The organism is Clostridium bornimense, from assembly GCF_018917145.1.
Lineage (GTDB): Bacteria > Bacillota > Clostridia > Clostridiales > Clostridiaceae > Clostridium_AN > Clostridium_AN bornimense_A.
On record NZ_JAHLOD010000006.1, the window covers coordinates 57,672 to 102,205 of the forward strand.

The 44,534-nt window shown below is 28.0% G+C and carries 36 protein-coding genes and 1 pseudogene (1 of these 37 only partly in view); 10 read left to right on the plus strand and 27 right to left on the minus strand.

Annotated features, from left to right (window positions below):
• Positions 1 to 99, minus strand: partial view of an ATP-binding protein gene (locus KQI30_RS03485; protein WP_216461809.1) — the beginning only. The gene continues 1,260 nt to the left of window position 1, outside the view; the window shows 99 of its 1,359 coding nt (coding positions 1-99); it begins with the start codon at positions 97 to 99; its stop codon lies beyond the left edge, outside the window.
• Positions 100 to 123: 24 nt separating this feature from the next.
• Positions 124 to 1,233, minus strand: coding sequence for an AI-2E family transporter (locus KQI30_RS03490; protein WP_216461810.1), 1,110 nt, complete (start codon positions 1,231 to 1,233; stop codon positions 124 to 126).
• 189 nt (positions 1,234 to 1,422) lie between these two features.
• On the opposite strand from KQI30_RS03490, the gene trkA reads away from it, so the two are divergent.
• Both trkA and KQI30_RS03500 read left to right on the plus strand, forming a co-directional pair.
• Entirely contained in the window at positions 1,423 to 2,829 is a 1,407-nt protein-coding gene (gene trkA / locus KQI30_RS03495) for a Trk system potassium transporter TrkA (protein ID WP_216461811.1), read from the plus strand.
• Positions 2,780 to 4,228, plus strand: coding sequence for a TrkH family potassium uptake protein (locus KQI30_RS03500; RefSeq protein WP_216461812.1), 1,449 nt, complete (start codon positions 2,780 to 2,782; stop codon positions 4,226 to 4,228). Before trkA ends, KQI30_RS03500 begins: the two co-directional genes overlap by 50 nt.
• A 234-nt stretch (positions 4,229 to 4,462) precedes the next feature.
• Here the strand turns inward: KQI30_RS03500 and KQI30_RS03505 are convergent, their stop codons facing one another.
• On the minus strand, positions 4,463 to 4,618 hold the full coding sequence (locus KQI30_RS03505) for a zinc-ribbon domain-containing protein (RefSeq protein ID WP_216461813.1): 156 nt from the start codon (positions 4,616 to 4,618) through the stop codon (positions 4,463 to 4,465).
• 181 nt (positions 4,619 to 4,799) lie between these two features.
• On the opposite strand from KQI30_RS03505, the gene KQI30_RS03510 reads away from it, so the two are divergent.
• Positions 4,800 to 6,089, plus strand: coding sequence for a glutamate-5-semialdehyde dehydrogenase (locus KQI30_RS03510; RefSeq protein WP_216461814.1), 1,290 nt, complete (start codon positions 4,800 to 4,802; stop codon positions 6,087 to 6,089).
• A gap of 311 nt (positions 6,090 to 6,400) precedes the next feature.
• On the opposite strand, the gene KQI30_RS03515 is transcribed toward KQI30_RS03510, so the two are convergent.
• The 8 genes from KQI30_RS03515 to KQI30_RS03550 form a co-directional block, all read right to left on the minus strand.
• Complete coding sequence (locus KQI30_RS03515) at positions 6,401 to 7,426, minus strand: glycoside hydrolase family 18 protein (RefSeq protein WP_216461815.1); 1,026 nt, start codon at positions 7,424 to 7,426, stop codon at positions 6,401 to 6,403.
• Between the two features lie 48 nt (positions 7,427 to 7,474).
• Positions 7,475 to 9,703, minus strand: a complete 2,229-nt coding sequence (clpA, locus tag KQI30_RS03520) for an ATP-dependent Clp protease ATP-binding subunit ClpA (RefSeq protein ID WP_216461816.1) — start codon at positions 9,701 to 9,703, stop codon at positions 7,475 to 7,477.
• Positions 9,704 to 9,706: 3 nt separating this feature from the next.
• On the minus strand, positions 9,707 to 10,006 hold the full coding sequence (locus tag KQI30_RS03525; RefSeq protein WP_216461818.1) for an ATP-dependent Clp protease adaptor ClpS: 300 nt from the start codon (positions 10,004 to 10,006) through the stop codon (positions 9,707 to 9,709).
• A gap of 115 nt (positions 10,007 to 10,121) precedes the next feature.
• Complete coding sequence (ftsX, locus tag KQI30_RS03530; protein WP_216461819.1) at positions 10,122 to 11,042, minus strand: permease-like cell division protein FtsX; 921 nt, start codon at positions 11,040 to 11,042, stop codon at positions 10,122 to 10,124.
• Positions 11,039 to 11,719 (minus strand): cell division ATP-binding protein FtsE, encoded by a 681-nt coding sequence (gene ftsE, locus KQI30_RS03535; RefSeq protein WP_216461820.1) that lies wholly within the window; start codon positions 11,717 to 11,719, stop codon positions 11,039 to 11,041. Before ftsE ends, ftsX begins: the two co-directional genes overlap by 4 nt.
• A 28-nt stretch (positions 11,720 to 11,747) precedes the next feature.
• The gene (locus tag KQI30_RS03540) at positions 11,748 to 13,034 is read right to left on the minus strand and encodes a murein hydrolase activator EnvC family protein (protein WP_216461821.1); all 1,287 of its coding nucleotides are present in this window, start codon (positions 13,032 to 13,034) and stop codon (positions 11,748 to 11,750) included.
• A gap of 198 nt (positions 13,035 to 13,232) precedes the next feature.
• Entirely contained in the window at positions 13,233 to 14,882 is a 1,650-nt protein-coding gene (locus tag KQI30_RS03545) for a PTS transporter subunit EIIC (RefSeq protein ID WP_216461822.1), read from the minus strand.
• 559 nt (positions 14,883 to 15,441) lie between these two features.
• The gene (locus KQI30_RS03550) at positions 15,442 to 17,124 is read right to left on the minus strand and encodes a PTS transporter subunit EIIC (protein ID WP_216461823.1); all 1,683 of its coding nucleotides are present in this window, start codon (positions 17,122 to 17,124) and stop codon (positions 15,442 to 15,444) included.
• A gap of 455 nt (positions 17,125 to 17,579) precedes the next feature.
• On the opposite strand from KQI30_RS03550, the gene fba reads away from it, so the two are divergent.
• Positions 17,580 to 18,443: a class II fructose-1,6-bisphosphate aldolase gene (gene fba / locus KQI30_RS03555; RefSeq protein WP_216461824.1), complete on the plus strand. Its 864-nt coding sequence runs from the start codon at positions 17,580 to 17,582 to the stop codon at positions 18,441 to 18,443.
• An 85-nt stretch (positions 18,444 to 18,528) separates the two neighbouring features.
• On the opposite strand, the gene KQI30_RS03560 is transcribed toward fba, so the two are convergent.
• The gene (locus tag KQI30_RS03560; protein ID WP_216461826.1) at positions 18,529 to 18,777 is read right to left on the minus strand and encodes a pro-sigmaK processing inhibitor BofA family protein; all 249 of its coding nucleotides are present in this window, start codon (positions 18,775 to 18,777) and stop codon (positions 18,529 to 18,531) included.
• Between the two features lie 223 nt (positions 18,778 to 19,000).
• On the opposite strand from KQI30_RS03560, the gene KQI30_RS03565 reads away from it, so the two are divergent.
• Positions 19,001 to 20,185 carry a glycosyltransferase family 2 protein gene (locus tag KQI30_RS03565; RefSeq protein WP_216461827.1) on the plus strand — a complete coding sequence of 395 codons (1,185 nt, stop codon included), beginning with the start codon at positions 19,001 to 19,003 and terminating at the stop codon, positions 20,183 to 20,185.
• 111 nt (positions 20,186 to 20,296) lie between these two features.
• On the opposite strand, the gene KQI30_RS03570 is transcribed toward KQI30_RS03565, so the two are convergent.
• Genes KQI30_RS03570 through KQI30_RS03590 form a run of 5 tightly spaced genes read right to left on the minus strand, consistent with a single transcriptional unit; the run spans position 20,297 to position 25,571 of the window.
• The gene (locus tag KQI30_RS03570) at positions 20,297 to 20,758 is read right to left on the minus strand and encodes a GNAT family N-acetyltransferase (RefSeq protein WP_216461829.1); all 462 of its coding nucleotides are present in this window, start codon (positions 20,756 to 20,758) and stop codon (positions 20,297 to 20,299) included.
• 1 nt (position 20,759) lies between these two features.
• Positions 20,760 to 21,902, minus strand: a complete 1,143-nt coding sequence (gene rffA / locus KQI30_RS03575; protein ID WP_216461830.1) for a dTDP-4-amino-4,6-dideoxygalactose transaminase — start codon at positions 21,900 to 21,902, stop codon at positions 20,760 to 20,762.
• A 16-nt stretch (positions 21,903 to 21,918) separates the two neighbouring features.
• Complete coding sequence (locus tag KQI30_RS03580) at positions 21,919 to 23,349, minus strand: glycosyltransferase family 4 protein (protein ID WP_216461831.1); 1,431 nt, start codon at positions 23,347 to 23,349, stop codon at positions 21,919 to 21,921.
• Between the two features lie 25 nt (positions 23,350 to 23,374).
• Positions 23,375 to 24,505, minus strand: a complete 1,131-nt coding sequence (locus KQI30_RS03585; RefSeq protein WP_216461832.1) for a glycosyltransferase — start codon at positions 24,503 to 24,505, stop codon at positions 23,375 to 23,377.
• A gap of 4 nt (positions 24,506 to 24,509) precedes the next feature.
• The gene (locus KQI30_RS03590; RefSeq protein ID WP_216461833.1) at positions 24,510 to 25,571 is read right to left on the minus strand and encodes a glycosyltransferase; all 1,062 of its coding nucleotides are present in this window, start codon (positions 25,569 to 25,571) and stop codon (positions 24,510 to 24,512) included.
• A gap of 465 nt (positions 25,572 to 26,036) precedes the next feature.
• On the opposite strand from KQI30_RS03590, the gene KQI30_RS03595 reads away from it, so the two are divergent.
• Positions 26,037 to 26,630, plus strand: a complete 594-nt coding sequence (locus KQI30_RS03595; RefSeq protein ID WP_253287368.1) for a transposase — start codon at positions 26,037 to 26,039, stop codon at positions 26,628 to 26,630.
• A gap of 289 nt (positions 26,631 to 26,919) precedes the next feature.
• On the opposite strand, the pseudogene KQI30_RS03600 reads toward KQI30_RS03595, so the two are convergent.
• From KQI30_RS03600 to KQI30_RS03615, 4 genes and pseudogenes are all read right to left on the minus strand, one after another.
• A pseudogene (locus tag KQI30_RS03600) lies at positions 26,920 to 27,324 on the minus strand (transposase); the annotation flags it as partial.
• Positions 27,325 to 27,592: 268 nt separating this feature from the next.
• Positions 27,593 to 29,017 (minus strand): glycosyltransferase, encoded by a 1,425-nt coding sequence (locus KQI30_RS03605; protein ID WP_216461834.1) that lies wholly within the window; start codon positions 29,015 to 29,017, stop codon positions 27,593 to 27,595.
• 4 nt (positions 29,018 to 29,021) lie between these two features.
• Positions 29,022 to 29,693: a glycosyltransferase family protein gene (locus tag KQI30_RS03610; protein ID WP_216461835.1), complete on the minus strand. Its 672-nt coding sequence runs from the start codon at positions 29,691 to 29,693 to the stop codon at positions 29,022 to 29,024.
• 4 nt (positions 29,694 to 29,697) lie between these two features.
• Positions 29,698 to 31,437, minus strand: coding sequence for a glycosyltransferase (locus tag KQI30_RS03615; protein WP_216461837.1), 1,740 nt, complete (start codon positions 31,435 to 31,437; stop codon positions 29,698 to 29,700).
• 146 nt (positions 31,438 to 31,583) lie between these two features.
• On the opposite strand from KQI30_RS03615, the gene KQI30_RS03620 reads away from it, so the two are divergent.
• Positions 31,584 to 32,396 carry a methyltransferase domain-containing protein gene (locus KQI30_RS03620; protein WP_216461838.1) on the plus strand — a complete coding sequence of 271 codons (813 nt, stop codon included), beginning with the start codon at positions 31,584 to 31,586 and terminating at the stop codon, positions 32,394 to 32,396.
• A 58-nt stretch (positions 32,397 to 32,454) separates the two neighbouring features.
• Here KQI30_RS03620 and KQI30_RS03625 read toward each other — a convergent pair whose 3' ends face one another.
• The 3 genes from KQI30_RS03625 to KQI30_RS03635 form a co-directional block, all read right to left on the minus strand.
• Positions 32,455 to 33,531 (minus strand): glycosyltransferase family 4 protein, encoded by a 1,077-nt coding sequence (locus KQI30_RS03625; RefSeq protein ID WP_216461840.1) that lies wholly within the window; start codon positions 33,529 to 33,531, stop codon positions 32,455 to 32,457.
• Between the two features lie 139 nt (positions 33,532 to 33,670).
• Complete coding sequence (locus KQI30_RS03630) at positions 33,671 to 34,486, minus strand: mechanosensitive ion channel family protein (RefSeq protein ID WP_216461841.1); 816 nt, start codon at positions 34,484 to 34,486, stop codon at positions 33,671 to 33,673.
• A 72-nt stretch (positions 34,487 to 34,558) separates the two neighbouring features.
• Positions 34,559 to 35,203: a pentapeptide repeat-containing protein gene (locus KQI30_RS03635; RefSeq protein WP_216461842.1), complete on the minus strand. Its 645-nt coding sequence runs from the start codon at positions 35,201 to 35,203 to the stop codon at positions 34,559 to 34,561.
• Positions 35,204 to 35,489: 286 nt separating this feature from the next.
• On the opposite strand from KQI30_RS03635, the gene KQI30_RS03640 reads away from it, so the two are divergent.
• Positions 35,490 to 35,678, plus strand: a complete 189-nt coding sequence (locus KQI30_RS03640) for a hypothetical protein (protein ID WP_216461843.1) — start codon at positions 35,490 to 35,492, stop codon at positions 35,676 to 35,678.
• Between the two features lie 3 nt (positions 35,679 to 35,681).
• Entirely contained in the window at positions 35,682 to 36,602 is a 921-nt protein-coding gene (locus KQI30_RS03645) for a serine hydrolase (RefSeq protein WP_216461845.1), read from the plus strand.
• Between the two features lie 42 nt (positions 36,603 to 36,644).
• Here KQI30_RS03645 and KQI30_RS03650 read toward each other — a convergent pair whose 3' ends face one another.
• From KQI30_RS03650 to KQI30_RS03660, 3 genes are all read right to left on the minus strand, one after another.
• Positions 36,645 to 37,574, minus strand: a complete 930-nt coding sequence (locus tag KQI30_RS03650; protein WP_216461846.1) for a glycerate kinase family protein — start codon at positions 37,572 to 37,574, stop codon at positions 36,645 to 36,647.
• A gap of 90 nt (positions 37,575 to 37,664) precedes the next feature.
• Positions 37,665 to 43,094, minus strand: coding sequence for a SpaA isopeptide-forming pilin-related protein (locus tag KQI30_RS03655; RefSeq protein WP_216461847.1), 5,430 nt, complete (start codon positions 43,092 to 43,094; stop codon positions 37,665 to 37,667).
• Between the two features lie 400 nt (positions 43,095 to 43,494).
• The gene (locus tag KQI30_RS03660) at positions 43,495 to 43,722 is read right to left on the minus strand and encodes a glutaredoxin family protein (RefSeq protein WP_216461848.1); all 228 of its coding nucleotides are present in this window, start codon (positions 43,720 to 43,722) and stop codon (positions 43,495 to 43,497) included.
• Positions 43,723 to 44,116: 394 nt separating this feature from the next.
• Between KQI30_RS03660 and KQI30_RS03665 the strand changes: the two genes are divergently transcribed.
• Positions 44,117 to 44,534 (plus strand): IS110 family transposase (locus KQI30_RS03665; RefSeq protein WP_216461849.1); only part of this gene is annotated, 418 nt, incomplete at its 3' end.

Sequence of the window (44,534 nt, forward strand, 5' to 3'; positions counted from 1 at the left end):
TAGCTTATTTACTACTACATCTTCTTTTATAGAATTAAAAACACATAATGATTTTATTTTCATTCTCAAATTTTTTAATATGTTTTCTTTTGCCCCCATGTAAACATCCCCTTAAAATTTAAATTACATATCTCCTAATGACTTAAACTTATACTTATTTACAGCCTTACCAGCATAAATCTTTATTACAGACATTACCGGTGATGCTAAAATCATACCAATTATACCATAAAATCCTCCACCAAGCGTTACTGCTAATATCACTAATAACGGTGATAATCCAACTTTATTTCCAATAAGCTTTGGATCTAAAAACCATGCGTCAAATTGTTGTAGTAATAATAGAAATATAGCAATTATTACGGCACTTATTGGACTTGAAAATACATTTATAACAAAACCGGTTAATATTCCAATAAACGGACCAAAATACGGAATCATATTTGTAACGCCTACTATAACAGATAGCAATAATACATACTGTGATCCTAATATATTAAGACCAACAAGTGCAATAAACGCAATAATTAGCGAATCTATAGCTTTTATTCCTAAATAAGTTCCTATCATCTTATGCAAGTTTCTAGCAACATTACAAATAGCAATTCCTCTTTTCTCTTTTACAACAATAAATAAAACCTTTTTAAACAAATATACTATTTTTTCTTTATCATATAATATATATATTGCTACTAAAAACCCAAATAAGAATTTTACAAAAGAATTTGTAAAAGCTACTATTGATGTTAATAACATATTTAATGTTGCTGCACTAATTTCACTTATTTTAGGTATTAATATTTGTGGATTAAATTCTAATATTCCCGATTCTAAAATATTTCCTACTGCATCATTTTTAATAAATTCATTAATCCATTTTTGAAGCTCTATTGACATGTATGGTATTCTACCAATAAAATCCTCTATACTATAATACAACTTTGGAAAAAGGTAAACGGAGGTAATAGCTATTACTCCTATTACAATTAAATATGTAAATAATATACTTATCACTCTAGTAAACTTCAACTTTTTCTCAAATAATTTCATAATTGGATTTAATATATATGCTATGATTAATCCAAAAATAAAAGGTTGAATCACTCCGTAAAACTTTCCAAATATACCAGTGAAATAACCTATGTTATCTATTAGATTCATAAGAATATATGCTACTATAACTGTGCAAACTATCTTAATATAAATAATATGATTATTTATTAATTTTTTCATGTATTTTTTACTCCCTATATTAATGTTACTTAATAATATAAAACATTTATCTATATTATTCTACTATATTAAATATTAGAAGTATATGCTCAGAATTTATTTTTCTTGATTTATTGTCGTTATATTATTATTATTATTGTGTAATATGACTTTTCTTTTTATTTATTAACGTATTTTGGAGGCTGCAAAATGAAAATAATTATTGTTGGCGCGGGTAAAGTTGGTTATACTTTAGCTTCAAATTTATCTTTAGAATATAATGATATTATTTTAATTGATATAAATAGTGAAAACTTATCCAAAGCTGAAAATTCACTCGATGTAATGACAATCAAAGGTAATGGTGTTAGCGCACATACCTTGATAGATGCAGGAATAAAAAATGTTGACCTACTTATTGCTGTCACTGGAAGCGATGAAATAAATATGCTATGTTGTCTAACTGGTAAAAAGTTAGGTGTAAAATCTACTATAGCACGTATTAGAGATCCTAAATATGCAAAAGAATTATCTCTTTTTAAAGAAGATTTAGGATTAGATATGGTGATAAATCCGGAAGAAGCTGCTGCTGATGAAATAGCTCGTATCCTTACATTTCCTGGAGCTGTAAAATTTGAAAGTTTTGCCAACGGAAGAGTTAGACTTTCTAAAATTGTTGTAAAAGACAATATGTCTATCTGTAATGTTAAAATAAAAAATATTCACAAAATTACTAATACATCAGTATTAATAGCTGTAGTAATTAGAGATAGTGAACTTATAATTCCTTATGGGGATTTTGAATTACTTCAAAATGACCATATCTATGTTATTGGAAAATCATCACAAGTATACAACTTTTGTAAGTTTGTAAAAAATACTTCACTGAAAACTAAAAATGTTATGATTGTTGGCGGTGGAAAAATAACATATTATCTTTCAAAATTACTAAACGAGATGTATATAAACGTAAAAATAATTGAAATTAATAAAAATGTATGTGAAGAACTTTCCGAATCTCTTCCACACACATTAATATTAAATGGCGATGGAACAGATCCTGATTTATTACATTCAGAACATATATCAAATATTGATACATTTATAGCTATGACAGGTCATGATGAAGAAAATATAATTGCATCATTAATTGCTAAAAAGAATAATGTAGAACAAGTTATAACAAAAGTAAGTCGCAGTAACTATTCATCTATAATAAACAAGCTAGATATAGATAATGTTATAACTCCTAAAGAAATTGTAACAGATGAAATTATTAAATATATCCGCGGTAATTCTGTAGAAACATTACATCGTATAGTAGATGGTCAAGGTCAAATATTAGAGATTATCGCTAAAGATACTGATCGTATAATAAACAAACCATTGTCTAAGATTAGTTTAATAGATGGCGTCTTAATTGGTACTATCGTAAGAAAAAATGAAGTGGTTATTCCAACTGGTAAAGATATGATTTTCCCTGAGGATAGGGTTATATTAATTACAAGTAAAAATAATGTATCTTCATTAAATGATATTGTTAATATTAATTCGGGAGGACTTCATAGTGAACTTAAAACTAGTATTAAGAAGCTTGGGAATATTATTAGTATGTGAAGCTATATCTATTATTCCCTCACTAATAATATCTACTATATATAGAGATGGCGATTTTGGTTCATTTCTTGTTACAATAATAATAATATCTATAATAGCACTTATATTACTATCTATTAAACCAGATTCAAAAAAAATATATCCACGTGATGGATTTGCTATTGTTGCTTTTGGATGGATTTTAATATCTCTTTTAGGTGCTCTTCCATTTTACCTAAGTAGAGCAATCCCATCTTTTATAGATGCATTCTTTGAATCTAGCTCTGGTTTTACAACTACCGGAGCTTCAATCCTTTTGCAAATTGAAGGATTGCCTCATGGTATATTATTTTGGAGAAGCTTTACCCATTGGGTTGGAGGTATGGGAATATTAGTGTTAACCATAGCTTTACTTCCTTCTATGGGAATTGGATCTATGCAAATAATGAAAGCTGAAAGCCCTGGGCCTGTAGTAGACAAATTAGTTCCTAGGTTAGGTAAAACAGCTAAAATATTATATTCCATATATTTTTGCATGACATTATTAGAGATATTACTTTTATGTATAGCAAAAATGCCACTTTATGATTCTATTGTACATTCATTAGGTACTGTCGGTACTGGAGGATTCTCTATAATGAATTCTAGTATAGCTCATTATAATAGTGTTCCTATTGATATAATAATTACAATATTTATGGTTTTAAGTGGTGTTAACTTTTCCTTATATTATTTAATTATAAAGGGAAACTTTAAAGGTTTTTGGAAAAATGAAGAATTTAAGTTGTATATAAGTATTCTTTCTATAGCAACGTTACTTATAACTTTTGATTTATTAATGAAAAATACATATAAGTCATTTGGAACTGCTCTTAGATATTCTTCTTTTCAAGTTGCATCAGTTATGAGTAGTACTGGTTATGCAACAGCAGACTACAATACATGGTCCATTTTTAGTAAGGTTATACTTTTACTTCTTATGTTCATTGGTGGTTGTGCTGGTTCCACCGGTGGTGGTATAAAAAATATAAGATTTCTCATATTTTTTAAGAGCATGAAAAATTCACTTTTACGTATTATTCACCCTCGTGGTGTATATTCAGTAAGAGTTAATGATAAAGCTATGGACGGAAAAACTGTATCTGATGTTTTAGTTTACTTTTACATTTATATGACTGTTTTCACTATTGGTGTTATCATAATTTCTTTTAATGGCATGGACATAGGTACTACCGTTAGTTCTGTTCTTGCCACTCTTAGTAATATTGGTCCAGGTATTGAATTAGTTGGTCCTACTGGTAATTATGCAGCCTTTTCTGCACTAAGTAAAATAACCTTTTCTATAATAATGATAATTGGAAGAATTGAAATATACCCAATCATAATTCTTCTATTACCTCAATTTTGGAAAAGAAATTAATTATATAGCTGTTACATTTAAAATGTAGCAGCTTTTTTAAATAAATTGTACAAATCAATTTACAATTATCAATTCCAGTGAAATTCTTTTATAATTTCTTAAATCTTTACTATTGTATGATTCATGAATCAAGGAAAGTTACTCCTTCAGTTTCTTTGATTTGTACCATAATTAAAGGAGGCATCGCTAGCAACTTATTTCATTAATGCGATACCCCATTATTAAAAATAATAGTTATCTTCTATTATTTTGTTGTTTTCTTGCTTTTCTACATTCTGGACATCTTACAGGATCATTTTCAAATCCTTTTTCCTTATAGAATTCTTGTTCGCCTTCTGTGAAAACAAATTCTTTTCCACAATCTTTACAAACTATAGTTTTATCTGGCATTATTATTCCTCCTTAAATATATCCTAGTATTTTTATTATGTATCTAAATAGCAATATTTATTCATATAACTATGATATGTACAACTAAAATATTAATTATTTAGTAGTACTAAATACTATAATGTGATATTATATATTAACAAGTTAAAGTAATAAAATATATAAAGTAGGTGTATTATAAATGAATATAGTAGAACTAGCTAAAATAGCTAAAAAAACTTCTATTAATCTAGCTGCTTGTGATACTGAGACAAAAAATAATGCTTTGAAATCAATTGCTGAAGCTTTAGAAAAAAGAAAATCAGAAATCTTTGATGCAAATAATAAGGATATTGAAGCTGGAGAAAAAAGTAACTTGGCACTCCCTTTACTAAAAAGATTAAAATTTGATGATAATAAATTAAATGAAGTTATTGCTGGTATCAATAGCTTAATTTCTTTACCAGATCCTGTAGGTGAAACATTATGGTGTAAGGAATTAGATGAGGATTTAGAATTATATAAGGTAAGCTGTCCAATCGGTGTTATAGGTGTAATTTTTGAATCTCGTCCAGATGCTCTAGTACAAATTTCTTCTCTTTGCTTAAAAAGTGGTAATGCTGCTTTATTAAAGGGTGGTAGTGAAGCTCTTAATACAAATAAAATACTTACAGAAATTATTGTTGAAGCGTCTACTAATGCTGGAATTCCTTCTGGCTGGGTTCATCTTCTTGAAAGCAGAGATGATGTTACTGGAATGCTTAGATTAGATAAATACATAGACCTATTAATTCCAAGAGGTTCTAATGAATTTGTACAATACATAATGAATAATTCAACAATCCCAGTAATGGGCCATGCTGATGGAATTTGCCATTGCTATGTAGATAGTGATGCTGATATACAAATGGCTGTTAACATAGTTACTGATTCTAAAACACAATATGTATCTGTTTGCAATGCAACAGAAACATTATTAGTACATAAAGATATAGCAAAAACATATCTTCCTCTATTAAAGAATGAGTTAGATAAAAAGAATGTAACTATAGTAGGGTGTGAAGACACTAATAAAATAATTAATGTTGATTTAGCTACTGAAGATGATTGGAAAACAGAATATTTAGATTATAAGTTATCTATAAAAATTGTAAACTCTTTAGAAGAAGCAATAGATCATATAAATACTTATGGTTCTGGACATACTGACGCAATAATTACTAAAAATGAAGCTAATGCTAAAACTTTTATGGAACTTGTTGACTCTGGTAATGTATTTTGGAATTGTTCTACTAGATTCAGTGACGGATTCCGTTATGGATTTGGAGCAGAAGTTGGTATAAGTACTAATAAAGTTCATGCAAGAGGTCCTGTTGGTCTTGATGGTCTTTTAATATATAAATATAAGCTTATAGGTCACGGAAATATTGTTGCTGATTATTCAAACAATGTAAGAACTTTTAAACATAAAATGATTGATAAGAAATTCTAATCATCACAAATATCATAAGGAGGTATCGCATTAACAAATGAAATTTAGCAATACCTCCTTTTATTATGACACAAGGCACGATTCAGTACACAGTTAAGGAAACTATCTTATTCTATACATAAAATTATCACACTTAAAATCTCATAAATTCCCTAGAGGGAATTTTATCCACCACTGTGCACTGATATATACCTGTGCCTTGTTCCATGCACTTCTATTTTGATGAAAAAACTGCCGCACAACTCTTTTGTGCGACAGCCCCCTTTTCTACATTTCCCTATAGATATATGTTATATAAAACGTACTATCTACTATTTTAATTCTCTATACATAGCTTCCAATAAGGTATGTGTCTTATCTTGGCTATATTCCCAGAACATCATTCCAGCAATGTCTTTTGTCCAAACATATTTACCCTTGTACTTTATTGATTCTGGATCATCATAAGTAAAATAGGTATTTCCATTATATAGCCATGGTGCCTTTGCAATATTATCCCAGTATCGCTTGTATCCTTTTTCTACAATTATCTCATTATATATTCTTGTATAGGTATATTGTAATGATCTTGCAGTTTGTCCTAACATAACTGCCATATTATTTTCCCATATATTAACGTTAGTTAATCCATACCCATAAAATGCTGCACCTATCATTACTTTTTTCTTATTCATACCAGCATTGATATAACGCTTTACTGTATTATCTACACTTCGTTTTGCAATAACAGGCTCACTATATAAATTAGTGTGATATCTTTGGGTTAATAATTCTAATCCCATGGCAAAATCATAAGTCATCAAATTTGCATAATCTACAATATTAGATAATTTAGCAACTTCCAAATTTCTAAGCACACTATCATCTGATCCTACTGCCATAGTAAGAAGATACTTTTTATTATTTTGATTTCCAAGAACATTCAATTGTGCCCTTATCTCTTCCATCATAAGAGTAAAATTGTACTTATCTTCTGGTGAAGATGCTATACCTGAAACCGATAATCCTGGATATTCCCAATCGATATCAATACCGTCAAAATCATATTTTAACATAAGCTGTATAGCAGAATTTGCAAAAATTTCACGTCCACTTCCTGTAGCTGCTAATTGAGAAAAACCGTCAGCAGCCCATCCACCTATAGATACCAATACCTTAAGATCTGGATTATTACTTCTAAAAGCTAATAATTTATCTACATTAGTCCAATTTTCAACAGCTCTTCCATTAGATATAGTAGCAAAAGCATAATTAACTATATCCATCTTTTTAGCATCAGATGCAAGTAGAGAGTTCGCCCCCCAATCTGCCACATATCCTGAAATGACTTTACTCATTTTATTTCCTCTATAATATTTCTTTCTATATATTATAGTTACTATCACCTACATAGGGTTACACTTATTTGAAAGAATAAAGTTATTTTTATTAAAATCTACTATGCATTTTCCACCATCTTTTAAGAATCCAAATAAAATTTCTTCTACTAATAGCGTTTTAATTTCTGAATTTATTACCCTTATTATTTCTCTTGCACCAAACTCTTTAGATATACCTCTTTTAGAGATTTCTACTATACTTTCATCAGTAAACTCAATATCTATATTTTTCTTAGCAAGTATTTCTTTAAATTTTTTCAATTCTCTTTTTGTAATCATAAGTGCCATATCATTATCTACACTATTGAATACAACTATGCTATCTAATCTATTTCTAAATTCCGGTGCAAATATTTTTTTAACTTCCTCTTCAATTGCAGTATCCTGCACTTTTCTATCTCCAAATCCTAAAAGATTCTTACCTACATTTTTTGCACCTGCATTAGATGTCATGATGATTATTACATTTCTAAAATCTGCTTTTCTTCCTTGATTGTCTGTAAGTGTTGCATAATCCATCACTTGTAATAAAACATTAAAAATATCTTCATGTGCTTTTTCAATTTCATCTAACAATAAAACGCAATGTGGCTTTTTTCTAATGGCATCAGTAAGTAATCCACCTTCTTCATAGCCAACATATCCTGGAGGTGCTCCTATAAGCTTAGATGCTGCATGTTTTTCTCCATATTCACTCATATCAAATCTAACTAACTCTATTCCTAATTCTTTAGATATAGTTTTAGCTATTTCCGTCTTACCAACACCTGTAGGACCCACAAATAACATTGATGCTACTGGCTTATTATCATCACTTAATCCAGCCCTAGATAATTTTATACACTTAGATACTTCCTTTATCGCCTGATCCTGTCCATATATATTTTCACTTAATGACTTATCAAGATTCTTTAGGTTTTCTATCTCATTACTTTCAACTGTTTTCTTAGGAATCTTACATATTCTTGAGATAATTTCCTCTACAATTTTTTCATCAACAATCTTTTCTTTTTTAACATCATTATCTTTTATATCTATATAAGCTCCTGCCTCATCTATTATATCTATAGCCTTATCAGGTAAAAATCTATCATTTATATATTTATCACTTAATATTACTGCAGCCTTAATTGCTTCATCTAAATATTTAACATTATGATAACTTTCATAAGATTCTTTTAAACCCATAATTATTTTTATTGTTTCTTCTACAGAAGGTTCATTAACTTCCACGACTTGGAATCGTCTACTTAATCCCTTATCTTTTTCAAAATATTTTTTATATTCATCAAAAGTAGTTGCACCAATAAACTTAATTTTCCCTTGAAGTAAATAAGGCTTTAATAGATTTGAAGCATCTAAAGAACCAGAATTTAATGATCCTGCTCCTACTATGTTATGAATTTCATCTATATATACAATAGGATTATTATGGTCACTGATTTCATCTAAAATCTTTTTCATTCTTTCTTCAAAATCACCTCTATACTTTGTACCAGCAAGTATTCCTCCAATATCTAATGAAAATATTTCAGCATCTTTAATCTTATCTGGTACCTTATCCTCTACAATAAGTCTTGCTAATCCCATCGCTATAGCTGTTTTACCTACCCCTGGTTCTCCTACATGAATAGGATTATTTTTATTCTTTCTACAAAGTATCTCTATAGTTCTTTCTAAAATATCATCTCTTCCTATTAATACAGTCTCATTATCATTTTTAACTAATTCATTAAGATTAGTAGTATATTTCGCTAAAATTGATACTCTATCATTAGATTCTTCATCATCATATTCATCAATAAAGTACTCTTCCCTATCTCTATGACATAAACTATATAATATATCTCTTTTCGTTATTCCTTGTTCTTCTAAGTAATATTTTGCAAAACTCTCTTCCAAATCAAATATAGCCGCTATTATATGTTCAATATCAACTACATTTTTCCCTGAACTAACTACTTGGCTACTAGCTATAAACAATAACTCTTGAAACGCAACACTTTCTTCCGGCTCCTCATCTTCTACTTTAGTAATATAATTTTCAATATACTCTTCAAGATTATTTCTTAATACCTTTATATCTCCACCACATTCTTTAATAGAACCACAAATATCTTCATTAAATGTTGCAGCATATAATAAGTGTTCTGGTGTTATATATTCGCTATTACATTTCTTACACTTTTCATATGCATTAAGAATAATTTCATTTACACTTTCCGTTATATTCATACCCTACTCCTCTTCTATAGTCAATTTAAATGGAAAGCCTTCCTCTTTCGCAAGATTCATAGCTTTTTTTACTTTAGTAGCAGCTATATCATAAGGATATATTCCAGCTATCCCTATGCCTCTTTCATGTACATCCATCATTATCTTGTTGGCTTCTGCTACTTCCTTATTAAAAATGCTTATTAAAACCGATAAAACAAATTCCATTGTTGTATAATCATCATTATGCATCATCACTTTATATAAATTAGGCTTCTTTACTTTAACCTTCGACTTTTCTATTATATTTCCACTAGTCTCCATATATATTTTTTCCCTCCATTCACTTATAAGTAAATTACTATAGAAGCTAGGAAATACTTCCTAGCTTCTATTACAATTATATATTAAATTTATAACATCTAACAATATACTATTATTAAACATTTAGATACTTTCTTATTGATATGAAACTTCCAATTACTCCAATTGCTGATGCTATTGCTGCCTCTATAGCCATTAGTTTTACAATTAAAGTAGTAATACTTGGCATAATAACATTATAATTAATGCTACCAATATAATTAACGATATTATCTTCTAATAACATATATCCTATTAAAATAAAAATAACGCTTAGAATAGCACCAATTATTCCTATAATAACCCCTTCTATTACAAATGGTAATCTTACATAACTATTAGTTGCACCTATATATTTTATTATACTAATTTCTTGTTTTCTTACAAATACAGAAATCTTTATTGAATTTACAATAAGAAAAATTGCAGCTATTAATAGAAATATCATTATTCCTATTCCTACTACTTTAACAATATTACTAGTCTTAGTTAAAAACTTTGTTATTAAGTTTCCATTATCAACCTTATATATTTTGTCATACTTTGACACCTTATTACTTATCTTCTTAATAAACTCTGAACTCTTAACTTTTATTGAAAAGCTACCTGGAATCGGATTATCCTTATTTTCTGATACAACTTCTACTATTCTTTTCATCTCTTCATCATTATCATTGTCTAATGAAGTTTTATAATTTTCTAATCCTTTTTCTGGTGAAATATAAGTAACACTTTCTACCTCTGGCATCTTGCTAATAGATTTCTTCATACTATCAATATCTTTATCTGTAGCATCGTCATTTACAAATGCCATTATTTCAACAGAATCTTTCATATTTTCAACTAACTTATCAGTTAAATTTATAGTAATATAAAAAGCCCCAAAAATTATTAATGTAATCATTACAGTGACGATAGATGCAACTGCCATTAATCTATGGGTAATAATATTTTTTGCACCTTCTTTTATAAGTCGTTTTATTGTTTTTATTTTCAAAGCTTATATCCTCCTTCAATATTATCATGAATAATCTTACCATTCTTCATTGATATTACTCTTTTTCTCATGCTATTTACCACTTCTTTATCATGTGTAGCCATTAATATAGTCGTACCACTTTTATTTACTTCGTTTAGAATATTTAAAATTTCTATTGTCGTTTCTGGGTCTAAATTTCCTGTTGGCTCATCTGCTAAGATAAGTAATGGATCATTTACTATAGCTCTAGCTATGGCAACTCTTTGTTGCTCTCCTCCCGATAATTCTCTAGGATAGCAATTTAACTTATTCTTAAGTCCTACTTTTTCAAGAACTATTGGTACCTTTTTCTTTATATTATTTTCATCTGCTTCTACTACTTTCATAGCAGTAGCTACGTTTTCATATACTGTCTTTTCATTTAGAAGCCTAAAATCTTGAAATATTACTCCAAGTTTCCTTCTAAAATAAGGAATATCCTTATTTTTTAATTCTTTTATTGACTGACTATTTACATTTATATCACCACTAGTACAATTAATTTCTTTTAATATTGTTTTTATTAGTGATGATTTCCCTGAACCAGATGTACCTACAAGAAATACAAATTCACCTTTATTTATTCTAAAATTGATATTATTAAGTGCTTGTACATCATTATCATATATTAAATTAACATTTTTAAAACTTATCATCTTTAATATCTCCTACAATTACTGTATATTATTTTAAATAGTTCATCGGATCTACTGCAGTACCATTCACTTTCACTTCAAAATGAAGGTGATTTCCAGTAGAACTACCTGTAGTACCAACTTTAGCAATAACTTGACCCTTTTCCACTGTTTGTCCAACACTTACAACTAATTGTGAGTTATGTGCATATAAAGTAGAAAGACCATCACCATGATCAATTACAACAAAATATCCATATGAGCTATCAAACCTAGATATTATAACCTTTCCAGCTCTTGCTGCAACAACAGGTGTTCCTGCTGGTGCTGGTATATCTATTCCTTTATGAAAAGCTCCTGGTTTTCCAGTTATAGGATCCACTCTATATCCATGATAAGATGAAATATATGTATATCCTGGTACTGGCCATAAAAAGCTTGTATTATCTACAACTCCACCATTGCCACTATTATTGTTGTTATTATTATTGCCACTATTAGTATTGTTACTATTTCCACTATTGTTACTGTTACTACTATTGTTATTATTGTTACTACTATTATTGTTATTACTACTGTTGTTACTTGCAACTATATTTCTAATTTCTTCTTCAATAGCATTACTTCGTAATTCCAGTTCCTTAATTTCACTTTCTGTTAACTTCACTTCATTTTCTAAGGCTTGTCTAGAAGCTATATATGCAGTAACTTCTCCTTGTTTTTTTTCTAATAAGGCAGTTAAATTTCTTTCTTCTTTTTCAACTTCTATCCTCTTATTAGCCAAGTCACCTTTTTTTTCTTCTAATACTTTTTCTTTGCTCTCCAACTCTAATTGCAATATTTTTATTTCTTCTACTGCTTTATCACCACTTTTAATAAGATTAGATACAATTTCAAATCTCATAAGAAAATTCCTAAGATTCTTCGCCCCTAATAAAAGGTTCAAATATCCTCCTATTTGTTGTTCATAATCTATTCTTATTATTTCACTCATTATTTCATAATTTTCTTCTATTCTTTCATGGTTTTCTTCCATCTCTACTTCTAGATCTATCATTTCTTTTTCTATATTCTTTATTTCTGTATTAATACTGTTAATCTTATTTTGAATTTCAGTCAAACTACTATCTAAACTTGCAAGTTCTTTTTCTGTATCTGAAAGCTCTTTTTCTGTATCCTTTATCTTATCTCTTTTTTCATTAATCTCACCTTTTTTTTCTTCCAATGTGTTCTCAATACTACTTTTCTTATTTTCTAAATCATTGACTGAAGTAGCATAAACATTATTATTTGCTATTACAATTGCTACCAATACTACTGCTATTGTTCTTTTCATATACCCTCCTCTTATGTACTACTTTTATAATATAAAAAGCTACTACACAGTAAATAAAAAATTATTGTGTAATATCCCTAAACTATTTTAACATATTAATTTAAATTTATATATACTCAAAATTTACCTGTAAAAATAGAGCTGTCACTCTAAACTCCACATCAAGTAGAATTTTATGTAACAGCTCTATTCTTAAATTTAATCTATTCCTAATATACTCTTAATTTCATTTTTATAAGGATCAGCTTTAGCTCCAAAAATAGCTTGAATTCCATTGCCTACTTCTACTACACCAGATGCTCCTAATCTCTTTAGTTCTTCTTTATTTACTTTAGATTTATCCTTAACTTCAACTCTTAATCTTGTAATACATGCATCTACACCAACTATATTTTCTTTTCCTCCTAAGGCTTCTAATACTGCTGGAGCTTTTTCTGCGATCTCATTCTTACCTTCTTTAGCTAATTTATAATCTGCCTTTGTATATAACTTAGTTTCTTCATCATCATCTTCTCTACCAGGTGTCTTTAAATCAAATTTCTTAATAATAAATGAGAATAAGAAATAGTATATAACAGCATATATAGCTCCTACTAAAAGTACCATATACCAACGAGTAGGAACCCCTGCCCCTGCTGGAAGTAGTCCAAATAGTGTATAATCTATAACACCACCTGAAAAAGTCATTCCTACAAATACATTTAATATATCCATCAACATAAATGATAATCCCGCAAGTATACAATGTATTCCATATAAAGCTGGAGCTACAAATAAAAATGTAAATTCTATCGGCTCAGTAATTCCAGTTAGAAATGCTGTTATTGCTGCTGATGCTAATAATGATCCTACTACTTTTTTCTTTTCCGGTCTAGCATTCTTATACATTGCAAGTGCAGCTGCTGGTAAACCAAACATCATGAATGGGAATTTACCTGCCATAAACCTTGTAGTTCCTCCTACAATTGTAGACATTGTACTTGAATCTGCACCTACTAGACTTCCCATGCTAGACAATTGAGCAAAATATGCTGTATTTGCTCCATCTACCACTTGCCATGCTCCATCCACTAAAATATTTCCTTCAACAAAATTACTGAACCAGAATGGTGTATAGAATACATGATGTAGTCCAAATGGAATTAACGCCCTCTCTATTACTCCATATAAAAATGTACCAATAAACCCTGCATTTTTAACTAATTCTGCTACAACAGCTATACCATCTTGTATTACTGGCCATAAAAATGCTAAAATTGCTCCTACTACTGCCATAACTAAGGATGTAATAATAGGTACAAACCTTGATCCTGAAAAAAATCCTATAACTTGTGGCAATTGAATATTATAAAATTTATTATGAAGTGCAGCTGTTACAATTCCTGTTATAATACCTCCAAACACTGACATATTAAGTGTAAAAATACCTACAGAAGTCGTTACATATGTTGAATAATCACCTACATTATCTGGTGTTACAACTCCTAATTGAGTTACTCCCAAACCTAAAAGTGTTGAAATAACTTGATTCATAACAAGAAAGCCAAAAACTGAAGCTAAAGCTGCTGTTCCTTTTTCTTTATTTGCAAGTCCAACACCAACACCTACAGCAAATAATATAGGTAAGTTTCCAAATATGATATTACCAATATCATTCATTACAGTTAACAATGCATTAACAAACCCTATGTTTACAAATTTTATTAATGGTTCATAGACAGCTGGTGGATTGTCTAATCCAGCTATTCCAAGAAAAGCTCCACCTATTCCTAATAATATACCCGCTATTGGTAATGCTGCTATTGGCAACATAATAGCTTTACCAATTCTTTGTAAAAACTTTAACATATATGATTCCTCCCAAGAAAAATTTATTATAATAGTAATTTTTTACTATATATAATCAAAAGAAAAAGGCTAAAACATACAAATGCTTATACTATTGCATTTATATATCTTAGCCTTTGCCTGCCAAACAGTAACAACGCTACCTCTATTTTACAATATTATGATAATACTTTTAAATAATATTGTAAATGTTTTCTTGGAATTTTTTTGATTTTTGTATATCTGCCCAATATTATATATAAAAATTAAGAAGGACCTTAATATAATGAATTAAAAATAGTGCACAGTTCACAATTATCAGTGCACAGTGAAGGTTAATTTTCCCCTGTGGGGAAAATATTATAGTCCTGCGGACAGCAGAGCGTTTCCATTTTTACTGTAGATAAGAAAATTATGTTACAACTCCAATTCCATGACCAAATTATGGACCGTGACTTCGCATTTACAATCTCAGAAATTCCTCAGGAATTTCTACCATTACTGTGCACTGAAAACTGTGCACTAAAAAAGGCTTTCGTCTACAAATTTTCATTTGTTATTGCGAAAGCCTCTAACTTTACTAGTCTATACCTAAAATATTTTTAATTTCGTTTTTATAAGGATCAGCCTTAGCACCAAAAATAGCTTGAATTCCGTTTCCTACTTCAACTACACCAGATGCTCCTAATCTCTTAAGTTCTGCCTTATTTACTTTAGATTTATCTTTAACTTCAACTCTTAATCTTGTGATACATGCATCAACACCAACTATATTTTCTCCGCCACCTAAAGCTTCTAATACTGCTGGAGCTTTTTCTGCAATCTCACCTTTTCCACTTCCACCATTGTTAGTAGTGTCAGCATTTCCACCTTTAGATGCTTGATAATCTGCTTTACTATATAATTTTACTTCTTCTTCATCTTCATCTCTACCAGGAGTTTTTAAATCAAACTTCTTAATTATGAATGAGAATAATACATAGTATACTACTGCATATATTGCACCAATTAAAAGTACCATATACCAGTTAGTTTTAACGCCTGCACCAGCTGGAAGTAATCCGAATAATGTAAAGTCGATTACACCACCTGAGAAAGTCATACCAATGAATACATTAAATATATCCATTAACATAAATGATAAACCTGCAAGAACACAGTGTACTCCGTATAAAGCTGGAGCAACAAATATAAATGTAAATTCTAATGGTTCAGTAATACCAGTTAAGAAAGCTGTAACACCAGCACCTACTAATAATGAACCTACTACTTTTCTCTTTGATGGAGCAGCACATCTATACATTGCAAAAGCTGCTGCTGGTAAACCAAACATCATGAATGGGAATTTACCTGCCATAAATCTTGTTGTTCCTGATACAATTGTTTTCATTGTTTCAGTATCAGCACCAACTAAACTTCCCATGCTAGATAATTGAGTAAAGTAAGCTGTGTTTGCACCATCTACTACTTGCCATGCACCATTTACTAATATATTACCTTCAACAAAGTTACTGAACCAGAATGGTGTATAGAATACGTGATGTAATCCAAATGGAATTAATGCTCTTTCTATTGTTCCATATAAGAATGATCCAATAAATCCTGCATTTTTAACTAACTCTGCTATCACAGATATTCCATCTTGTACTATTGGCCATGCAAATGCAAGTACTGCCCCTACTACTGCCATTGCTAAAGATGTTACTATTGGCACAAATCTTGATCCTGAGAAGAATCCTATAACTTGTGGTAATTGAATATTATAAAACTTATTGTGAAGTATTGATGTTACTAAACCTGTTATAATACCACCAAATACTGACATGTTAAGTGTAAATATACCTACTGATGTTGTAGTATATGTTGCATAATCTCCAACATTATCAGCAGTTACAACTCCTAATTGAGTTGCTCCTAAACCTAAAAGTGTTGAAATAACTTGATTCATTACAAGGAAACCAAAAACTGAAGCTAATGCAGCTGTCCCCTTTTCTTTATTCGCAAGTCCTACTGCAACCCCTACTGCAAATAGTATTGGTAAGTTACCAAATATAATATTACCAATGTCATTCATTACAGTTAATAATGCATTAACAAAGTCTATATTTACAAACTTTATTAATGGTTGGTAAACAGCTGGTGGATTATCTAATCCAGCAATTCCAAGGAAGGCTCCACCTATTCCTAATAGGATACCAGCTATTGGTAATGCTGCTATCGGTAACATAATAGCTTTACCAATTCTTTGTAAAAATTTTAGCATAAATAATTCCTCCTATAAGCAATCTTTTGTTTCTTAATAGTCTCTCTCTTGTTAAGTTACCCTATTAAGTCTTTTGTTATTCTAATTCTTGCAACAAAAAAAGACCAATAATAGATATAATAATTTAGTATACCTATAATTAGCCTTTGCCTGCATAATCAGTAACAACGCTTGTCTTGCGACTTCTACATAATATCATGACTTTTTATCATTGTAAAGGTTTTTCTAAAAAAAATATACTGTAACATCTAACCATATATTGTTTATCTATTCCTAATCACAAAAATAAAAAAATTATTCTAAGATAGGTAACCGTTTACTATTACCTTATTAGTTAAAAAGGTATTCACTTTTCGATAATTTAAAGTTATAATACCTCATAGGAAGAAAAATAATTTAACAACAAAATATTTTTCTTTGTTTTACAACAAATTTAATTATATGGAGGTTACATAATGTTAGTTTCAGCTAAAGAAATGTTAACAAAAGCAAAAGCAGGTAAATATGCTGTAGGTCAATTTAACATCAATAACTTAGAATGGACTAAAGCTATTTTATTAACTGCTCAAGAAAACAACTCTCCAGTAATCCTTGGAGTATCTGAAGGTGCTGGTAAGTACATGGGAGGATATGACGCAATCGTTGGAATGGTTAACGGTTTAATCAAAGACTTAAACATCACTGTTCCTGTTGCTCTTCACTTAGATCACGGTAGTTATGAAGGAGCTTTAAAAACAATTGAAGCTGGTTTCTCTTCAGTTATGTTTGATGGTTCTCATTATTCAATAGAAGAAAACATAGAAAAGACTAAGGAATTAGTTAAATTAACTTCTGAAAAAGGAATCTCTTTAGAGGCAGAAGTTGGTTCAATCGGTGGAGAAGAAGACGGTGTTATCGGTGCTGGTGAAATCGCTGATCCACAAGAATGTAAAGCAATTGCTGATTTAGGAGTTACTATGTTAGCTGCTGGTATCGGTAATATCCACGGACAATACCCAGAAAACTGGGCTGGATTAAGCTTCGAAGCTTTAGATAACATCCAAAAGCTTACTGGTGATATGCCATTAGTTTTACACGGTGGTACTGGAATTCCAGAAGATATGATTAAAAAAGCTATATCTCTTGGAGTTGCTAAAATCAACGTTAATACTGAATGTCAATTAAGCTTTGCTGCTGCAACTCGTAAATATATAGAAGAAGGTAAAGACTTACAAGGTAAAGGATTTGACCCACGTAAGTTATTAGCTCCTGGTTTTGAAGCAATCAAAGCTACAGTTAAAGAAAAAATGGAATTATTCGGTTCTGTTAACAAAGCATAATAAATAGATAAAAAGAGCTATTGCTTACGAATTAATTTTCGTAAGCAATAGCTCTTTTGCTTTATTGTTATAAAGTAAATTTTACCTACATCAGAATACTATATATTAATACTAATATGACTCCTGGTAATCCTAAAAAACCACTTATCAATGCTGTCCAAATATTTACTATAACTGTTATTCCTATATAGGATCCGAAATAATTAATTACATTCAAAGTAATTATTCCGACAATACCATTAATAAGAATTTTAATAGGTAACTTTAATATTTTTAATATCATATATAACAATAAAACTCCAACAACCCCTGAAATTATCAAATCAAAATTCATATTAAACACCTTCTTGCTAATTATTTATACTAATATATAAAGCACTCTTACATATAACTACATCGCTTTATTATATTGCATATTTCTCTTTAAAATTACTTATATTTAATATAATAACATATAATATAAATGAAAATATACATTTTTATATTTTATTATAGTAACAACATTAATATCATTTGTATAATATATAAATGAATTATTTATATTAGGGAGAGTTTAAATGTTTATTACAGAAAAAATAGATAATTTTAACAATCTATTGAACGACTATATCAAAGATTTACCTACATTATATAAAACTGTTAATTTTTTTCAAAACTCTTTAGATGGTAACCTCTCCTTAGATGGAATTAAGTTTTATCTAAAGAATTATACAGGCTTATCCGAAAATCAATATAATACCTTATTAGGTTATTTCGAAGAAATATTATCTTTTATGCCAAAAGACAATACTATATTAGATGAAAATAAATTAATAAGTGTAGTTATACCTACCTATAATCAAAAAAAATTTCTACAAGAAGCTATCGATAGCGTTTTATCACAATCATATAAAAATATTGAATTAATAATAATAGATGATGCATCTACCGATGGTACCGAAGAAATAGTAAAATCAAAATATGGTGATAATAATAAAGTTTTTTATTACAAAAATAGTACAAACTTAGGCACTGGTAAAACTATAGTAAAAGGTTATAATCTAATAAATGGTGATTTCTTTGTGGTAATGGGTCATGATGACTTTTATATTGATATGGATTTTTTTAAAAACGCTCTAAAATTATATAGAGAACATGAAAATATATCTTTTATATGTGGCGGTGTGCTTATATCTAATATTAAATATCATTCACTAGAAAAATCAAAAGTAAACTTACCCTTTATAACTAGTGGCAAAAAATACTTTGAAAATTTATTTCTAAATCAATACCAACTTCCTAATTGCTCAATTCCTACTATATTCAACAAAAAACTTTTGGATAAAACACGCCCTGGTAATAGTATATCTCTTGATGATGTAGAACTATATATGAAGGCATTATTAACCGGTAATGCTATAATACTAAATAATTTTGTATCTGTATACAGAATTCATGGAAATAATAGTAGTTTTAATTACCCTATATCCGCTTTATTAAATTCATTTGATTCAAGATTAGAAATTCTACATTCTGCAATTGATGACTATAATATTGATAAAAACGTTGTGAAAAAAGTACATTCCCGACTACTAAATATTAGTATACCTTGGTATCTCACTTCTTCAAAAGTTTCTACTGAAGACTATCGACTCCTTATTAATTGGCTAAATTCTAACGCATCAGATTATTTAAGTGATAATATAAATTATTTAAATATTCTTTATATAAATAATATCCTTCAGAAAAAGCATTCTTCTTAACTTTTTTCAATTATTACTACAAAAAAGATGATTTCTACATAAAATAGAAATCATCTTTTTTATTTGTAAGAAAATATATGCTAAAAATTATATTATTCGTAACTCATTAACCTATTTTATTATCGTAAATCCTAATTTTTTATATAAACATATAGCTTCTGTCCTAAAAGAATCTGTTTTCAATACAACTCGCTTTTCACCTTTACTTACCATATATAACATCGCAGCTATAACTACAATTTTAGACAATCCTCTTCCTCTAAACTTACTATCCACCGCTACCATATGCAAATAACCTGTTTTTTCACCATATTCAGGTCTATACCAAGCTGTAGCTGTAGCTATGACTTTCCCTTTATATTTTAAAATAAACACTCTATCTCTAGAATATACACCTTCATTCTTCAAATTTTTATCTATATCACATTGAAAATTAAAAACCTCTGAAATCAAGTTTTCCCATTGTTTCTCATCTTCTATGTTTTCAATTACTCCTAAACTATATTCTTTCGGTATATCTAACTTTTCCCTATATCCTACTAAAAATTTCTCCATAATAATTTTATTTTCCATATCATATTTCTCCACCTTTAGTAAAGAATTCTGTAATTTTATTTGTAATATATAAAATATCTTTTTCTTTTAACCCATAATACATTGGTAGTCTTAATATTCTTTCACTTTCCTTTGTAGTATACTTATCCTCTCCATAAAATCTTCCGTTCTTTTTTCCAATACTTGATGAATGCAATGGTATATAATGAAATACTGTAAGCACTCCATTAACTTTTAAATAACGTATTAACTTATCTCTTTCCTTCATATTCTTAACCTTAATATAAAATATATGACCATTAATATCACATTCCTTAGGAACACAAGGTAATTCTATTAAAGATTGTTTTTCTAATTTCTTTAGATTTTTATAATAACATTTCCAACTGTTAACTCTATCATCATTTATTTCATCAACAATTTCCAATTGCGGATACAAATATGCTACATTTATTTCACTGGGTAAATATGATGATCCTATATCTACCCATGAATATTTGTCTACTTCTCCTCTAAAAAACTTACTTCTATCTGTACCTTTTTCTCTAATTATTTCAGCTCTTTCAATAAATCTTTCATCATTTATTAATAGTAATCCGCCCTCTCCCATAGAATAATTTTTTGTTTCATGAAAACTATAACAACCAAGATTTCCTATTGTTCCTAAATACCTATTATTATATTTACTCATCATTCCTTGCGCCGCATCCTCTACTACATACAAATTATACTTCTTTGCTATTTGCATAATCTTATCCATATTGCATCCAACTCCTGCATAATGGACAGGTATAATTACTTTTGTTTTTTCAGTAATTGCTTTTTCTATAATATCTTCATCTATATTCATAGTATCTGGTCTAATATCTACAAATACTATTTTTGCTCCTCGAAGGACAAATGCATTAACCGTTGATACAAAAGTATATGAAGGTGCAATAACCTCATCTCCTGGCTTTATATCGCATAATAGTGCTGTCATCTCTAATGCATGGGTACATGAAGTAGTGAAAAGCACCTTTTTAACATTAAATTTCTTCTCAAACCAACTAGAACACTTTTTTGTAAATGCACCATCCCCTGAAATTTTCTTCAAACTTATAGCAGATTTAATATTATCTATTTCTTTTCCTGTTACAATAGGTTCATTGAAATTAATCATATTTGCCTTCCTTAAATTATTGCTTTAAAAATAATGCCCAAAATAAATCATTGTTACCAATATTATTATTTATTTTAATATTTTCATTAACAGTATGATTTTTAATTTTACTATATAATTCTTCTATTTTTTTAGGTATATCACTACAATGCTTCTTTCTTATCTCCAATTGTACATTCTTTTTATTACTGTTAAATTCATTATTTATATAATTGATAGCTTCATCTACATTATTAAAACAACATTGCTCTATCTCTTCTCCAGTATCACTAAATAATGGTGCTACATGATTTTTAAATTTTATTATTTGTAGTCCATACATTGCCGCATCTAGTAACGCTGTAAAACTACTAAACATAAATGAATCTAAATACATATCTGAAATCATATATAATTCTTCAATATTTTCAGTTCTACCTATTACCTTAACCCTTTCATTTGTGTCTAAACATAATTGTTCCCATTTTCCTTCCCGTTTAGGACCTACAATATATGCTATTGTATCATTAGTCTCAAAAATTATTCTCTTCAAAATATCAATATAACTATATTGATTAATACTTTTAAACTTATACTCTTCGGCTATTGTCAAAATTACTTTTGTTTTTCTATCTATTCCATATTTATCTCTATATTTTTCTTTATCAAAATCTCCTTTTTCACTTAGTGGTACCGGTAATATAAAGGATTCCCTAGCACCTCTTCTTTCAAATGACAACTTTTTTGACTCCTCACGGCAATCAACAATAACATCAGCAATACTTGATCCTATCCAAAATCTATGATCTGCGTGATTTAAAATAAAAACTGGTGGTCCCCCTTCAACAGCAAAGGCTAATATCGGAATCGGATCTTGCATATGACAATGTAAAATAACAATATCAGACCAAGAATACGCAATTTTTCTTAATAATGATGCACTTTTCTCATAGGTTCCATAAAAGTTATTTAGTGAATATACAAAACCACCATGATTTTTTACCTCTTCTATCAATTCCTCTGGTAATGTATTCATTTGCCATGTTGTGATCAATGCACTAATAGAATCTTCATCTTTCTTTATCCAGTTCTTCACAAGTTTAGTATGTCCACCTATTTTATATCCTTCACTAATTACATGCAGTATTTTTCTTTTCGATGTAGTGTAATTCTCCAACATTAACTCTACATCCTGAAAATTATTTTTATCCATATCTATGTTTTTTCCACATATCAAAAGAGCTTTTTCTATATCTTCATTACAATATTCTCCTGTTGCTTTATATTGAACATAATCTGCATATTGAAGTGATAAGTTAGCTACCCCTTCAATATCAATATTATTAGCACAATTATCAATTTTCTTTATAAGTTCTTCAGTATAAATTCTATTTTCTTTAATTATCTTTTTCCCTTCGTTTATATCAAATAAAAACATATTATCTTTTATATCATTAAGATTTTCCATAAAATTCTCCTTAAATTGACTATTACTATATAATCTCACCACCAACTTTTAAATACATAGTAAATTTATCTTTTATTCCTTTGTCACTTATTTTATTTCCTAATAATATATAATCAAAAAATCCTTTTGGATATGGTAATTTAGCAGTTCTCACATCATCAATAATGACGTTAAGTACCCCTTTTGAAACTTTACCTATAACAAAATTCTCTTCTATCCCATATAAATCAACATTTTTATACTTATTTTTCAATTCTAATAATGTTCCTCCTAAACCACATCCTACTTCTAAAATGTTTTTCTTCTCATTATTTTTTATATCTATTTTATCAATTAAATTCCATTTAACCGGTGCACCAAATGCTACTTCAAACCCCCATTTTTCAATAAATTTATAATAATTTGTGCTTATCAAAGCACCTAATCCATCCTTCTTTTTAAAGCTAGCACTTCCAAAGTGATGTACAAAAGTATCCTTACATACTAATAAGTTATACCCACTACATAATATTCTTATTGAAATATCATCGTCTTCATAATGGCCTGGTGTAAATCTTTCATCTAAAACTCCAACTTTATCAACAACTTCTTTTTTTATCAAATAGCAATAACCTATTAACTTAATCCTATATTCCCATAATTCATTATTAGAGATGTTAAATTCATTTGCAAACTCTAACATTTCATATATATTGCTATAGTTTATATCAACTTGTTGATTATTTGACACATAATTAGATACAGGTCCTACAGCTCCTATATTAGAATTACTATAAAGTGCTTTATTAAGATTTTCTAGCCATCTAGGTGTTACAATGATATCATTATTTAGCAATAAAATATCACCTACAGCAATACTTATCCCTTCATTACAAGCAGCTGTAAACCCTAAATTATCTTCATTTAATATTATTTTTAAGTCATCTTGATTGCTAATCCATTCCTTTGTGCCATCTGTAGAATTATTATCTATAACAATAATTTCATATGATCCCCTTTTAGTGAACTTTCTAATACTTTCTATGCATAGCTTTGTATATTCTAAACCATTAAATGTAACTATGATAATACTAGTAAATTTACTACTCTTATTTGAATGAATATATTCAAAATTATTTATTGCCTTTAAATCATTTTGTAAGTTTTTAACCTCCATTCATCTACTCCCCCGTATTACATTCTCTAATTAATACCTTTTCTATATTATCAACAACATTATCAACATCGTATTTTAAAACGGAATCAATACAACTTTTAACTTTTGGTAAATCTAACTCTCCATCTTGTATTTTATTAATCAATTCTGCTAATTTTAAATAATCTCCTCTCTCTATAAGCCATCCATTTACACCATCTTTAATCATATATGTTGGACCACCACAACTAGTTGAAATCACAGGTATACCTCTAGCTAATGCCTCAACTACAACTAATCCAAATCCCTCCAAATCAGAAGTAAGTATTAATGCTGATGCCTCATCTACATAATCCCAAGGATTCTCTTTCCATCCAGTCCATTCTATATGATTATATATTTTTAAATCTTCTGATAACTTTACAATCATATCATGATCTATTCCATCTCCTATAAGCTTGATATTCCACGGCTCTTTCACTAATGCTAATGCTTTAAAAAGCACATCTAACCGCTTCTCTACATTGGAAAATCTCCCTACAAAAAGCAATTTTAGATTTCTATCTGGTCTTTTACATATTTTTTGATTTTTTACTTCTACCGGATTTCCAACTACAAATATTTTTTCTCTATTAATAGTCTTAACCAGATCCTCCATAACATTTTCACCTATTGCTAAATGAGCATCACTATATTGCAAAAAATTACGTCCACCATAGAAATCTATAGGACCATGTATCCATGAGATTATTGGAGTTTTTTTCTCACTTCCTTCATTAACAGCAACATGACATATATAACTTTGAAGTGGCACATGTGTTGCTATTACAATGTTTGGTTTATCCATAGATTCTAAAAGTTTCTTATATCCATTACCATATTGCTCTAAATACGAACCCCATGGAATTTCTTCACCATAATAGTATATTTCATCTAACTTTTCTTCCCATTCTATATACTGAGGTCTATATGCTTGAAATACCCTAACTCTATGTCCCTTATTCTTGAGGCCTCTTGAAACCTTTGCGATAACATCTTCTAACCCACCTCTTCCCTGACCATAATACAATACTATATCTATTATCATATCTTATTGATTCTCCTATCAACACTTACAATACCATTAACTTCCTATACCCAATATATGTTTTATAGAAATATTTGATACAATATATACTTTTCAAGTTAAAAGGGGCTGTAGCACAAAGAAGTTATATCAGAGTGCGGCAAGTTTCTTCAGCAAGATAGAATATCAAGGCACAAGGCCAATGTCATAAACTTAAGCTGTAAGAAAATGCAAAAGAAAAAAGATATAAATATATAATAAATTCATCTATAATCAATATTACATTAAATAATATTGATTATAGGGGAAATTTTTTTGAGTGAAATTAAAAAATTAAAAATAAGAATAGAAAATCAAATAAAATTATATATGACATAATGTTTTTATATGAATTTAGAGTTTAAAATACGTATTTTACAAGGATGAAAGGCAGTAAAGTGAAATTTAATACAGTTGAAATATTTAATTAAAGTTATCAGTTCATTTTTGAAAGAAGTTGTTAATGTTTCGAATAAAGATCAAGTTATAGAAGTAAAATATAAAAATACTTTAATAAAAATGCGAGTATTAAAATTTTCATTAGAGGCAAATATAACAGAAATTTTAATAACAAATATTTTTGATGAAGATTTTACCGTAGCCGATTTCAAAGAACTTTATTTTAAAAGATGGGGAATTGAAGTTAAATATGATAAAATAAAAAATAAACTTCAAATTGAAAACTTTACTGGAGAAACACCAATAGCTATAGAGCAAGATTTTTATGCAACAATGCACTTAGTTAATATTGTTGCATTAGCTAAAATGGATGCTAATGAAATTATTGAAGAGGAATATAAAGATAAGAATTTAAAGTATGAATATAAAGTTAATACAAATATATTAATTGCTAAATTGAAGAACACATTAATCATGATGATATCTACAAATAATCCATGGAAGCGAAGGCATATGTTAAGGTATATAGGAACAGAAATTGAAAAAAATGCTATTCTAATTAGACCTTATAGAAGCTTCAAGAGGAAGGTTCGTAGAGAAACTCGAAAAGTAAATATACTTAATAAAAAGAGAGTTCTATAGTATAATAATATAAGTTTATATGTAAAAATTTGCATGGATTACATGGAAGTTTATTTGTCATGTTTAAAATTATAGATAAGAAAGTATTTATGATTATTCTCTATTAAAAGTTAGTGTAAAATTGAGTGTGTGAAGAAAACTCTGTAAATAGCTTTCTATGATAATTATTTTAGAGGTATAAGCACCATAATTTGGTGCTCATACCTTGATTACAATATAATAAATAAAAATATGCATGTCAAGAACACCCTTAAACGGGTGTAATTTTTTTATTGTAAAACCGGTAGGTTTATTCCGGTAATCTACCTTCGTACATTATTGATAATTCTCCATAAACCTTACCCCAATTTCGTAATGGCAAATTCCACTTCTTTGTAGCTTCAAAAGTAGCTAAATACAAAGCTTTTAATAGTGCAGTATCACCCCTAAAATACGCTTCTTTGACGATTTAATCTACGATATGTACTATTTAAACTTTCTATAGCATTTGTAGTGTAAATTACTTTTCTTACATCTGATGAACAATACAACGTTGATATTCAGTATTGGGAAATGCTACATTGATAGATTCTTTAATTCCTGTAAGACCATCAGCACAAAGAATGAGTATATCTTTTACACCACGGTTTTTAAGCTCATTTAGCACACTAAGCCAGTATTTACTGCTTTCAATAGTTCCACCAAGTAAATCTTTTAGTGCATCTCGAATATCTTCAGCTGATTGAATATCATATTCCTTAAGTAATGCAGCAATAATGTTCTTTTTTCCTTCACTCATTCTTTCTTTTCTTTTTCTCATAAAAAACAGCCTCCTATAATAATTTTATTTTATCATAGAAAACTGTCATTTTTTTAATTTACAGACTTTATTTCATAGTCTCATATGTACTATTCAACAATCATAATAAAAGAAGATATCGCTAACGATTTTTAATTTGTTAATGCGACATCTCCTTTTACCTTTAAATATTTAGTTTAGCTTTAATATAATATTTATCAATGTTATAATTTATCCTATCAAATTTTCCATACTTAGTTAATACATCTATTAATTCTTTATTACAGTCCTCCTCTAAATAATACCTATAAAACATATCATCTATGGTTAATTTATTCTCTAACGAAGTATATATTTCATCTATATGAAAATATCGCAAAACCTCATTGGAATTACCACTAAATTTTCTATTAATAATGGCTTTTATATTATTGATATATATAATATTATTAACACTAAGTAATATATACCCTCCATCTTTCAAATATAAAAGTAACTTCTCAAGTACCTTTATTGGAGTACTAACCTTTTCTAATACACTACCTAAAATTATATAATCAAAAAACTTTTTATCATAATTAAAATTTGCAAACTCAATATCCGATATTTCAATTTTACCTATTCCCTTAGAAATATTAACTACATTTGCATCCTTCTCTATTCCAAATAAATTGCTTCTCTTATACTTATTTTTTATCTCCAATAATGTTAATCCAATACCACATCCCACTTCTAAAACATTTATATCTTTTCCCTCATCTTCCTTAATAAATCCTATTAGATTTTCACGTATCTTATTAAATCTCACCATGTCAAATTTCCACTTGTCATCAAACTTAACTTGACCTTTATTCATTATTTCATATCTCTTAGGATTTTTTCTAATAGTAACATCTGAAAAATGATGAATAAATGCATCATCACATTGTAATATCTTATATCCATTACTTATCAAATTTAACCCTAAATCATAATCCTCGAAATAAGCTGGAGCAAATCTCTCATCAAAAGCCCCTACCTTATCTAATACTTCTTTCTTTGCCACAATACAATATAGTCCTAATAATATCTTTCTCTTCCACCTACTTGAATTACTTATATTATTTTTTATTGCAAATTTAAGCATTTCATCAATGTTATCGTAGTTAGTGGGAATAGTTATTGATTGCAAACCTTTATTTACTACAGCCGTCACCGCAGCTACATATTTATCACTATATAACGCTTTGCTTATATTATTTATCCAATTAGGTGTAACAATAGTATCATTAGCAAGAAAAACTATTGTATCACCCTTAGCTTCTTTATATCCTATGTTAAAACCAGGTGCTATTCCAACATTGCTTTCTAAAAAAATTGTTTTTATATCATCTTGTTTTTTTAGCCATTGTACTGTTCCATCTTTTGATCCATTATCAACAACTATTATTTCGCAAATGCTTTTCTCTGTAAATTTTTTTACACTCTCTATACAAAGTCTAGTATTCTCTAATTCATTAAATGATAATATAATTATACTTGTAAATTTCATAAAATCTTTTGTAGGCTTAAACTTATATTTTTTTATATATTCTAAAGTTACATCATCAATTGATATATCATAAGCCATAAGTTTATATATTCTCCTTTATATATTCCCTAACAAATATCTTTCTATTTTCTTCATACATATTCATATTTACCTTTCCACAGTCATGAATACACCAAATATTATCTTGCCTTGGAACAATTATTTCATATCCCCTATTAATAAACTCTCTACTTTGAGAGGCATCATAAAAATGCCATCCTTTAAATATATCTTCTCTCCACTTCACATCATATTGTGTTATCATTATTAATCCATCTATTATATCAACTTTTTCATATTTTCCATCGATATCTCCATAAGATAATAAATGAATATATCCAGGATCACCAGTATCATAAACTCTTGTTATTACCTTAGAGCACTTAGACCATATACCAGTAGAATCTATACCTCTACCTCCTGCAACACCAATCATAGCTATTTTTCTATTTTCAAATAAATCTAAGATTTCGTATATAAATCTTTTATTAATAATAAAAGTATCTTGATGAATATATACTTTATATCTTGCATCCGTTCTATTCATTGCACTATTGTAAGCACTGGTAATAGATTTAGCTTTCCTTATAGAAATAAACTCGATTTCTATACCTTCTGGTATTTCTAAGTTATTAATATAAAACTTACATTCCTCATATTTTACTTCATCATTAACCGCTGTTATAAAACAAACCTTATTTTTATTTTTCTTCACTTAATCACTGATACTCCTTATTACAAAATAAATACTTATCAATTTCTCCGCATAATTTTATCCAACTAAGATTTTTTCTTGCATACCTTTGTGCCTCAATACAGTTCTTTTCTAATAAATCTTCATTTAAACATATATCTTTTAACACTACAGAAAGTCTATCAATGTCATTAACAGGAACAATGGACCCAAATTCTTCATTGTTTATTATATCTCTTGCACCATCTACATCCGTTGATATAAGATAGCATCCATTTGATATTGCTTGTGAAAATACATTAGCACAAGCCTCACTAGGCGATGTTAAACAAAATACTTTAGCACTTTTGTATTTATCCTTAAGCTCTCTCTTATCAAGAAATCCAATCAATTTCACTCTTTCTTTAAGTTCTGGATAACTTTCATAGTACTTATTTATATACTCTATAAAACTTGGCTCTATATTACCTACTAACTCAATACTCCAACTATAAAGTTCTTTTCTTACCTTAGCAAATGCTTCTAAAAGAATATGATTTGCTTTTTCTATTGATCCTACTCTACCTACAAAAAGTATAGTATTTTTCTTTTCCTTATAATTAATATCCTCATTACTTATAAAATCATAATACCCATTAGGTATATATTTTACATTCAAATTCCATACACTATTTATATATTTTTGTACATTTCTATTTTCTACAGAAATTAATTCACACTTTCTTAATGTATTTAGTATATAATCATTTACATATCCATTAAGATATCCCATTGACTCCATTTTTGCATCTAACTTTATAAATACTTTTCCAAAAGGATTAATTTCTTTATACCTGTTTATTAGTTCAATATTAAAAGGATATACCCATATTAACATTAATACTCCTGATTTTGATATTTCTCTTATGGAATCTTCTATATCTTTACCAATAAAAATAGGAATATCTCCTAAAAACTTTTTATTAGAAGGAAATTCTCTCCTTTCACCAGTAGTAATAAAACTAGCATTATATCCAAAATATTGTTTCATTACATAAGGTATTAAGCATATATCTTTTGTTAAATGTTGATCTTCTAATTGTGGAAAAAACAGTGAGATTCTCTTTTCTTCCATAATTGAGTATTCTTTTAAATATATATTTTCATACTTATAATAATCATCTTTGTATTTTCTTTTAATAAAAGTACCCCATGGTTTTTCTTCTCTTATAACAACAACTTTATACTTTTGACGTTGAAATTCCATACATTGAGCCTCATCATAAAAATAATCGTCAGAAAATAAATCTTCCCTCCATTTAATATCATATTGTGTTGCTATAACCATTCCACTTACTGTTTCAACTTCTTCATAAGCATTCTTAGGGTTTCCAAAAGAATCTAAATGTATATTTCCATCTTCTATAATATATTTTTCCCTAATATTAAATCTTTCTTCTAAATTCACTCCGTAATTTGATGTAAAACTTCTTCCTTCAACTCCTATTATTCCAATCGTTTTATCTTTATGAAAAATCTCTATAATATCTTTTATAATATGTTTATTGGTAATAAAAGCATTTTCATCAACATATATTTTATACTTAGATTTAGCTATAATCATTGCCTTATTATATGCTTCAGTTACAGAGTTTCCTTCTGTTATTGCTAAAATTTCTAAATTCATATTTTTAGGCACTTCTAAATTCTTTATATAAAAAAGGCATTCATCATAAATATATTTATTTTTAACATATGTTATAACAGCAATACTATATTCATCCATATATGATTTCCTTACATAATATATTTCTAACACTTACAATATATTAATAACACTTATAATTGATACCATATTATTAGTAACATAAGTTTAAATATATGAATACTTTAACTTTATATAAATATATTATTGAAAGCTAGGTGAAATTTATGAGTTTTTTAACCTTAATGGATAAACCTACGAATCAACCAATAAACATATTAGTATTAAACTATACTAATACAAATTTAATTTCAGATATAAAAAATAAATTTATTAATTCAAAAATTTACACTATTACAAGCAAAAATTTCAATGATATTACTACTATTAATAGTGATATAGAAACTATTTCTCTTAATTTTAAATATAACTTTTTTGATTACATCATTTTAGATCATACATTGGAAAAATTAATAGATCCCTGGAGTACTATTGGTAAAATTTCTAGATATCTAAAAATATCTGGTAATCTTCTCTGTAGTTTCACTAACATAATGCACATAAGTATTATAAAAGATATCTTAAACGGCACTTTTTCTTATAAAAATTCCAAATTGCTTGATAAAAATATCTTAAGGCTCTTTACTATTAAAGAAGTAAAAGAACTTCTTTCTGAAAATAATTTTAGTGAGCCTACTATAATTAATTATTATACGATTTCACAAGATAATGAGTTAATTGAAAAATTACTTTCTCTTTCTAACAATAGTTCTTATTTAGATTACTCTACTTATGAATATTTTATTAGAAGTACTAAACAAACAGATTTATCAAAATATAATTCCATTGATATGATAAATATAAAATATAAATTAATGCGAATAGATAATAAATTAGATATAGAAAACAGTGTATCTTATATACTAAACTATAAGTATGAAGACTTAGATGAGTTTACTTATGATATACAATATTTAATAGATCACTATACTATAAATAAAGATTTTGTACTAAATACATTAAAATCTTTATTACACTAAAATGGCAAAAACTGATTGCCTTTCATTTAGGAAATCAGTTTTTGCCACTTCAAATATATTAATTATTGTTATAAAACAAAAATTTATTAATTTTATCACATAGACTTATCCAACTAAGGTTTTCCTTAGCATACCTTTGAGCCGATATACAATTGTCTTCTAATAACTTTTCATTTTGGCATATCTCTCTTAATACACTGGAAAGCCTATCTATATCATTGACAGGAATAATACATCCGAATTTTTCATTATCAGTTATATCTCTTACACCATCTACATCAGTTGATACCAAATAACATCCATTTGATATTGCTTGTGAAAATACATTGGCACATGCCTCACTAAACGATGTTAGAGAAAAAATCTTAGATTGTTTATATCTCTCTTTAAGTTCTTTTTTACCTAAAAACCCAACTAATCTTACCCGTTCTCTTCTCTTTGGATTATTATTATAATAATCATTGATATATGGCATAAAACTTGGATCTACATTTCCTACTAATTCAATACTCCAATCTTTAAGTTCATTTTCTATCTTAGCAAAAGCCTCTAGAAGAATATGATTTGCTTTTTCTGGTGCTCCTACTCTTCCTACAAAAAGTATGACATTTTTTTTCTCTTTATAATCGATATAGTCATCACTTACAAACTCGTAATATCCATTAGGTATATACTCTACTCTAACACCCCAATTATTATTTATAAATTCTTGATTATTCTTATTTTCTGCAGTAATTAGGTCACATTTTTTTAACGCTCCCATAATATAATCATTCATATTAACATGTAACCTACTTAACCAGTATGAATTCATATCTAACTTAAGATATATTTGCCCGTTTTCATTTAATCTTTTATATCTATAAATTAAATCTACCACATCATCATAAATACCAAACATCATAATAACATCTGCACTTCTTAATTCTTTATCTAAATGCTCATCACTTTCTATAGAAATTATTTTCAAATGACCTAAATATTTATCATTATCAGGAAAGTCCTGTTCATTTGTATAAGTTAAAATACTAGATTCATAACCATAGTATTTCTGCATAACAAAAGGAATTAAACATATATCCTTAGTAAAAACTTCATTACATATTCCTGATGAGTATAAAACAAACTTTTTCATTATATTCACCTCAATATTCTTCAACAATAAGTTCTACCTTACATACTATATGTACTAAAGATATACTCTGATACATATCAAAATATAGAAAAGGAACTAATTCATACTATTATCTGTGCATTAGTTCCTTTATAAGAATTTAATTTTGTTTTATATGAACATCCATCTGTGGATATGGTATTGATATATTTTCCTCATCAAATTTGATTTTAACTTTTTCTAATAAATTATAGTATACAGTCCAATAATTTTCTGTATTACACCAAGCTTTTACCACAAAACCAACAGCATTATCTCCATGCTCTGAAATAGATACAAAAGGTTCCGGCTCTTTCAAAATCAATGTTTCATCATCAATTATATTTTCAATAACCTTTTTAACTTTAAGTACATCTTCTTCATAACCTACTGAAAAAGTAATGTCAACCCTTCTTAAATCCTTTGATGTATAATTTGTAACTGTAGTATTAGCTAATGTACCATTAGGAATCATTATTTCTTTATTATCTGGCGTTAATAAATGGGTATAAAATATGCCTATTCTCTCAACAACTCCAGACTTTCCATCCCCTTCAATAAAATCTCCTACGTTAAAAGGTCGTATTAGAAGTATTATTACACCTCCTCCAAAATTAGACAAACTTCCTTGTAACGCTAACCCTACTGCTAGTCCAGCAGACGCTAATAATGCTGCCAATCCAGCTGTAGCAATTCCAACATACTCCATTACTATTAAACATAATAAAACCTTTAGTGAAATATTTAAAACTGCATCAAGAAACGAAGCTAAAGTACGATCTACTTCTCTTTTTTCTAAAACTGCATTCATTATGCCTAGTAATTTTTTTACTAGTTTCCATCCAACAATAAGAATTATTATGCCTATAACTAGTTTAATTCCTGTTGTAGATGCCCAATGAATTAATTTTTCTACAATCTTTTCTACATCTATCATATACTTCTCCTCCTTTAGCCTTTACATTATATAAAATATATTATATTTAATCAAATATAACATTAGAAAATATCAAATAATTGTTATCCTCAATAACTTACTTAATTCTAATGCTTGCACAGGAGTCACCTTTACACCAGCAATATCATTTATCTCACTATCTATTCCGTCAATAGTACAAGTAGATAAATCTACATTATATAAAGATGTTTTATTAAAATAACTATTACTTAAATCTGTTTTTATGAAATATACATTTTTTATATATACTTGCTGAAAGACTGCTTCTTGAAAATTACAAAGGCTAAACTCAACATTCTTTAATTCTCCAAAAGAAAAATTGCTATACCTACCAACGCATTCTTTAAAAACTACATCTTTAAAATGACTATCATCAAATTTTGCTCCTACAAGCTTACAATTTACAAATTCCACTCTTTGTATAGCACTATTACTAAAATCTATGTTAGATAAATCACAATTTTCAAATCTAGTATCAGTTAAATCTATATTTTTTAAATTGCAATTAATAAATTTAGTATTTTTAAACACACAAGAATCAATGCTAATTCCCATATCATCTTTTTGTAATATTTCAATGCCATCTACAATCCTATCTTTAATTCTGTCTGAAAAAAGAATATCCTCATTATAATCATTGATACTCTCTAAGTCATTTATATATTTGGGCTTTTGTATTTTAAAATTCTTACTCATATATTAAATTTTGCACCTCTTTTATTTGTTCTATTAATAAATATCCTTACAATATATTAACACATATCTATAAATATATCCTCATTTTTATTGATGAACCACAGACACTTGTAAAAGTTGTGAAAGTTCAAATATTAAATATTATATATAAACATACTATTTTTCAAATGTAAAAGTGTCTATTTTTGTTAAAATCTCTTCTATTTTATTACATTTTATGCTATAATATTGTATTATATTGTAGAAAATAATTAAATTTTGTTGATTTATATAAAAGGAGGAACTTATGAAAGAAATTAGAATTTTTAGTAATCTAAATAAATTACAATTATCACAAGAAGTTAATGATTTTATTTGTAATAATAAAATTAAAATTCATAGTTTGCAATATGATACTACAACAATAAACTTCATCACAAAATCAGTACAATACTCTGTAATGGTGGTTTTTGAAAAAAATGATTCTACGGTGTAATTTATGATTAAAAAGAAAGTATTTTTATCAATAATATTATTACTAACAACATTTTTTTCTATAATACTATATAATATGCCTTTAAGTTTAAATGTTGGTAGTTCAAAAAAATTATTAAGTAACAAAATGAAAGCCACAACTAAAACTGAAAATAAAGTTGATATTGATGAAGTTATTTTAAATGAATATTTCAGCAATCTTGAAACTGCTATATCTTCAAATATTGCACAATATGGGGATAATGTAGGTTTAACTTTTTATGATATTAAAACAAAGCGTACAATATCCTTTAATGGTGATAAAACCTTTGTTGCAGCAAGTACTAGTAAGGTTCCTCTAAATATGCTTCTTCTTAATAAAGTAGCAAATGGTGAAATAAAAAAAGACACTACTGTTAAGTATAGTGATAATGATTACGAAGGCGGCGCTGGTATACTACAAAGTAAAGATTTATCATCACCAATAGATATATTTACATTGTCTAAATATTCCATTATTTATTCTGATAATATAGCAACAAAGATGATTTCAAATCTTATGGGTGGAAAAAATATAGTTTTCAAACAATATGATAATATTCTGGGATATGAAGCTGATCATACTGATAACGCTATTACTTCTAATGATGCTGCCCAATACCTTAAAGTTCTTTACTATAATAAAGATAATAATCCTTATTACGATACTTTAATAAACAATATGAAAAATACTATGTATCACGATAGAATCGATAAGTATATTGATCAATCACTTGTAGCTCATAAAATTGGAGATTATGAGTCCTATGTAAATGATATTGCTATCATCTATGCAAATGCTCCGTATATACTTACTATTTATACTAAAAATGTTACAGATTCTAAAGAAGTTATTGCCAAAACTTCTCAAGTAATATTTGATTTTCAAAATAATCGTGAATTTTAACAAAAGGTTGTAATTCTTATTACAACCCCTTTTATCATTGCTTCATTTTATGCATTTAATAAGTATAGATATATTTTCACATGTCTTCTCTACATTATATTTACCACCTTTTAAGGCTTCTTCTATAGATGTAACTTCTGATAATATACTAAACATTGATAACTTAGAATAGTTATAAAATTCTTTAACATCAAAGTTAACTTTACCGCCTAGAGCAATAACAGGAACATTATACTTTTTTGCAATATTAATAATTCCTGTCATAGTTTTACCTTCTTTGGTTTGAAAATCAATACTACCTTCACCAGTAAAAACATAATCTGATTCCTTAATTTTTTCATCTAACTTACTATAATTCATTACAATATCTATTCCACTTTTAAAGCTCCCATTACAAAATCCAAGTAAAGCAGAGGCTGCACCTCCACCGGCACCTCCACCTTCTATACTCTCTAAATCAATATTAAAAATGCTTCTTACTATATTACTATAATGCTTTAAGTTATTATCTAAAATTTTCACCATCGATTCTGTTGCGCCTTTTTGTGGTCCAAATATATAACTAGCCCCATTAGGTCCTGTCAAAATGTTTTTTACCCCAAAATCTAATGCCTTCACAATTAATTCTCCAACACCATAAGATGTTGTGATAAGTGGATTCCTTTGTGCCGTATCTACTAATTGTAAACCACATGCTTCTGCCATTTCAATAACTGCTGTATCACCACTACCTAATATTCCAAACCTACTTTCTATCCTTTCTCCTAAAGGTCCTGTTACATATTCTTTAATTGTCTTTCCATTTGTTGCATTAATTAATGTATCTAAAGTTCCCTCTCCTCCATCAGCCATTGGCATATGTATACACCGAGCATCAATAAATACTTTCTTTATACCTTTCTCCATTGAAGAACATACTTCTTCTGCTGTCATGCTTTCTTTAAATGAATCTGGTGCTAATACAAACTTCATATCAAATCTCCTTAAAAAAATCCTATTAAGTAGATTCTATACTAATTGTATAAGTTATACTACCTAATAGGATATTTAAATTAATATTTTCTATTTTTTCTTTCTTTTATTATTTATAAATAATGCAACTCCTGCGCCTATTACTACAATAATTGCAGCGCCTATTCCTACATCACCAGTACTTATTCCACCTTTTATTTCCTCTGCCTCTTCCTCTTGTGCTCCATTAGAATCTTGTGCTTCTTCTTCGTCTACAAAATCTTGTTCTGCTTTTGTATCTTCTTCTATTTCTTCTGGTAATTTATCTTCATCTTTTATTACTATTTTTTCTTTTTCATTTACAATTGTTCCTAAATCTACTTTATTAGCTTCATCAGTAACTTCAAATTTTTCTTTATATTCTGGAGTTAAATATCCGCTTGGTGCTTTAGTTTCTTCAAGTATATATGTTCCTGCTTCATTTAATTTTGAAGATACTATTCCCTTCTTATCACTAACTATTGTATTTATTAACTTAGCTTTTCCATCTGTTACCCTATATAGCTTAAATTCTGCTCCAGCTAAAACGGTATTCTTGTCTAGAGAGTCTACTTTTGTTGCTGTAAAGCTATATTCTACTTTTTCTTTTTCTTTTACCTTATTTTCTATTTTACCTAAATTTACAACATTTTTATCATCAGTTACCTCAAATGTCTTTTTAAATTCAGGTTTTTCATAACCTTCAGGTGCTTTAACTTCTTCTAATACATATGTTCCTGCTTCATCTAAATTTGATGATACAGTACCATCATTACCACTTATAAGATCTTTTACGAATACTTCTTTTTTATCAATAACTTTATATAATTTAAACTCAGCTCCTGGTAAAACCTTAGTCTTATCATTAGCATCTACTTTTGTTGCTGTAAAACTATATTCCTTTTTCACTACTACTTCTTTAGTATTTTCTATGTTTCCAAGTTCAACCACATCATTGCTTTCAGTTACTTCAAATTTCTCTTTATAAGTAGGTTTTACATATCCAGTTGGTGCCTTAACTTCTTCTAATACATATGTTCCAACTCGATCTACCTTAGAAGTTATAACGCCTGTATCACTTGAAGTTATAGTTTTAATAAGTTCTGCGTTATTATCAGTTACCTTATATAACTTAAATTCTGCTCCTGCTAATGGTTTATTAGTCTCTCCATCTATTTTAGTTGCTGTAAAACTATATTCTTTCTTTTTATTTAAAATCTTTCCTAAATTAACTTGATTATTTGAATCACTAACAACAAATTGTTCTTTATATTGTGGTGTAACATATCCTGTTGGTGCTTTAACTTCTTCTAATATATATGTTCCAGCACTATCAAGTTTTGATGAAACAACTCCATCATTACCACTTATAAGATCTTTAATAAATTCTGTTTTACCATTATTAACTTTATATAGTTTAAATTCAGCACCAGCTAGTTTTTTAGTATTATCTACTGAATCTACTTTTTCTGCTGTAAATCCATATTCTATCTTTTCTTCTTCTTTTTCAACTTCTACTTCATTTGTTGTACGATCATTTACAACAGCAATATTACTGATAGTTTCTCCACCTTTAACATTTTTGAAGCTTACCTTTATTTTTATTCTAGAGTAAACCATTCTACCTTCTTCTTCTGTAGTAAATCCAAATATATCCTTTTTATTTACTACACTTATTGTGTTTGTATTCTTATTATAGTTTACATCAAATAATCCTGCTTCATCTTCATAACCTAAATATTCAAGTCTTGGATCTAACTTATCTTTAATACTTAATGTACCTTTCTTAATAGCTCCGTTAGCCCATGTCTTTATAGTATAAGTAACATTTTGATCATCTGAATTATTAGTTACTATTGATTTATCAGCTTCTTTTATAGCATTCAATCCAAAACTATCTACATATTGATCTAGTGTATATGATGCTTCTCTACTATATTCTTCTGCATCCATTGTAGCACTATTTACATATGAGTCTAATTGTTCAACTATCTTACATGAATATGTTATTTCATACTTACTTGCTACTTTAGCTATATTAATACTAAAGTTTCTTCCACTAGCTACTATATTACCTTTCAAATCATTAGTTACATCAATACCTTTAGTAAGATTTTTTATCTTAATACTTGATGGCACTATTTCCATTCCTTCTGGTACAGCATCTTTAAATTTTACATTACTTAATTCATTTTCCTCTGGATTAAGAATTACTTTATAGTTAGCTAAAGTACCTATTGGTAATGGACTATTTTTAACATCACTAATACTAACTAATTCTTTTGTTATACCTACTATATTTGCTATATCAACATCTAATTTAGTACTTGATTTATACTCTTTATTTGTTGTAACTACTGCTAAATTCTTATATCCATCTTTAATATATTTTTTTATATTTGTATTATATTCAATTTTATATCTAGCATTTGTTACATCATTAATAACAATTTTTAACTTATCTTGATTTCCATCTTTAGAAACCGTAATCGTATAATCTTTTCCCTCTGTAAGTCCAACCCATTGACCATTTTCTAGTTGTTTAGTAACTGGTATATAATATTTATTTAACTCCATACCTTCTGGTATTATATCTTCAAAAACAGCTTTTCCTGTTAAATTAAGCCCATTATTAACCATAACTAAATAATTAATATTCTTATTTATAACCTCATTAATACCATTAGGCTTTAATGATAAACTATTTACTAATAATCCATCATCAGCTTTAATAAACTTACTAATATTATCGTCAAAATTTATATCAGACTCTTCTGTTACTACAGCACTAGAACTATCTCCTTTTGTATTAGCCTTATAAGTAAAAGTAGCTGTATTTTCAAATCTTCCTTTTAAGTCAGTTATTCTTGTCTTATACTCTACAATATACTTATCAGATATTTCACCGAAATTAATTATTAACTTATTATTTTCATAACTAACTTGAAATTTATCTGTAACATCTACATTACTATATTTCCCTTGCTTATATATCTTTATAGATCCTTCTGCCAACTTCATACCATCTGGGATTACATCAGTTAATGTAGCATCTTCTTTATAAAGACTCTTTTGATTTAATTTTATCTTATAAGCAATTTCTTTTCCTACAGTATTTATCAGCCAATTGTCTCTCTTGATAGTTATTTCTTTTGCTTCTTTCCACCCATCTTGTAATACATACTTTTCTATAGGGTTATCTTTTGAATCAGCATTTTTACTTGGAATTACAGTTACTGAATCTTTTTCTACTCCATTACTATTAAACTTAAGTTCTGCATCATTAGTATATTGTTCCTTAAGGTTAATAATTTGTGCAGTATATTCTACCTTATATCTATCACTTATAGCTCCAAATGTTACTTTTAATAAATTATCACCTGTTACTTTTTTAAATTCTTCAGTGACATCTTTATATACATCATCACCTAAGTCTTTATATATTTTTACTGTATCCTCTAATAACATCATTCCTTCTGGAATTGTATCAGTTAAAGTAGTATTCTTCTTATTTTCTAATCTACTGTTTACCCAGATTCTATAATCTACTTTTGTTCCTATTCCAATTACATCATTATTTAAGTATTCCTTTATAGGGCCTTGTTGTTCTCCCCATTGTAGTACTACTTTATCTAATGGCTTATCAATTGGTTTAGGGTTTCCTCCTGGTTTTACAACTACTGAAGATTCCTCCTTATCTTTTCCAAAAGTAAGTACTGCTGTATTCTTATAAGAATTCTTTTTTCCTACTATTTTTGTTTTATATTCTACTTTATATCTGTCTTTAATAGTTCCAAAATTTATAACTAACTTATTCTTACTTGATGAAGCCTTTACTTTATTTATAAACTCAGCATCCATATTAACCCAATTGTATCTGCTTGTTTCTTTTTTTATTACTATTGAATTTAAATCTAATTCCATTCCATCAGGAATAGTATCAGTTAATTTTGCATTCTCTTTCTTTTCTAATTTATCATTAACTAATATACTATAGTCAACTGTTTGTCCCACTACTTCTCCTGTTGTTTCATTTGGTTTTACAACAGCATTATCACTTTGTCCATTAGCTTGTTTTAACAAATCATTATTTCCTGGAACAGTATAATTAGGAGTTAATGTTGTTTTATCAGAATCCTTTCCTCCCTTCCAAGTTAAATTTGCTATATTTTCATATTTTTCTTTATCTTCTGTTATCTTTATATCATATTCAACTATATACTTATGAGCTATGTTTTTGAACTCAATTTCTAGATTACCTTTTGATGTAATATTTTTAGATTGGCTATAAAATTCCTTAGTTACATCTACTTTATTTCCTTTTACATATTTGTAAACTTTCACTGAATCCTTTATGATCTCAGTTCCTTCTGGAATTTCATCTTTTAATACAACATCAGACTTCTCTTCATATTGTCCATATTTTCCTTCTTTATCATTAATCTTAATTGTATGATGATACTTTTGACCCTTTACTGAGCCATTTTCATCAGGAGTTATTGTTAAAGCATTTGGAGTATAATATGGATTATCCATTGTATTAACAGTTTTTGTAACATTGCTATTTCCAGGTCTATCTACTATTTCAGCAGTAGCTATAACAGAATCTTCAGCATCTTTTTTATTACTTGATGTAATCTTAGCTGAATTTACATATTTTGCTCTTCCTTCTTCCACTTTAGTTTTATAAGTTATTACATATGTATTACTTATATCACCAAGTTTTATTGACAAAATATTATTTTTTATCTTTGAATCACATTTTACTTCTTTCCCTGTACCATCTTCAGATAATTTCTCTAATTTTACTGAATCTTCAATTAAAGTCATTCCTGTAGGTATTGCATCTTCAAAAACAGCATCTTTTAATGAAGTAGCCTTTTCATTAATTAATACACTATAGTCTACTTCTTCACCTATAACTATACCTTCTTCATTTGATAAAATTGTATAATTTGGTTTTGTACCCGGTTGATTAGTTATCTTTTTGCTTACTAATGTTCCTGTAGTATCTTGCGGAATCAAATTCATATTAATATCTATTTTCTCTCCAGCTATATCTATAGAAACTTTTTTTTCTTCTTCCTTCTTTATAGAACCCACAGTAGCGGAAATTCCCAATTCACCACGTATAGCGGTATCAATTTGATTACCACAAATTAATGTAACTATCTTACTTCCATTTGATTCATTTATATTCATATCTTTAAAATGATGTTCTGGATAAGATGGAATTATATCTTTAAATACTTCTGGCAATTTAAATGTAAATTTATCTCCATCATTAGGTTTTTTATCTTTTGTAGCATAATCTAAGTGGAATTCTACAGTTTGACCTTCTTTTAACTCTACCTTAGAGTTAATATCTACTTCTTTACCATCGACTTTCATTACCAATATTGAATCTAAAGATCCAGCTAGAACTACCTCCATAGGCATAATATTTAAAATCATTGTCATTATAAATATTATACTTACAAACCCCGATATTACTTTTTTCATAAACTTTTCCCCCTACTAATTATGTCTTACATTAGTTAAATTAAAGTCTATATTTTGTAATTGGAAATTTTGTCGTCACTTTTTTACATCATGTAACACATAATTTATACAAATAAAATAAATATAATCTTTACTTACTTTTTATTAAATTATATTAATTATTTATATAAATGTCTCTATTTTTGTCGTAAACGTATATTTTTCTATCGCCATCTCTTATGCTCTAATCGTGAAAGGCCTTTTTTTTGTCGTGAAATAATATTTTATATAATAAAAACAGCATCTTGATTAATATCTATAAAATATTTTTTATTACATAGTTAAATATAATAATTTTTATAAAAAAATAAAAAGTTGTCACATTCGCAAATCTTCATTTACCAACATGACAACTTTTTAATTATTTGTTCATAGCATTTTCTATAGCTGATTTATCAAATCCTACAATTATTTCTCCATCTATATCAATAACTGGTACAGTTCTTTGTCCTGATACCTTCATTACCTCTTCTCTATCCTCGTGAGCATCTGCTACATTTATTTCCGTATACTTCCAACCTTTCATATCAAAAAACTTTTTTGCTTTAATACATGCTGGACACCAAGATGTAGAATAAATTTTTATCATATGTAAAACTCCTCGTATAATTAATTTTGTAGTGAATTTAATATGTATTTCCAGTAATAAAATTCACTACAATATGCTAAAGATTACTGGAAATTATATAGACTGTATAGAATTACTCCTAAATGTCGATATTTAAAATATGAATTGGCATAGGGATATTCTGTTACTCCTTGTTGACCACTAACGTGGTACTTCTTTAAAAGAGTGTTTCCCTAATTATAATGTTAACTTCTAACCCAGTCGTTGTTCGGATTACTAATTCGTTAGAGTAGCAAATAACATCAAGTAATTAGTAATTTAGTTCTTATTTGTGCGAGGGTGTTGATGCATTATAAATTAGGGGTAATCCTATGTCAGTTCTATTTTTTATTTTTATAGGAAAGGTGGTGATACCATGAATAATACTTTAACAACTACTTTATTCATTGGTATAGACGTTAGTTCAAAATCTAATTATGTCGTTGCTTTAGATTTCTTTGGTAACAAATTACTTTCATTTGATGCGAGTAATAATCTACCTGGCTCCGAAAAAATAGTAGCCAATATAACATCATGTCTTAAAGAAAATAATTTTACACATCTAACAATCGCTATGGAATCTACCTCCTTCTATAGCTGGCATATAGCTAACACATTAGCTACTCACGATGCCTTGTTATGGCTTAAGCCCAAAATATATTGCTTGAATCCTAGAGTAATTTGTGCTTATAAAAAATCTTTTGTTGACATTGATAAAACCGATCCAAAGGATGCTTTTGTAATTGCAGACTTTGCAAGAGTAGGTAAAATAACATCAGCACCTTGGAAGGGTG

What these genes read in the sequence shown, in the direction of transcription:
- KQI30_RS03660 (WP_216461848.1), bottom strand. Translation starts at nt 43,722, where the DNA reads ATGATAAAAATTTATTCTACATCTTGGTGTCCAGCATGTATTAAAGCA.
- KQI30_RS03580 (WP_216461831.1), bottom strand. Translation starts at nt 23,349, where the DNA reads ATGGAAAATCTTAATGATATAAAAGATAATATGTTTTTATTTGATATA.
- KQI30_RS03625 (WP_216461840.1), bottom strand. Translation starts at nt 33,531, where the DNA reads ATGAAAAAGTTTGTTTTATACTCATCAGGAATATGTAATGAAGTTTTT.
- KQI30_RS03615 (WP_216461837.1), bottom strand. Translation starts at nt 31,437, where the DNA reads ATGGATGAATATAGTATTGCTGTTATAACATATGTTAAAAATAAATAT.
- clpA (WP_216461816.1), bottom strand. Translation starts at nt 9,703, where the DNA reads ATGAATATAACGGAAAGTGTAAATGAAATTATTCTTAATGCATATGAA.
- KQI30_RS03620 (WP_216461838.1), top strand. Translation starts at nt 31,584, where the DNA reads ATGAGTTTTTTAACCTTAATGGATAAACCTACGAATCAACCAATAAAC.
- KQI30_RS03645 (WP_216461845.1), top strand. Translation starts at nt 35,682, where the DNA reads ATGATTAAAAAGAAAGTATTTTTATCAATAATATTATTACTAACAACA.
- KQI30_RS03640 (WP_216461843.1), top strand. Translation starts at nt 35,490, where the DNA reads ATGAAAGAAATTAGAATTTTTAGTAATCTAAATAAATTACAATTATCA.
- KQI30_RS03515 (WP_216461815.1), bottom strand. Translation starts at nt 7,426, where the DNA reads ATGAGTAAAGTCATTTCAGGATATGTGGCAGATTGGGGGGCGAACTCT.
- KQI30_RS03655 (WP_216461847.1), bottom strand. Translation starts at nt 43,094, where the DNA reads ATGAAAAAAGTAATATCGGGGTTTGTAAGTATAATATTTATAATGACA.
- trkA (WP_216461811.1), top strand. Translation starts at nt 1,423, where the DNA reads ATGAAAATAATTATTGTTGGCGCGGGTAAAGTTGGTTATACTTTAGCT.
- KQI30_RS03585 (WP_216461832.1), bottom strand. Translation starts at nt 24,505, where the DNA reads ATGGAGGTTAAAAACTTACAAAATGATTTAAAGGCAATAAATAATTTT.
- KQI30_RS03545 (WP_216461822.1), bottom strand. Translation starts at nt 14,882, where the DNA reads ATGTTAAAGTTTTTACAAAGAATTGGTAAAGCTATTATGTTGCCAATA.
- KQI30_RS03590 (WP_216461833.1), bottom strand. Translation starts at nt 25,571, where the DNA reads ATGATAATAGATATAGTATTGTATTATGGTCAGGGAAGAGGTGGGTTA.
- KQI30_RS03560 (WP_216461826.1), bottom strand. Translation starts at nt 18,777, where the DNA reads ATGAATTTTGATTTGATAATTTCAGGGGTTGTTGGAGTTTTATTGTTA.
- KQI30_RS03505 (WP_216461813.1), bottom strand. Translation starts at nt 4,618, where the DNA reads ATGCCAGATAAAACTATAGTTTGTAAAGATTGTGGAAAAGAATTTGTT.
- KQI30_RS03550 (WP_216461823.1), bottom strand. Translation starts at nt 17,124, where the DNA reads ATGCTAAAATTTTTACAAAGAATTGGTAAAGCTATTATGTTACCGATA.
- ftsE (WP_216461820.1), bottom strand. Translation starts at nt 11,719, where the DNA reads ATGATAAGTTTTAAAAATGTTAATTTAATATATGATAATGATGTACAA.
- KQI30_RS03570 (WP_216461829.1), bottom strand. Translation starts at nt 20,758, where the DNA reads ATGGAAAATAAAATTATTATGGAGAAATTTTTAGTAGGATATAGGGAA.
- KQI30_RS03630 (WP_216461841.1), bottom strand. Translation starts at nt 34,486, where the DNA reads ATGATAGATGTAGAAAAGATTGTAGAAAAATTAATTCATTGGGCATCT.
- rffA (WP_216461830.1), bottom strand. Translation starts at nt 21,902, where the DNA reads ATGATTAATTTCAATGAACCTATTGTAACAGGAAAAGAAATAGATAAT.
- KQI30_RS03605 (WP_216461834.1), bottom strand. Translation starts at nt 29,017, where the DNA reads ATGGCTTATGATATATCAATTGATGATGTAACTTTAGAATATATAAAA.
- KQI30_RS03565 (WP_216461827.1), top strand. Translation starts at nt 19,001, where the DNA reads ATGTTTATTACAGAAAAAATAGATAATTTTAACAATCTATTGAACGAC.
- KQI30_RS03490 (WP_216461810.1), bottom strand. Translation starts at nt 1,233, where the DNA reads ATGAAAAAATTAATAAATAATCATATTATTTATATTAAGATAGTTTGC.
- KQI30_RS03635 (WP_216461842.1), bottom strand. Translation starts at nt 35,203, where the DNA reads ATGAGTAAGAATTTTAAAATACAAAAGCCCAAATATATAAATGACTTA.
- KQI30_RS03540 (WP_216461821.1), bottom strand. Translation starts at nt 13,034, where the DNA reads ATGAAAAGAACAATAGCAGTAGTATTGGTAGCAATTGTAATAGCAAAT.
- KQI30_RS03510 (WP_216461814.1), top strand. Translation starts at nt 4,800, where the DNA reads ATGAATATAGTAGAACTAGCTAAAATAGCTAAAAAAACTTCTATTAAT.
- KQI30_RS03525 (WP_216461818.1), bottom strand. Translation starts at nt 10,006, where the DNA reads ATGGAGACTAGTGGAAATATAATAGAAAAGTCGAAGGTTAAAGTAAAG.
- KQI30_RS03650 (WP_216461846.1), bottom strand. Translation starts at nt 37,574, where the DNA reads ATGAAGTTTGTATTAGCACCAGATTCATTTAAAGAAAGCATGACAGCA.
- fba (WP_216461824.1), top strand. Translation starts at nt 17,580, where the DNA reads ATGTTAGTTTCAGCTAAAGAAATGTTAACAAAAGCAAAAGCAGGTAAA.